At 35.4% G+C, this 54,150-nt stretch carries 46 protein-coding genes, 2 tRNA genes and 1 other RNA gene; 41 read left to right on the top strand and 8 right to left on the bottom strand.

Annotated elements, in window-relative coordinates:
• Window positions 1-140: 140 nt before the first annotated feature.
• A tRNA-Sec gene (locus EDD71_RS11320) sits at window positions 141-237 on the top strand.
• Window positions 238-509: 272 nt separating this feature from the next.
• On the opposite strand, the gene EDD71_RS11310 is transcribed toward EDD71_RS11320, so the two are convergent.
• Complete coding sequence (locus EDD71_RS11310; protein ID WP_133628850.1) at window positions 510-1,034, bottom strand: DUF1259 domain-containing protein; 525 nt, start codon at window positions 1,032-1,034, stop codon at window positions 510-512.
• Window positions 1,035-1,418: 384 nt separating this feature from the next.
• A complete protein-coding gene (locus tag EDD71_RS11305; RefSeq protein ID WP_133628849.1) occupies window positions 1,419-2,558 on the bottom strand; it encodes an SIR2 family protein in 1,140 nt (379 codons plus the stop codon).
• Window positions 2,559-2,781: 223 nt separating this feature from the next.
• On the opposite strand from EDD71_RS11305, the gene EDD71_RS11300 reads away from it, so the two are divergent.
• The 6 genes from EDD71_RS11300 (at window position 2,782) to holA (ending at window position 10,604) form a co-directional block, all read left to right on the top strand.
• Window positions 2,782-3,948, top strand: a complete 1,167-nt coding sequence (locus EDD71_RS11300; RefSeq protein WP_133628848.1) for a D-alanyl-D-alanine carboxypeptidase family protein — start codon at window positions 2,782-2,784, stop codon at window positions 3,946-3,948.
• Between the two features lie 16 nt (window positions 3,949-3,964).
• The gene (locus tag EDD71_RS15400; protein ID WP_166636463.1) at window positions 3,965-4,117 is read left to right on the top strand and encodes a hypothetical protein; all 153 of its coding nucleotides are present in this window, start codon (window positions 3,965-3,967) and stop codon (window positions 4,115-4,117) included.
• 214 nt (window positions 4,118-4,331) lie between these two features.
• Complete coding sequence (locus EDD71_RS11295) at window positions 4,332-6,923, top strand: calcium-transporting P-type ATPase, PMR1-type (RefSeq protein WP_133628847.1); 2,592 nt, start codon at window positions 4,332-4,334, stop codon at window positions 6,921-6,923.
• A 159-nt stretch (window positions 6,924-7,082) separates the two neighbouring features.
• Window positions 7,083-7,394, top strand: a complete 312-nt coding sequence (locus EDD71_RS11290; RefSeq protein ID WP_133628846.1) for a hypothetical protein — start codon at window positions 7,083-7,085, stop codon at window positions 7,392-7,394.
• A gap of 131 nt (window positions 7,395-7,525) precedes the next feature.
• Window positions 7,526-9,535 (top strand): DNA internalization-related competence protein ComEC/Rec2, encoded by a 2,010-nt coding sequence (locus tag EDD71_RS11285; protein ID WP_166636462.1) that lies wholly within the window; start codon window positions 7,526-7,528, stop codon window positions 9,533-9,535.
• Between the two features lie 49 nt (window positions 9,536-9,584).
• Window positions 9,585-10,604 (top strand): DNA polymerase III subunit delta, encoded by a 1,020-nt coding sequence (gene holA, locus EDD71_RS11280; RefSeq protein WP_166636461.1) that lies wholly within the window; start codon window positions 9,585-9,587, stop codon window positions 10,602-10,604.
• A 25-nt stretch (window positions 10,605-10,629) separates the two neighbouring features.
• On the opposite strand, the gene rpsT is transcribed toward holA, so the two are convergent.
• Entirely contained in the window at window positions 10,630-10,899 is a 270-nt protein-coding gene (rpsT, locus tag EDD71_RS11275) for a 30S ribosomal protein S20 (protein ID WP_133628843.1), read from the bottom strand.
• A 230-nt stretch (window positions 10,900-11,129) separates the two neighbouring features.
• Between rpsT and gpr the strand changes: the two genes are divergently transcribed.
• From gpr to ppdK, 26 genes are all read left to right on the top strand, one after another.
• Window positions 11,130-12,104: a GPR endopeptidase gene (gene gpr, locus EDD71_RS11270; protein WP_133628842.1), complete on the top strand. Its 975-nt coding sequence runs from the start codon at window positions 11,130-11,132 to the stop codon at window positions 12,102-12,104.
• A gap of 73 nt (window positions 12,105-12,177) precedes the next feature.
• On the top strand, window positions 12,178-13,221 hold the full coding sequence (gene spoIIP / locus EDD71_RS11265; RefSeq protein WP_166636460.1) for a stage II sporulation protein P: 1,044 nt from the start codon (window positions 12,178-12,180) through the stop codon (window positions 13,219-13,221).
• 137 nt (window positions 13,222-13,358) lie between these two features.
• The gene (gene lepA, locus EDD71_RS11260; RefSeq protein ID WP_133628840.1) at window positions 13,359-15,167 is read left to right on the top strand and encodes a translation elongation factor 4; all 1,809 of its coding nucleotides are present in this window, start codon (window positions 13,359-13,361) and stop codon (window positions 15,165-15,167) included.
• Window positions 15,164-16,273, top strand: a complete 1,110-nt coding sequence (gene hemW / locus EDD71_RS11255) for a radical SAM family heme chaperone HemW (RefSeq protein WP_133628839.1) — start codon at window positions 15,164-15,166, stop codon at window positions 16,271-16,273. Before lepA ends, hemW begins: the two co-directional genes overlap by 4 nt.
• 166 nt (window positions 16,274-16,439) lie before the next feature.
• Entirely contained in the window at window positions 16,440-17,462 is a 1,023-nt protein-coding gene (gene hrcA / locus EDD71_RS11250) for a heat-inducible transcriptional repressor HrcA (RefSeq protein WP_133628838.1), read from the top strand.
• A 38-nt stretch (window positions 17,463-17,500) separates the two neighbouring features.
• On the top strand, window positions 17,501-18,103 hold the full coding sequence (grpE, locus tag EDD71_RS11245; RefSeq protein ID WP_243116454.1) for a nucleotide exchange factor GrpE: 603 nt from the start codon (window positions 17,501-17,503) through the stop codon (window positions 18,101-18,103).
• A 33-nt stretch (window positions 18,104-18,136) separates the two neighbouring features.
• Window positions 18,137-19,957, top strand: coding sequence for a molecular chaperone DnaK (dnaK, locus tag EDD71_RS11240; protein ID WP_133628837.1), 1,821 nt, complete (start codon window positions 18,137-18,139; stop codon window positions 19,955-19,957).
• A 106-nt stretch (window positions 19,958-20,063) separates the two neighbouring features.
• Window positions 20,064-21,200, top strand: a complete 1,137-nt coding sequence (dnaJ, locus tag EDD71_RS11235; protein WP_133628836.1) for a molecular chaperone DnaJ — start codon at window positions 20,064-20,066, stop codon at window positions 21,198-21,200.
• 297 nt (window positions 21,201-21,497) lie between these two features.
• Window positions 21,498-22,439, top strand: a complete 942-nt coding sequence (gene prmA / locus EDD71_RS11230; protein ID WP_133628835.1) for a 50S ribosomal protein L11 methyltransferase — start codon at window positions 21,498-21,500, stop codon at window positions 22,437-22,439.
• A 10-nt stretch (window positions 22,440-22,449) separates the two neighbouring features.
• Window positions 22,450-23,199 (top strand): 16S rRNA (uracil(1498)-N(3))-methyltransferase, encoded by a 750-nt coding sequence (locus EDD71_RS11225; protein WP_133628834.1) that lies wholly within the window; start codon window positions 22,450-22,452, stop codon window positions 23,197-23,199.
• Window positions 23,196-24,491, top strand: a complete 1,296-nt coding sequence (mtaB, locus tag EDD71_RS11220) for a tRNA (N(6)-L-threonylcarbamoyladenosine(37)-C(2))-methylthiotransferase MtaB (protein WP_133628833.1) — start codon at window positions 23,196-23,198, stop codon at window positions 24,489-24,491. The genes EDD71_RS11225 and mtaB overlap by 4 nt, the downstream gene beginning before the upstream one ends.
• Window positions 24,492-24,588: 97 nt before the next feature.
• Window positions 24,589-24,930 (top strand): histidine triad nucleotide-binding protein, encoded by a 342-nt coding sequence (locus EDD71_RS11215; RefSeq protein ID WP_423244825.1) that lies wholly within the window; start codon window positions 24,589-24,591, stop codon window positions 24,928-24,930.
• Between the two features lie 136 nt (window positions 24,931-25,066).
• On the top strand, window positions 25,067-25,243 hold the full coding sequence (gene rpsU, locus EDD71_RS11210; protein ID WP_133628831.1) for a 30S ribosomal protein S21: 177 nt from the start codon (window positions 25,067-25,069) through the stop codon (window positions 25,241-25,243).
• Between the two features lie 16 nt (window positions 25,244-25,259).
• Window positions 25,260-25,703 carry a GatB/YqeY domain-containing protein gene (locus tag EDD71_RS11205; protein ID WP_133628830.1) on the top strand — a complete coding sequence of 148 codons (444 nt, stop codon included), beginning with the start codon at window positions 25,260-25,262 and terminating at the stop codon, window positions 25,701-25,703.
• A gap of 195 nt (window positions 25,704-25,898) precedes the next feature.
• On the top strand, window positions 25,899-26,168 hold the full coding sequence (gene yqfC / locus EDD71_RS11200) for a sporulation protein YqfC (protein ID WP_133628829.1): 270 nt from the start codon (window positions 25,899-25,901) through the stop codon (window positions 26,166-26,168).
• 11 nt (window positions 26,169-26,179) lie between these two features.
• Window positions 26,180-27,361, top strand: coding sequence for a sporulation protein YqfD (gene yqfD / locus EDD71_RS11195; protein ID WP_166636459.1), 1,182 nt, complete (start codon window positions 26,180-26,182; stop codon window positions 27,359-27,361).
• Between the two features lie 15 nt (window positions 27,362-27,376).
• Window positions 27,377-28,342, top strand: a complete 966-nt coding sequence (locus EDD71_RS11190) for a PhoH family protein (RefSeq protein ID WP_133628827.1) — start codon at window positions 27,377-27,379, stop codon at window positions 28,340-28,342.
• Window positions 28,343-28,347: 5 nt separating this feature from the next.
• Window positions 28,348-30,414, top strand: a complete 2,067-nt coding sequence (locus EDD71_RS11185; RefSeq protein ID WP_166636458.1) for an HD family phosphohydrolase — start codon at window positions 28,348-28,350, stop codon at window positions 30,412-30,414.
• A gap of 1 nt (window position 30,415) precedes the next feature.
• Entirely contained in the window at window positions 30,416-30,907 is a 492-nt protein-coding gene (gene ybeY, locus EDD71_RS11180) for an rRNA maturation RNase YbeY (RefSeq protein ID WP_133628825.1), read from the top strand.
• Window positions 30,908-30,918: 11 nt separating this feature from the next.
• The gene (locus EDD71_RS11175; RefSeq protein WP_133628824.1) at window positions 30,919-31,614 is read left to right on the top strand and encodes a diacylglycerol kinase; all 696 of its coding nucleotides are present in this window, start codon (window positions 30,919-30,921) and stop codon (window positions 31,612-31,614) included.
• A 245-nt stretch (window positions 31,615-31,859) separates the two neighbouring features.
• Window positions 31,860-32,258 carry a cytidine deaminase gene (locus EDD71_RS11170; RefSeq protein WP_133628823.1) on the top strand — a complete coding sequence of 133 codons (399 nt, stop codon included), beginning with the start codon at window positions 31,860-31,862 and terminating at the stop codon, window positions 32,256-32,258.
• 4 nt (window positions 32,259-32,262) lie between these two features.
• Window positions 32,263-33,153: a GTPase Era gene (era, locus tag EDD71_RS11165; protein WP_133628822.1), complete on the top strand. Its 891-nt coding sequence runs from the start codon at window positions 32,263-32,265 to the stop codon at window positions 33,151-33,153.
• Window positions 33,154-33,174: 21 nt separating this feature from the next.
• Window positions 33,175-33,930: a DNA repair protein RecO gene (recO, locus tag EDD71_RS11160; protein WP_166636457.1), complete on the top strand. Its 756-nt coding sequence runs from the start codon at window positions 33,175-33,177 to the stop codon at window positions 33,928-33,930.
• Window positions 33,930-34,463, top strand: a complete 534-nt coding sequence (locus EDD71_RS11155) for a DUF4342 domain-containing protein (protein ID WP_133628820.1) — start codon at window positions 33,930-33,932, stop codon at window positions 34,461-34,463. Before recO ends, EDD71_RS11155 begins: the two co-directional genes overlap by 1 nt.
• Window positions 34,464-34,724: 261 nt before the next feature.
• Window positions 34,725-35,369, top strand: a complete 645-nt coding sequence (gene ccpN, locus EDD71_RS11150; RefSeq protein WP_133628819.1) for a transcriptional regulator CcpN — start codon at window positions 34,725-34,727, stop codon at window positions 35,367-35,369.
• Between the two features lie 114 nt (window positions 35,370-35,483).
• Window positions 35,484-38,120, top strand: a complete 2,637-nt coding sequence (ppdK, locus tag EDD71_RS11145) for a pyruvate, phosphate dikinase (protein ID WP_133628818.1) — start codon at window positions 35,484-35,486, stop codon at window positions 38,118-38,120.
• Window positions 38,121-38,138: 18 nt separating this feature from the next.
• Here the strand turns inward: ppdK and EDD71_RS11140 are convergent, their stop codons facing one another.
• Entirely contained in the window at window positions 38,139-39,215 is a 1,077-nt protein-coding gene (locus tag EDD71_RS11140; protein ID WP_133628817.1) for a CotS family spore coat protein, read from the bottom strand.
• 246 nt (window positions 39,216-39,461) lie between these two features.
• On the opposite strand from EDD71_RS11140, the gene EDD71_RS11135 reads away from it, so the two are divergent.
• From EDD71_RS11135 to nifJ, 8 genes are all read left to right on the top strand, one after another.
• A complete protein-coding gene (locus EDD71_RS11135; protein WP_133628816.1) occupies window positions 39,462-40,466 on the top strand; it encodes a deoxyguanosinetriphosphate triphosphohydrolase in 1,005 nt (334 codons plus the stop codon).
• A 193-nt stretch (window positions 40,467-40,659) separates the two neighbouring features.
• Complete coding sequence (gene dnaG / locus EDD71_RS11130) at window positions 40,660-42,441, top strand: DNA primase (RefSeq protein WP_133628815.1); 1,782 nt, start codon at window positions 40,660-40,662, stop codon at window positions 42,439-42,441.
• A 22-nt stretch (window positions 42,442-42,463) separates the two neighbouring features.
• Window positions 42,464-43,546 carry an RNA polymerase sigma factor RpoD gene (gene rpoD, locus EDD71_RS11125; RefSeq protein WP_166636456.1) on the top strand — a complete coding sequence of 361 codons (1,083 nt, stop codon included), beginning with the start codon at window positions 42,464-42,466 and terminating at the stop codon, window positions 43,544-43,546.
• 284 nt (window positions 43,547-43,830) lie between these two features.
• The gene (locus EDD71_RS11120) at window positions 43,831-44,514 is read left to right on the top strand and encodes a tRNA (adenine(22)-N(1))-methyltransferase (protein WP_133628814.1); all 684 of its coding nucleotides are present in this window, start codon (window positions 43,831-43,833) and stop codon (window positions 44,512-44,514) included.
• Window positions 44,505-45,605 carry a Nif3-like dinuclear metal center hexameric protein gene (locus EDD71_RS11115; RefSeq protein ID WP_166636455.1) on the top strand — a complete coding sequence of 367 codons (1,101 nt, stop codon included), beginning with the start codon at window positions 44,505-44,507 and terminating at the stop codon, window positions 45,603-45,605. Before EDD71_RS11120 ends, EDD71_RS11115 begins: the two co-directional genes overlap by 10 nt.
• 293 nt (window positions 45,606-45,898) lie before the next feature.
• Window positions 45,899-46,302: RNase P RNA component class A (rnpB, locus tag EDD71_RS11110), an RNA gene on the top strand.
• Between the two features lie 10 nt (window positions 46,303-46,312).
• A tRNA-Leu gene (locus EDD71_RS11105) sits at window positions 46,313-46,396 on the top strand.
• A gap of 424 nt (window positions 46,397-46,820) precedes the next feature.
• On the top strand, window positions 46,821-50,351 hold the full coding sequence (gene nifJ / locus EDD71_RS11100) for a pyruvate:ferredoxin (flavodoxin) oxidoreductase (protein WP_133628812.1): 3,531 nt from the start codon (window positions 46,821-46,823) through the stop codon (window positions 50,349-50,351).
• 133 nt (window positions 50,352-50,484) lie between these two features.
• On the opposite strand, the gene EDD71_RS11095 is transcribed toward nifJ, so the two are convergent.
• From EDD71_RS11095 to EDD71_RS11080, 4 genes are all read right to left on the bottom strand, one after another.
• Window positions 50,485-51,195, bottom strand: coding sequence for a hypothetical protein (locus EDD71_RS11095; RefSeq protein WP_133628811.1), 711 nt, complete (start codon window positions 51,193-51,195; stop codon window positions 50,485-50,487).
• Between the two features lie 78 nt (window positions 51,196-51,273).
• Window positions 51,274-51,825, bottom strand: coding sequence for a DUF5317 domain-containing protein (locus EDD71_RS11090; protein WP_133628810.1), 552 nt, complete (start codon window positions 51,823-51,825; stop codon window positions 51,274-51,276).
• Between the two features lie 15 nt (window positions 51,826-51,840).
• The gene (locus EDD71_RS11085) at window positions 51,841-53,109 is read right to left on the bottom strand and encodes an HD-GYP domain-containing protein (RefSeq protein WP_133628809.1); all 1,269 of its coding nucleotides are present in this window, start codon (window positions 53,107-53,109) and stop codon (window positions 51,841-51,843) included.
• Between the two features lie 246 nt (window positions 53,110-53,355).
• The gene (locus tag EDD71_RS11080; RefSeq protein ID WP_133628808.1) at window positions 53,356-53,973 is read right to left on the bottom strand and encodes a hypothetical protein; all 618 of its coding nucleotides are present in this window, start codon (window positions 53,971-53,973) and stop codon (window positions 53,356-53,358) included.
• Between the last annotated feature and the right edge of the window lie 177 nt (window positions 53,974-54,150).

Raw genomic sequence — 54,150 nt, 5'->3', positions numbered from 1 at the left:
GGCCTTTTTCCCTTCCAAAATTTCAATAAAATAGAAAAAATCTAATTTCCTATAAAGAAAAAAGCTTTACTGGAAATTAGATGCGAAATCTCTGTGGTGTTGCAAAAAAAATTATAATATGATATTATGTAAAGGTATTTGGGGGTAGATAGGTGCTGGTGTGCCTACTGGTCTTCAAAACCATGTTGTCGGGCTAGTAACCCGACGGGTGGGTTCGATTCCCACATACTCCCGCCATACCGATTACAACGCCCGCCAAGCCAGTAAAATCAACGCATTAAAAGGTTTGGTGGGTTTCTTGTTTTTTGATATATCACTATGTCCTAAAAGAATTTGAACAGTTTTTAGGGGAACTCCCTTCTCAAATAGTTTTGTAGCATAGGTATATGGTTCCCGGTCCCAGTTGAAAATACTAAATCATCATCTTTTCGGACAAAAGTTATGGGAAGTAGTGAAGTATGTTAGGGAGCCCAGGATATAGAATATCCCAGGCCGTAGAGCAAATAGGGCTACCTGTTCAAGCTATCATTTGGAGCTTTAGGGGATTCAGGATGAAAAGTATCTTTGAAATTATCATCAAGGGATCCTAGAAGGTCATCATCAAAGGCATTGTCTTCAAGAAGCCTGAAAGCTCTTGCAACTTTTCTAGCAAAAGACAACGGTTCATCTATTGAAAAGAAGTGGATATACATTAACCTTGGAGTTTCAAACAACCAATGGTTGTGAAGAGCTGTAACTAGTATACCTTGTCTCTGTAGGGCACGTATAAAGCGATTAATTTCCTCTTGAAGTATTACAGTTTCTCCAAGGTTGAGTGTTCTGCCGAGCGTGTCCATTGACTCAAAGGAAAACAGAGCATCTAATACAAGTGGGCTTTGTGTGGGTCGCCCAGCAATTTCAACGCTTAGATTTCTTCTACGAGCTACAACACAAAGACCATCCCTTGATTCCAAAACTCTACCTTCAAGTATTCTGGCAAACCTGTTGCACAAATCGGTTTCGGACACATTAATCTGATTAAGATTCGCATTCATATTCATAGGATACATAATATCACCTCCTTTTCAGTAACATATTATGCATTTTTGTAATATGCGTGAATTTTCTTGTTTAGTTTATCGAAAAAAGAAAATTATCCTCAAAAGTAATTGAAGAATGTTGAAAAATGTATCTTTCAAAATTAATTTTTATGCAAAATAAGGAGGAGTAAATTGAAATGGCATTAAAGTTGTAGCTAACTACCCAGAATTAAAGAAGAATGGGAGAGTTGATGGAGCTTCATAGCTTATATAATAAGAAGAATGCTAGCTCCAAAGCAACAGGATTCACTCATTATGAGACTAGAAGAGATAAACACTAAAGAAACACAAAACAGAAGTTTATAATTAAAGCAATGGTGAAAACCGGAGCTTTTCTTTTTATCCTAAGTAGAACTTCATCGGCTCTCTTACAAAATCGCTAAAGGAATAGTTTGTATAATTTACATCACTGCCTAAAAAACGTTTGTATCTCTTTTCTTCTTCATATGCAGATTGCTCTTTTTTGCCGGGATGGTTATTGAGCACTGTAAATAACAATTTATTTTTACTGTTTAACTGAATACGTTTAAGAAGATATTTAATGTGAATGTCCGAATCACAAAAGGAGTATCCGCAAAATATGAAATGCTTAACATCCCGCAGTACATTCTCGGCTTTATTCCAGATTGTGCTTATAAAAACATTTGTCATGTCTTTAAAATAGGTTGGTGGAACAATTACAGGAAGCATTATAGAGCCGCATTCCGAACATATAGCCTTTGAAAAATCGGTTACAAGGTGTATTAGGCCACATTCCTTTTTAGTAAGCTTGAGATTGTTGCAGTCTGGGCAGTAAAGCCAGTTTAATGAACCGTGTAGCTTATATATCTTTATTGAATTATCATCGGGTCTGCTCCATCCACTTTCGATTCCATAGTTGATGAAATCCACTCCATAGTTTATATTTATAGATGGAAGTATACTGCATATTGCGCTATCAATTAAAATATCATAGTTTGTGGTAATAAATATCGTTTCTCGAAGTAAATTTTCATTATGAAGGTGAGAGATCAATCTACTGTGAAAACCCTTTGAATAAGGAAGCCTTTCCTGCAACACTTTAGCAATCAAAATAATTAAATATAGTTTAATCAGTTTATTTTCAACGCCGTTTAATACTGCATCCTTTATATATGAATTTTCCATATAGACGCTTAACCCGGAATGGTCTACAAAGTCCTTTAGGGATTTGGGATCAATTATTTTAAGGTTTTCCTTTCTTTTTTCAGCAATATCTAAAATACCTATCACCTCTTCAAAGGTGGGATAGTCGTCGTCTTCCAGATTTTTGTTGTTTACATCTATATTAAAGGTTCTTTTAAAAAAGTTTTCGAGGGATAAGTCTAAACTTCTACTCAATTTTGAGTTCGATGAAGCAGTATTTAACATAGTTTGAAAGTATATTTTAAATAGCTCATTTTGAACAGGAATGCCCTCTTCCCTTGAAGCACCAGCACCAAGAAATATTGCAGTTTTCATATATTTCCTCCTTGCTTTTATTGGTTATGTCAAATTTATTATATGATTAAATACTATATTTTAAAGTAATTTTAGCAATTAGCAAGATAAGCCTAAATCATACACCTGTTTGATAAATAAATTAATGGATGTGAAGTTAACATATAAAAAGTTGTTCATATCTTATACATTAAATGTTGATAAAATAGGAAAATATTGCTAAAATAAATTTTGGAGTGATGATATGGTAAAAAAGGTTTTCTACGTTATTTTAGTATTTTTATTACTTTCGCACAGGGTTCTAGCATATGAAGCAGGTAGTTATAAAGCCGCTGTTCTTATAGAAGCTAATTCAGGCAGGATATTGTATGAATATAACAAGGATGTTCAGCTTCCCCAGGCGTCTATAACCAAGCTCATGACTTATTATGTTATGAAGGATTTAATAAATAAAAATAATATCGATTTGAACAGGGCAGTTAAAATAGATCTAAGTGGAATAAAAATGGACCCAAGCTGGTCTCAGCTTGGTATAAAAACAGGAGATGAGATTACCCTTGACAATCTTATTAAATCCTTGCTTATTGTATCAGCAAATGATAGTGCACTGGTACTTGAAAGGCTTTATAACAGCCCGGATTTTAGCGGTGGCAGCTTTATAAATGCCATGAACGAAAGAGCAAGGGAAATAGGAATGACTAAGACCAGATATGTTAATTCAACAGGCTTGACAGATAGGATAAACAATAAAAAATATTACAATATAACCTCTGCATATGATACTGCAATTCTTGCTTCAGATCTTTTAAAAAAATATCCCGAAATAATTGAAATTACAAAAACAAAGGTTTTTAAATACAGAGGAAGAGATTATGAAAACTGGAATAGGCTTCTCTGGAACAACCCCAGGGTGGATGGTTTAAAAACGGGACACACGATAGAGGCAGGCTACTGTCTTGTTTCCACTGAGGACTTAACTGATTTGAATGGAGGGGGTAAACCTTTTAGGCTTGTTGCAGTAATACTTGGTGCACCAAGTGATAGCGACAGGCTTAATGAAAGTATAAGGCTTTTAAAATATGGTGAGAATAATTTTCAGAATAAAGTGGTGGTTAAGAAAGGGGATAAATTTCGATTAGACAGTGAATTGTATAAGGGGGGCTACGTTGAAGGAGAGGCTTCAGAGGATCTGTATTTTGTAAGTGCAAAGGATGAAAGCATAGGAAAGTATGTTAAATTTAACGAAAGGCTGCCCCGAAAAATTAGAAAAGGTGATGTTATAGGTACAGTGGAGATTAAAAATCAAAGGACTGGTGAAGTAAAGGCTTCAAATATATATGCTTCAGGCGATTTTAAACAGGTGTCAATATTTATGCGAATATTCATGTTTATCAGGCATCTATTCGATTAAAGGACAGGTGATTTATATGAGTGAAAAGGAGCAAATAATAGAAATTATAAAAAAGTTTTTAAATATAGCTGATGAGCTTTTAAAAAATGGTAAAATTGACGGCAAAACCTATGATGATATAACTTTTAACAAAAAAAAGTTTCTTAAAGATATAAACAGCGAGAATTAAAAGTTTTTGGCAAATAGTTGACTTTGTTAATGAATGTGGTATAATTTACTATATAAAAAGGGGAGTAACTCGGCGGAACAAGCCTTAACCGATCGTCATTACGGCAAATGCCCGGTCGGTTATCAAGGTCATCCTTGAGAGTAAGACCTTTATTCATGATATTAATGGATAAAGGTCTTTTTTTTCGTAATAATAAGATTAGGAGGTTGAGAACATGGATAATTTTCATGCTCTTTCAAAACAGGAGATCTTTGAGAAGTTTAAATCACAGGAAAATGGAATTTCAAGAGAAGATGCTCAAAAACGTCTTGAAAAGTATGGATATAACGAATTTAAGGAGAAAAAGGGAAAATCCATGCTTGAGAGATTCATTGATCAGTTTAAGGATATTCTTATAATCATATTACTTATTGCAGCTGCCATTTCCTTTGCACTTGGAGAAAGGATTGATTCAGTCATAATTCTCCTAATTGTTGTTTTAAATGCAATCCTTGGGGTTGTGCAAGAGAATAAAGCTGAACAATCCCTGAATGCACTTAAAAAGATGGCGGCTCCCCTTGCACATGTTATAAGGGATGGAAAATCAGCTGAAATACCTGCAAGGGAGGTTGTGCCTGGAGATATAGTTGTCCTTGAGGCAGGAAAGTATGTTCCTGCTGATTTAAGGCTAATTGAGGCATCTAACCTAAAAATTGAGGAATCATCTTTAACCGGTGAATCGGTACCGGTAGATAAAAGCGATGAAATAATTGAAGATGTTAATATACCCATTGGTGATAGAAAAAATATGGCCTTTATGTCTTCAATGGTTACATATGGAAGAGGTAAAGGAATCGTAGTTGGTACAGGTATGAACACTGAAATTGGAAAGATTGCTGATATGATTTCTAACGTGGAGGAAGAAAAAACCCCTCTTCAGAAGAAGCTTGCAGATGTTGGAAAAACACTTGGCTTTGCAGCCCTTATAATATGCGCAATAATTTTTATCGTGGGTCTGCTTCAGGGAAGGGAAGCCTTCCATATGTTTATGACATCTGTATCCCTTGCTGTAGCAGCCATACCTGAAGGATTGCCTGCCGTAGTTACTATAGTGCTTGCAGTTGGAGTACAGAAAATGATAAAGAGAAATGCAATAATTAGAAAGCTTCCAGCTGTTGAAACTTTAGGTTCAGCCAGCGTTATATGTTCAGATAAGACAGGAACATTAACTCAGAACAAAATGACTGTGAAGAAAATATTTACTATAAATGGATATAGCGATGATATAGCAGATGCAAAAAGAGTGCTAACAATAGCAAACCTGTGCAACGATACTCAGGTAATAGAGGAGGACGGAAATTTCAGAACAATAGGAGATCCAACTGAAACTGCCCTTGTAGATATTGCACTGTCCTCTGGAATAGATAAAAGAGAGCTGGAAAAGGAATATGTAAGGATAGATGAAATACCCTTTGATTCAGATAGAAAGCTCATGACAACCTTTAATAGGTCTAGCGAAGGCATTATTGCTAATATTAAAGGTGCCCCTGATATTTTACTTTCAAGGTGCAAATATATATTAGATGGTGATGAAATTAGAGAAATCACAGCAAAAGACGTGGACGCGATTAAGACTGCCAATGAAGAGATGGGAAAAACAGCCCTCAGGGTCCTTGCCCTTGGTTTTAAAAACATGGATAAAGTTGATAAGGAGAATGCAGAAAGGGATATAGTTTTTGCAGGACTTATCGGTATGATTGACCCACCGAGGGAAGAAGCAAAGGAAGCCGTCAAACTGTGTAAAACGGCAGGTATAAAACCAGTTATGATTACAGGTGACCATAAAATAACCGCTATGGCAATAGCTAAGGAACTCGGAATACTGGAGGATGAGTCAGGAGCTATTTCAGGTGCCGAGCTTGAAAATATGTCTCAGAAGGAACTGGAGGATAGAGTTGAGGATATATCTGTTTATGCGAGGGTTTCACCGGAGCATAAAGTTAGGATAGTAGAAGCATGGAAGTCGAAGGGCAAAGTTGTTGCCATGACAGGTGACGGTGTAAACGATGCTCCAGCCCTTAAAATGGCAAACATTGGTGCGGCAATGGGTATAACCGGTACAGACGTAGCAAAGAGCGCAGCAGATATGGTGCTTACAGATGACAATTTTGCAACCATTGTATCAGCAGTTGAGGAAGGAAGAACTATTTATTCAAATATTAAAAAGTCAATCAACTTCCTGATTTCCTGCAATATCGGCGAGATATTAACGCTTTTTATAGCAACCATATTTAATCTGCCAGAGCCTCTGCTTCCAATTCATATTCTATGGGTTAACCTTGTAACAGACAGCCTTCCAGCCTTAGCGCTGGGTATGGAACCACCTGAAAAGGATGTAATGAAGAGGCCCCCAAGAGATGCAAATGAAGGATTATTTGCAGGCGGGCTAGGGCTTAAGATTGCACTTCAGGGAATAATCATAGGTACTGTTACTCTTGCTGCATATTTATATGGACACTACGTTGTTGGTGAAGAAATAGTTGCAAGATCTATGGCCTTCTTTACGCTGAGCTTTTCACAGCTTGTGCATGCCTTTAACATAAGGTACGAAAAGGATTCAGTTATATTTAACCGCATGTTCTCAAACAGGTATATGAACAGGGCTTTTCTGATTTCAGCTTTAATACAGATGATAGTTTTAGCAGCACCTTTCACAAGGTCGATCTTTAAGGTTGTTCTACTAGACTGGACACAGATAGGCGTTGTTGTATTATGTTCAATAGCTCCTCTGATTGTAGTTGAAATAGCAAAGGCAATAAAAAAATAACTAAAAACCCCCATTTTGGGGTTTTTTTTATGGAAATATTCAAAAATACAGCTTAATTTTGAGAAGTAGAAGTCTATTGCGGCTTCTTTTTTTATTTAAAAGACTATGAGGTTTAAATAAATGTATAATGGTAAAAATAATTATAAGGGAGGTGTATTTATGCTAAATAGTATTCGTGATAAAAGAATACAGAGAGACGGTTTGTACGAACTGACTCTTCAAATTCCTGAAGATGAATATTTTAGTGTTTATGATACAGTAACCATAGAATCAGCCCAGGATATACTACAGCAATTTTTAGACTACCATCAAGATGATGGAAGGCCCGATGAAGTGGATATAAATTATAATAAAAATGGCCATGTAGTTAATATAACAGCAAACCTCCATTATATAGGAAATGAACATACTGAGCCCAGGCATACCCCAAACAGATTAACTGCCTCGAGGAGAGATGAAGGAACAAAATGAGAAAGAAATTTCTTATACTTTTTATTTTTTTCATTTTAGGTTTAATATCCTTCCACAGTTCACACTTATATTTACTTAGTGCAGCATTACCTGCACTATTTTTAATATTTTTCATAAAAAAACAAAGTTTTATGACAGTATTTTCAGTCTTATTCCTGTTATTAGGCTTTTTAGCTGCATATGTTCATTACAGTGGCTTTGAACACAGATATAGTTTTCTAAGAAAATCAAGCTTATTTCAGGGATATGTTATAGAAAGCAGGAAAAATAGCTTTACTTTAAAAAATTACAATGCAAATTATAAAATTATTGCTTCTAGTTATAAAGCTTTAAATGTAAAACCCGGAGATTATGTTGTTTTTAAAGGAGAGGTAGGAGAAAAACCTTTATATAAGAAAAACAGGATGAACTCATCAGGCATAGATGCATATGTAACAATAAAGAATTACGACATTGAAAAAATAAATAAATATGATGTGAGAATGATTCCTATAAAAATAAGGGAAAAAATAAACTCTGCTCTAATAGGTATAGATAAATCAGGAGGTGGATTTATATCAGGATTAATTACAGGGTATACAGAGGATTTGGAGGACAATGACAAAGATAACTTCGATAACCTCGGAATATCCCATATACTTGCGATATCAGGATTTAACCTTGGCATTGTATATTATTTTTCAACCAAGCTTCTCAAAGACTTTTCAGCAAGGTTAAGGCATGTACTTGTAATATTGCTTTGTTTTATTTATACGTTAATTGGAGGCTTTCAGCCGTCAATTTTTAGAGCGTTTGTTATGATATGCATTGCCAACGCAGGAAAGATATTAAATAGGCCCTATGACATACTTCATGGAATTACGCTCTCGGCCTTTGTAATGCTGATTTTTAATTCATATTTTATATACAATCCGGGATTTATTTTATCATTCCTTGCTACCTCTGGCATCATACTTCTTAAGGATGATATAAGGGATAGTATTCCTGAAAAAATTCAGTTCATAGGGGATGAATTGTCAGTAGCCTTATCTGCCTTTATATCAACTTTTCCAATGGTTATATGGTATAGAGGATTTGTTTCGGTAATATCAATTGGAGTTAATATACTTTTAAACCCATTGGTTGCATTTATTACAGTTTTGGGATTTGTAGCTTCATTTATCTATATATTAACAGGTATCAATTTGGTGCTATACCCTGTTGTTTTTTCAGGTGTATTGTTTTTGAGGCTGATAAAATATATGATGCATTTGAATTTTCAATGGTTTATAGAACAACCCAAGCCAGTTTTTATTGTTGTATATTATGCTTTAATACTTATGGTTTTTGGTTATTTTAATATAAAAAGACACCGCAGGGTTAACTATTACTTAAAGGCTTTTTTAGCAGTTTTATGTATTATACTGTTATTCTACCATGGAAAGCTTTTAAAAATACATATTTTAAACGTCGGTCAGGGCGACAGTATATTTATTGAGACACCGGAAAGAAAGTGTATTCTGATCGATACTGGTCCTGAGTTTAAAGATTATTCTGCATTGAAGGAACATGTTTTGCCCTATGTTAAAAGAAAAGGATATAGTAAGATAGATTTGCTTTTAATAACACATTTTCATAGGGATCATGCAGGAGGGTTGGATTATTTGCTTAAAAACTACAGGGTTGACAGTCTGGCAGCGTATAAAAAACCTGAGAAATCTATAAGGGAATTTATAGAGCTTTCGAAGGGTAATTCAATTAAAGTAGGAAGTGTTTTAATAAACGTATTATATCCTCCGAAGAACATGACTTTTGAAGATGATAAGAATGAAACATGTCTGGTTATGGAATTGTTATATAAAGATTTTTCTATGCTTCTAACTGCTGATGCTGAGGTTAAGATTTTAGAGGGTATCACGGGAGATTATGATGTTTTCAAAGTTTCACATCATGGATCAGCCGATGCATTTAGTAAGAAGCTGATTGATAACCTTAAGATGGATACTGCCGTAATTTCAGTGGGTAAGAACAGCTTTGGGCATCCTTCAAAGGATGTAGTTGACGAGCTTAAGAAAAATAATATAGAGGTATTTAGGACAGATCAGTCTGGAGATATATCCATAGTTACTGAGGGAAAAGGATATAAAGTCCTTTTTGAATAATGCTTGATCTATTATAATAGGAGTGAAGTACACATTAGAGGGGATGTTTATGGAACTAAAGACTTATACAGAATTTAAAAAAATTATAAAAGAAAAAAGATTGGAAGGTCCGATTATTATATATGGAGATGAAAACCATTTAATAGATGAAAGCATTAAAATTATATACAATATCATAAAATCCTTTCAGGAAATGAATATTGTAAAATTGGATGGTGAAAATATAACGCTTGATGACATAATAAACGCATGTGAAACATTACCCTTTATGGAGGATAAAAAGATCGTGCATATAAGGAAAGCAGCTTTTTTAAATAAAGCCCCGGGGATGACTGAAGATTTTGTAAAAAATTTCTCAAACTATATAAAAAACCTTCCTGATGGAATTATACTTCTTCTAACCCTTCAGGGCAGCGTTGACAGTACTAATGCCGTTTTTAAGGTTATAAAGAGCACAGGGTATGTAATTGAGTATAAACCTATGAGGGGAGAAGAACTTCAAAGATGGGTTCTTGAGTCATTTAATAAAAACGGAAAGGTTATAAATAAGTATGAACTAAATTATTTCATTATGGAGGCAGGGAGCTCCCTTGAACAGCTTGAGAGGGAGGTAGAAAAGGTATGCGCCTATGCATCTGAAGAGGTTATAACAAAGCAGCATATAGATGAAGTAGTTCATAAGAGCATAGAAAGCAATATATTTAAAATGGTTGACAGCATATCCAGAAAAGATGCTGATAAGGCGATATCAATTTTAAACGCTCTTCTTTTTCAAAAGGAAGAACACTTGAAGATACTCGGTATGATAATCAGGCAGATAAGGCTTATGTACTTAATAAGAGCTTATTTAGATGAAAAAAGATCTCCATCTGAGATCAACAGGGATTTAAAGCTTAATGAATTTGTTTTAAACAATTTAATTAAACAATCTAAAGCTTATACAGTGGAAGGGCTTAAAAAGCTTTTATCCCTATGCTTGGAAACTGATTATAATTTAAAAAATGGCACTTATTCAAGCGACTTTTATGGGCTTGCTCTTGAGACTTTGATTGTTGAACTGTGTAAATAAAAACACCCCCAACGGGGTGTTTAAATTATTTTGCAACTAGTTTATTTAACTTAAGAGCAAGCCTTGACTTCTTTCTCGCTGCATTATTCTTGTGAAGTACTCCCTTTGCAGCAGCCTTGTCAATAGCATGTGATGCTTCTGAAAGAAGAGCTTTTGCCTCATCAAGGTTGTTGTTATTAACAGCTGCTTCAAACTTCTTAATAATAGTTTTAACTGATGATTTAACCATTTTGTTTCTAAGCGTTCTCTTTTCAGTCTTTCTTATTCTCTTTATAGCTGACTTAATATTTGCCAAGCTTAAGTACCTCCTTCTTTGAATACAAATTGTTAGTGATATTTGCAGACTGGGGAATCTGATGACCGGTTCCATACATTAACAAATGATATTATAGCATTAAAGAATGTGTTATTCAAGTATTATATGTTTTTTTTGCTTAACTATTAATGTATTTGGAATGCAACAGGGAATAGTATTTGGCGAATTGGAAAACCTACATTTTAAGAAATAATGTTGGGAGGGATAAGATGTTTAGTATAAGAACAGACCTTGCTGTTGAAGCAAGAGAAATATATCAGAAAGAAAATGGAAAAGAAGTCCCTGGAGTAGTTGTTGATGTAAATGAAGATGATGGTATTAGAGTTACAACAGTGAAGATAGAGGATGAGATGGGCTCTAAAATAATGGGAAAACCCAAAGGAACCTATATTACAATGGAAATACCGAAGATAAACCACTACGATGCAAATATGCAGGATGACTTAAGCAGAGGCGTTGCAAAACAGCTTAGCAAGGTCATAAGTATTAAGGATGGCCAGACTGCTTTTGTAGTAGGACTTGGCAATTGGAACGTTACCCCTGATGCCCTGGGGCCAAAGGTTGTTTCAAGACTTATGATAACCAGACATTTAAAAAAGTATGTTCCTGACACCATAGATGAAGGCATAAACCCTGTATGCGCCCTTGCCCCGGGAGTATTGGGGTTAACCGGTATAGAAACTGCTGAAGTAGTTCAGGGGGTTGTTGAGAAAATAAAGCCTGACGTTTTAATCGTCATAGATGCTCTTGCCTCGCGAAAAACTGAAAGGGTTGCAACGACTATTCAGATAGGAGATACAGGCATAAGCCCTGGTTCAGGGGTAGGTAACAGGAGGATGGAATTTAACACAAAAACCATGGGCATACCTGTTATAGCCATAGGGGTGCCCACCGTTGTGGATGCCGCTACTCTTGCAAATGATACTATGGATATGATGCTTGATAGACTTATTGAACAAACTAAAAACAACAAGGAATTTTATAAAATGTTAAAAAACGTGGATAAAAATGAAAAATATATGATGATAAGGGAGATTCTAAGTTTAGAAAATGGAAACATGATGGTAACTCCAAAAGAAATAGACTCACTGGTCGATACTATGTCTAAAATTATAGCTAACGGAATAAACATAGCACTTCATCCATCAATAGAACTCAAGGATATTAATAAATACATCAACTGACAAAATTTCTGGAATATTTAAGATACTGCCCCTCATATAATATTCTGAGATTTATACGAAGGAGATGAGGGGCATGTCTAAATTAAAGCTGGATTCATTTGCTCAAATTATAATTTACCTCCTTGGTTTACTATTATTGATTAAGGCAATTATTTTCCCCATACTAAATCCTATAAGCACAGCTGCGAATATTAACTATTTAAATACCAATCTTTTTCAGCAGGTCCTAAACAAGTCCAATGCCTTTGTGGATGTAACCATGCAGAGGGACGAGGATGAGGACAGAGAAGAACTTTTTCCCCTTGTTTTCAAATATTTAACAGATATAGACATTTCAAACCCTAAAACCTATATAGCTGCTCAGATACCCATATTGAGTTTAATAGACGTAACTTCCATAGTAAACAATGGGGATGAACCTGCTGTGATAACTCCATCTCAAAATGAAGGGGCTCCAAATAATAATGCTGAAGGGCAGAAACCGGAAGAGAATAATGATTTTACGCCTTTAAAGCTTAATCCGGATAAACCACTTATATTGATTTATCATACCCATACCAGGGAAATTTATAATCCCGGCAATACTTATGGAAGTGACTTTTCTACTGATTTCAATCTTGGAATTGTAAAGGTTGGAGAAGAGATAAAAAAGGAACTGGAATCTAAATATGGAATTGCTACGATTCACGACACAAGGGTACATGATTTGCCGACAAGAACTGGTTCCTACGGAAGGTCAAGACCAACGGTTGAAGAATACATTAAAAAATATCCAAGCCTTAAAATTATAATAGACCTTCATAGAGATGGTGGTGTAAGCAGCAAAAGTAGAACCGCTATAATTAATAACGAGCAATATGCTAGAACTATGTTTGTTGTTGGTGCAAACAATAGAAACAAGGAATTAAATACAAATCTTTCCCAAAAGTTAAATGATACCTTTGAAAGACTTTATAAAGGATTTTCGAGGGGAATCGTTTATAAAAATGCTGTATATAACCAGGATCTATCAGCAAACTGTGTTCTAATTGAAGTGGGTTCCGATGAAAATACACTTCAGGAAGCACTTAATTCAGCAAAGATAATTTCAAGGGTTTTATATGAAAATGTAAAGTAGCTTCGGGCTACTTTTTTTATTGACATATTCCAAAAATTATATGATATAATTTAATTTGATTTTATGTTAGAAATTACTTGGATGTGAGAAACTAAAGAAAGGATTCATTAGCTCGTTATACTGCAAGGAGGATATTTATGTCAACTGAAAGGCAAAGAAGGATTCGAAACTTTTGTATAATAGCCCATATTGACCATGGAAAATCGACACTGGCAGATAGATTGATAGAAATGACAGGAACTCTAACCCAGAGAGAAATGGAAGATCAGGTTCTTGATACTATGGAACTTGAAAAGGAGAGGGGAATAACTATTAAGGCACAGGCTGTGAGGCTTGTGTATACCGATGAGAACGGCGAAGAGTTCATACTTAACCTTATAGATACTCCCGGGCACGTAGATTTCAATTATGAGGTATCAAGGAGCCTTGCAGCCTGTGAAGGTGCTATTCTTGTAGTTGACGCTACACAGGGGATACAGGCGCAGACACTTGCAAACTGCTATCTTGCCCTTGATCATGATCTTGAGATAGTTCCTGTAATCAACAAGATAGATTTGCCAAGTGCAAGGCCCGAGGAAATAAAACAGGAAATCGAAGATGTAATAGGCCTTGACGCCTCAGATGCACCCCTTATTTCTGCAAAGGTGGGGATAGGTATTGAGGATGTATTAAAGGCAGTTGTAGAAAAGATTCCACACCCTGCAGGGGATGAGAACGCTCCTTTAAGGGCCCTTATATTCGACAGCTATTACGACCCATATAAAGGAGTCATATGCTATGTAAGGGTTATGGAGGGGACTGTGAGGAAGGGTACTAAAATAAGGCTTATGGCGTCAGGAAAGGACTATGAAGTAAATGAAGTAGGCATATTCACTCCCAAATACCTCGAAACTTCAGAGCTTAAGGCAGGGGACGTAGGATATATAACTGCCAGCATTAAAAACGTTAAGGATGCAAGAGTTGGAGATACTATAACGGAGTCTGAAAGGCCTGCAAAGGAGCCTCTCCCGGGATACAGGCCAGCCATACCTATGGTCTTTAGCGGTATATATCCAGCGGACAGTGCAAAATATGAAGAATTAAAGGAGGCCCTTGAAAAACTTCAGTTAAACGATGCTGCACTAACCTTTGAACCTGAAACCTCCCTTGCACTAGGATTTGGCTTTAGATGTGGCTTCCTTGGACTTCTTCACATGGAAATAGTTCAGGAGAGGCTTGAGAGGGAATACAATTTAGATCTTGTTACAACTGCACCAAGTGTTATTTATAAGGTGATTAAGACAAACGGAGAGATTATAGAACTTACAAATCCAACAAACATGCCTTCTCCTTCGGAAATAGATTATATGGAAGAGCCCATAGTTAATGCTTCAATAATATGTCCTTCAGACTATGTTGGCGCTGTTATGGAGCTCTGCCAGAATAAAAGAGGCGTATTTAAGAACATGGAATACATTGAAACCACAAGGGTTATGATTCATTACGAAATGCCCCTGAACGAGATAATATATGACTTTTTTGATGCTCTCAAATCCAGAACAAAGGGCTACGCTTCTTTAGATTATGAGCTAGCGGGATATAAAGAATCAAAGCTTGTAAAACTTGATATACTTCTTAATGGTGATCCCGTTGATGCCCTCTCTCAAATAGTTCCCGAGGAAAGGGCCTATGCAAGGGGCAGGGCTATAGCTGAAAAACTTAAGGAAATAATTCCAAGACAGCTTTTTGAAATTCCAATACAGGCAGCCATAGGCTCAAAGATAATAGCAAGGGAAACTGTCAAGGCGCTTAGAAAGGACGTCCTTGCAAAGTGTTATGGCGGGGATATAACAAGAAAGAAGAAGCTTCTTGAAAAGCAAAAGGAAGGTAAAAAGAGAATGAAACAGATAGGAACCGTTGAGGTACCTCAGGAAGCCTTTATGGCAGTTTTGAAGGTGGAATCATGATAAGATCCCTTTATGTCCACATACCTTTTTGTGTAAAAAAATGCCTCTACTGTGATTTTAACTCATACTCAATGTCTTCGGGTATTCAGGACGAGTATGTTGAATATCTTATTAAGGAAATCAATTCCCTGGGTATAGATAGATTTCAAACTATATTTGTAGGTGGGGGGACCCCCACTATACTATCTTTAGAAAGCATGGAAAAGCTTTTAAAAGAGCTTTCAAAGTTCAGCCCCATGGAATTCACGTTAGAGGCAAATCCTGGTACCCTGGATGATGATAAGCTAAAACTTATGAACTCCTACGGCGTGAATAGATTATCAATAGGCCTTCAGGCATGGCAGGACAGATTGCTTAAAAAGCTCGGCAGAATTCATACTCTGGATGGGTTTTTAAATAGCTACAACATGGCGAGAAGACATGGTTTTAATAACATAAATATAGACATAATGTTTGACATACCAGATCAAAGTTTTGAGGACTGGATTGAAACCGTGGAAAAGGTTAAGGGGTTAAAGCCTGAACATATATCAGCTTATAGCCTTATAATAGAGGAGGAGACGCCTTTTTATGATATGAATGAAAAGGGGCTCCTGAATCTCGTCGACGAAGAAAATGAAAGAAACATGTACTGGTTTGTTGTAGAGAGCTTGGAAGCTTTCGGGCTAATGCAATATGAAATATCCAACTTTTCTATACCTGGATATGAGTGCAGGCATAATATTACCTATTGGCTTAATGAGGAATATATAGGAGTTGGGGCAGGAGCTCATTCCTATGTTTCAGGTGTAAGATACAGCAACAAAAAGGGTGTTAAATCCTATATTGAAGGAATTAAAACGGGGAATGCAAAGGAGAACATAACCTTTATTTCAACTGATGATGAAATGTCTGAATTTATGTTTCTAGGGCTTCGGATGATTAATGGTATAAGCAAAGAAAGGTTTAATCAAAGGTTTGGAGTTGATATTTACAAGGTATATTCAAGAGAAATTGAGGAACTTAAAGAACTGGGACTTATATCAGAAAAAGATGGGTTCATTAAGCTTACTAAAAAAGGTATCGACCTCTCCAATCAGGTGTTTGTGAAATTTTTAAGAGGATAAACTGCCTGTTTATAAAACAGGTAGTTTTTATATTTAATATATAGATAAGAAACTTATTTTTGTAAAAGAACACCTGAGATATTGACAAAATTACTCAATAGTGATATTTTATAATCGTAAAATTAGCACTCATTAAATGAGAGTGCTAATAAAGTGAGGTGAAACTATGGAGCTTGGGGATAGAAAAAAGAGTATTTTAAAGGCTATTATAACTGATTATATAGAAACTGCAGAGCCAGTAGGGTCAAGGACCATTGCAAAAAAATATGAAATGGGAATAAGCTCTGCTACCATAAGGAACGAGATGTCTGATCTTGAGGATCTTGGATATCTGGAACAGCCCCATACGTCTTCAGGAAGGATTCCCTCAGATAAAGGATATAGAACCTATGTAAACTACCTCATGCAGGTAAATTATCCTACAAACGAAGAAATAGAACTTATAAAAAACTATATGAAGTTTGCGACAGTATATGAAGTGGATAAAATTATTAAGCGCACAATAAAACTGCTTTCTCAGATAACTATGTATACCTCGGCTGTTTTAACGCCATCTGTAAACAGGAGTACAGTTAAATCTATACAGCTCATAAGGGTTTCAGCCAGGGATGTTATAGCAGTGGTTGTTACAGATACGGGCATTATAAAAAACGTTGTAATAAAGCTGCCAAAAGAAGTTAGTACTGAAAGTATTATGAGAATAAGCAATATGCTTAATTCAAAACTTTATGGACTGACTATTGAAGAAATAGATCTTGCTGTAATCTCTTCAATACAAAATGAGATGAGGGGATACAGTGAGATATTTAATGCCATATTGCCTGTGATTTATGATAGTTTAAAAGCTAATGACTGTGATGTTTATCTTGAGGGCGCTACGAATATTTTCAATTATCCTGAGTATGACGATAGGGACAAAGCATATAATTTTCTATCAATGATTGAAAATAAGGATGTACTTATTGAAGCTTTATCAAGTGGAGATGACAATATAACAATTACCATTGGAAAAGAAAATGAAATCGAGGAAATTAAAGATTGCAGTATAATAAAAGCGTCTTATAAGGTAGGTGGAAAAACTGCAGGCACTATAGGGGTTATAGGCCCTACTAGAATGAATTATGCAAGGGTTATAGGTATAATAAAATGCCTTACAGATATTTTAAATGATATTCTAAAATCTCCATAAAATAATATGGATGATATAATAATATAGAAGGTGATAGTGTGGCGGGTAATGATAATATTGAAAAGAATGAAATGAATGTCGAAGCGGCATTCAGCGAAAAGGAAGTGTTGGATGAACAAAACACTTTGAATAATGAAGAGGTTACTGAAAAAAATTGTACAGAAGAAGAGGAAGGCGAAAATAATAATTTGAAATTTATAAAAAGAATTGAAGAGCTTGAAAAGCAGTGCGAAGAATATCTGGATTTAGCAAGAAGAACCAGAGCTGAATTTGATAATTATAGGAAAAGGAGTGCAAAGGAAAGGGAAAGTTTGTATGATGACGGATTTTCCGATGCAGTAAAGAGCCTTCTTCCTATCCTTGATAACCTTGAAAGGGCTGTAAACTTCAGTCAGGCTGAAAGCAGTAGCCTGTCCGAAGGGGTAGAGATGGTACTTAAAATGTTTAAGGATACCCTTGTAAAGATGGGAGTGGAAGAGATCGAGGCCGAAGGCAAAAAGTTTGACCCTGATTTCCATAATGCGGTTATGCATATAGAAGATGAAAATTATGAGGAAAATGTGATTGTTGAAGTATTCCAGAAAGGATATAAATATAAAAATAAAGTTATTAGATATAGTATGGTTAAGGTAGCAAATTAACCTGAAATTAAATAAAATAAAGGAGGATATGAAATGGGAAAGGTTATAGGAATTGACCTTGGTACAACAAACTCTTGTGTGGCTTTTATGGAAGGTGGAGAACCTGTTGTAATCCCAAACTCAGAGGGAGGAAGAACAACTCCTTCAGTTGTTGCATTCAAACCAAATGGGGAACGAATTGTAGGTCAGGTTGCAAAAAGACAGGCCATTACAAACCCTGATAGAACTATTATTTCTATTAAGAGGCATATGGGAACTGACCATAAAGTAAATATCGATGGCAAGGAATATACTCCACAGGAAATTTCAGCGATGATATTGATGAAGCTAAAGGCTGATGCAGAGGCTTACCTTGGAGAACCTGTTACTCAGGCGGTTATAACAGTACCAGCATATTTCAATGACAGCCAGAGGCAAGCTACAAAGGATGCTGGAAAAATAGCAGGTCTTGAAGTATTAAGGATTATAAACGAGCCAACGGCAGCTTCCCTTGCCTATGGTCTTGATAAAATGGATAAAAACCAGAAGATACTTGTATATGACCTTGGTGGTGGTACCTTTGACGTATCCATCCTTGAAATAGGAGATGGTGTGTTTGAAGTTAAGTCAACAAACGGAAATACAAGGCTAGGTGGAGACGACTTCGATGAAAGAATAATGAAGTATCTTATAGATACTTTCAAAGCGGAAAATGGAATAGATTTAAGCAATGACAGAATGGCAATGCAGAGGCTAAAGGAAGCTGCAGAAAAGGCAAAAATTGAGCTTTCATCCTCGCTTAGCACAGAGATTAACCTGCCATTTATTACTGCAGATGCTACTGGTCCAAAGCACATTAATTTAACGCTTACAAGAGCTAAATTTAATGAGCTTACATCAGACCTTGTTGAGGCAACTATTACACCTATGAAAAATGCCCTTAGCGATGCTGGTTTAACAATTGACCAAATTGATAGGGTTGTCCTTGTTGGAGGATCAACTAGAATACCTGCGGTTCAGGAGGCAGTTAGAAACTTTACAGGAAAGGAACCATCAAAGGGAATTAACCCTGATGAATGCGTTGCAATAGGTGCAGCAATTCAGGCCGGAGTTTTAACAGGAGAAGTTAAGGATATACTTCTTCTTGACGTTACACCACTATCACTTGGTATTGAAACACTTGGTGGAGTATTTACAACTCTAATCCCAAGAAATACCACAATACCAACCAAGAAGAGCCAGATATTCTCAACTGCTGCAGATGGCCAAACTTCAGTAGAAATACATGTTCTCCAGGGTGAAAGACCAATGGCGCGCGACAATAAGACGCTTGGAAGATTTACTCTTTCAGGAATACCTCCAGCACCAAGGGGAGTTCCACAGATTGAAGTTACATTTGACATAGACGCCAATGGTATAACCCATGTCTCAGCAAAGGACCTTGGAACTGGTAAGGAAGCAAATATTACGATTACGGCTTCAACAAACCTGACAGATGAAGAGATCGAAAGAGCTGTTAAGGAAGCTGAAAAATATGCTGAACAGGACAAGAAAGCTAAGGAAGCAATAGAGATTAGAAATAATGCAGACTCAGTCGTATATCAAACTGAGAAAACCCTCAAAGAGCTTGAAGGAAAGATAAGCGAAAGCGATAAGAAGGTAATTGAGGAAGGCATTAAAAAGGTAAAGGATGCTCTATCCGGTACTGATACTCAGGCTATTAAGAATGCCGCCGATGAACTTACCCAGAAGTTCTATGAAATTTCATCAAAGATTTATCAGCAGAACAACGCTGCAGGGCAGGGCTTTAATGGTCAAAAACCCGGAAACGATGGAGAAGTTCATGCAGATTACGATGTAAAGGATGATAAATAATTTAAGGAGGGACTAAACTCCCTCCTTAATGTATGTGAACTATATGGATACATTTTTTACTGCTTGTGCTATTAGGTGTTAAAGTAAGTGAAAGGTGGTGATACAGGTGGCTAAGGATTACTATGAGATTCTCGGAGTCGATAGAAACGCGTCTGATGAAGATATTAAAAGGGCATTTAGAAAACTTGCAATAAAGTATCATCCAGATAAGAATCAGGGTGACAAGGCAGCTGAGGAAAAATTTAAGGAAATAAATGAAGCATACCAAGTCCTTTCAGATCCACAAAAGAGAGCTCAATACGACCAGTTTGGAACAGCCGATTTTAATGGACAGAGTGGTTTTGGAGGCTTTGAAGGCTTTGGAGGTTTTGAAGGTTTCGGAGGATTTTCAGATATATTTGGCGATATATTTGGAAGCATGTTCAGCGGAGGAAGAAAGCAAAAAAGTGGCCCCCAAAGAGGTGCCGATATTGAGTATACTCTGGACCTTTCATTTGAAGAAGCTGCCTTCGGGGTGAAAAAAGAAATAGATATCTACAGGCACGAAACCTGTGAAACTTGTCACGGCACAGGAGCAAGGCCTGGAACTTCACCTAAGACATGTGACAAATGCCATGGTACAGGACAGGTACAGACAAGAAGGAATACTCCCTTTGGGAGTTTTGTGAGTGTTACAACATGTGATAAATGTCATGGAGAAGGGACAATAATAGAATCCCCATGTCCTTCCTGTGGAGGAAGGGGCAAGGTAAGAAAGAAAAAGGTTGTAACAATTAATATCCCGGCTGGAGTTGATACGGGTAATACAATCCCACTTAGAGGAGAAGGAGAACCGGGTTCTAAAGGAGGACCTTCTGGCGACCTTTATATACATCTCAGGGTAAGGCCCCATAAGATATTCAGAAGACAGGGATTCGATATAACATGTGAAGTTTCAATCTCCTTCGTTCGGGCAGCATTGGGTGGTGAAATTAAAGTTCCTACCCTTGAAGGCGATACAAACTATACTATTTCAGAGGGTACTCAACCGGGAACGATAATTAAACTGAAGGGTAAAGGTATACCAAGGTTGCGTGGCGGCGACAGGGGTGATCTGTATGCTGAAATTAAGGTTGAGATACCGAGAAAGCTTAATGACAAACAAAGACAGCTTTTGAATCAGCTTGCAGCAGAGATGGGTGAAAGTAAAGTCGAGGGGAAGAAGTCCTTTATGGATAAATTTAAGGATGCCTTCGGCGGATAACCTGTTATATATTGGGCCGGATTAACTTGGTTTTGCCGGCTCATTTTTTATCGCTTATAATTTGATGCCGTTATGGTTACACATTTTCTTGAAATGTGATAAAATTTTTATTGTATAATAGCAGGATTATGTGAAATAAATATTGTATGATTTTGTAGGAGTGTCTCTGGCTGCGTTAGCTTGACATTTGTAGTTTAATTTAATTGTCGGATATGGAAAAAATGGATATTTAGTATATAATGGTGGTTTGCAACGTTTATATTTTGTTGTAAGCATTAAGGGAAAGGATTTGATACTATGAGTGAAAAGTGGATAGAAGTTAAGGTAATAACGAGCAGCAGCGCGATAGAACCTGTGTCGGGAATATTTTATGGACTTGATGTTAAAGGAGTTGCAATAGAGGATCCGAATGATATATACTCAAGGCAGCAAAATGCCCTGAGCTGGGATTTTGCCGATGTTAATATATTTGAGTATGGAGACAGGGCAGCGGTAGTCAAGGCATATTTCAGCCAGGAGGATGACATAGAAAAAATAGTAAAATATATAGAGGGTAAACTCAAGGAATTGAAGGAAATGGGTATAGACGTAGGTGACAGTAAGGTTATAACCACAGCAGTATACGAAGAAAACTGGGCTGCATCGTGGAAAAAATATTACAAAACTACCAGACTCGGAAAGCGCGTAGTTATTAAGCCCGTATGGGAAATTTATGAGTCTGAAGAAGATGATGTGGTAGTTGAACTGGATCCGGGAATGGCCTTTGGAACTGGAACACATGAAACAACCATGATGTGCGTTGAATTTCTTGAAAAATACGTAAAAAAAGGCGATGTTGTTTTTGATATAGGCACAGGTTCTGGCATTCTTGCTATTACCGCTTCAAAACTTGGTGCTGAAAGGGTAGAGGCAGTTGACCTTGACGAAATTGCTGTCAGGGCTGCACAGGAGAATGTAGCATATAACAATCTTACCAACGTTGTAATAAAACATGGAAACCTTACAGAAGTTATCGAAGGAAAAGGGGACATAGTAGTTGCAAATATAATTGCTGACGTTATAAAGGTACTTGCAGGAAATATAAAAAACTACCTAAAGGATGACGGTTTATTCATTGCCTCGGGAATAATCATAGATAGAAAAGAGGATGTTGTTGAAGCGCTTTTAAAAGAGAAATTTGTTATACATGAGGTAAGGGAAATGGGAGAATGGGTTGCCATAGCTTCAAAACTTCACTAGAGGTGATATAGTGCACAAGTTTTTTGTCGATGAAAGCAATATTCATAAAGACAGTATATGTATAGTTGGAGAAAATGTAAACCATATAGTTAAGGTTCTGAGAATGAAAAATGGAGATAAGATATTAGTGAGCAACGGAAGAGGCAAAGAATATATTTGTTCATTATCCAATTTAAGCACAAAGGAAGTAATATGTGATATAATATATGAAATGGAAAACAAAACTGAACCTCCTGTTAGTATAACCCTTTTTCAGGGACTTCCAAAAGCTCAAAAGATGGATTTAATAGTGCAAAAGTGTGTGGAAATAGGAGTTTCAAAAATTCAACCTGTTATAACAAGCAGAGTAGTGGTTAAAACAGAGGGGAAAGACATCACTGGTAAGCTGGAAAGATGGCAGCGTATTGCTGAGGAAGCTGCAAAACAAAGCAATCGTGGAACTATCCCTAAGATTTTCAAGCCCATATCCTTTGAGAAGTCGATTGAAATGCTTGGGAATATGGATTTAACTATTGTTCCATATGAAAGAGAAGAGTCTCTAGGGATTAAGAACGTACTGAAAAATGGTATGACATATAAAGATATTGGCATATTTATTGGTCCTGAGGGTGGATTTGAGGAGTATGAAATAGAACGCTGCCTTAAGGCAGGCATAAAGCCTGTAACATTGGGCCCAAGGATTTTAAGAACGGAAACGGCAGGATTTGTAGCATCTACTATGATACTATATGAAATTGGAGATATGGGAGGAAAGGGATGAATAAAGCAGCATTTTATACTTTAGGATGCAGGGTTAATACCTATGAGACAGAAGCAATCATGGAGATGTTTATAAAAAATGGCTATGAGATAGTGGATTTTGACCAGTATGCAGATGTATATATAATTAACACTTGTACAGTAACCAAAATAAGCGATAAAAAATCGAGGCAGATGATAAGAAAAGCGAAGAAGTTAAATCCAAAGTCGGTTGTGGCGGCGGTTGGATGCTATGTTCAGGTAGCTCCTGATGAAGTAGCCTCAATAGACGGTGTTGATATAATAGTCGGAACATCAGATAAGGGAAAAATACTTAAACTTATTGACGAGTATAAGAAAAATAAAAAGCAGGTCCGCCATATTCAAAATATAATGAACATCAGAGAATTTGAGGAACTTGAAATAGATGAATACCATGATAAAACAAGGGCATTTTTAAAGATACAGGATGGATGTGACAGGTTCTGTTCGTATTGCCTTATTCCATTTGCAAGGGGCCCTGTAAGAAGCAGGGGCATTGAAAATATTGAAAAGGAAGTTAAAAAGCTTTCAGAGAGGGGCTTTAAGGAAATAATACTGTCAGGGATACATGTAGCGTCTTATGGTAAAGATATCGGAAATATAAATCTGGTTGATGTTATAGAGCTGATAAATGGTTTTGAAGGTATAGAGAGGATTAGAATTGGATCGATAGATCCAACATTCTTTAGCGATGAGGTAATTGAAAGGCTCGAAAAACTGCATAAGTTTTGTCCGCATTTCCATCTTTCACTTCAAAGTGGATGCGATGAAACTTTAAAGAGAATGAACAGGCATTATACAACGGATGATTATAGAAGAATAGTTAATAAGATTAGAGATACCTTTGAGGATGTATCCATAACCACCGATATTATTGTGGGCTTTCCCGGAGAAACCGATGAAGAATTTAAAAAAACCTACGAATTTTTGAAGGACATTAAGCTTTCTAAAATGCATATATTTAAGTATAGCCCCAGAAAAGGTACAAGAGCAGAAAAGCTTGAGAATCAGGTCAGCCCTGAAGATAAAGAAAGAAGAAGTAAAATATTAATAGAGCTTGATAATGAGCTTGAAAGAAGATTTATAGAAAGATTCGTTGGACGAAATATGAAGGTGCTTTTCGAGGAAGGTGAAAACGGCTTATTTAAAGGCTATACTACCAATTATATTAAAGTAGAATGTTTGGATGAAAGAATAAAAACTGGAGAAATATATGAAGTAAAGCTTGTAGAAAATAAGGGGGATTCAGCATCGGGAATACTTTTAAGCTAATTGATAATATAATGTGTGCTTCAATTATGATATAAAGTTTACTAATGGGCGCACATTATGCCCATACATAACATGCATTTGAAAAGGAGGTGTAATTATGGACTGTATTTTTTGTAAAATAATAAGTGGAGAAATACCTGCAGAGAAGGTATATGAAGATAATAAAGTTGTTGCTTTTAAAGATATTAATCCTGCTGCTCCAGTACATATTCTAATAGTTCCGAGAGAGCATATTCCTTCTACTATGGAACTTGACATTGAAAGGGCTAGTGTAGTTGCCCATATTTTCCTTATAGCAAAAAAACTTGCTTCAGAATTTAAAATCTCCGAAAGAGGTTTTAGAATAGTAAACAACTGTGGTAGCGAAGGAGGACAAACAGTAAACCATCTCCACTTTCATCTAATTGGTGGAAGAGATATGACATGGCCTCCAGGTTGATGACATAATTTATATATTTCATTGACAATATTTGCACATATGTAATATAATATTATATGTGTTGTTTATAGCCACTTTCTTCACGGCATGTACTTTACTTGGTAGCGTTATGCTATTGCGGAGGGAGGGAAAACAGGTGTCAGAAATCAGAGTAGGTGAAAACGAATCGTTGGACAATGCTCTTCGTAGATTTAAGAAGAAATGCGCTAGAGCAGGCGTTCTTGCTGAAATAAGAAAGAGAGAACATTATGAAAAGCCAAGCGTAAAGCGTAAGAAGAAGTCAGAAGCTGCTCGTAAGAGAAAGTTTAAATAATGAAAGAAGGGTGAGTATGTCACTCAAGGAAAGATTACAGGAAGACTGGAAATCTGCTATGAAAAGCAGGGATAGTTTTAGAGCTACCGTTTTGAACATGGCTAAAGCGGCCATTTTAAAGGCGGAAAAAGTAGACGGTTCTAAGCTTGATGATGAGGCTGTCATAGATATATTATCAAAGGAGATAAAACAAAGAAGAGAAGCTATTGTGGAGTTTGAAAAGGGTAATAGGCAGGATCTTATTGATCAGACTAATAAAGAGATTGAGATTTTGCTTGAATACCTTCCTCAGCAGCTAACTGAAGAAGAAATAGCTGAAATCGTTAGAAATGCTGTGATTGAAGTTGGTGCTTCAGATATCAAGGATATGGGTAAGGTTATGACAGCAGTTATGCCAAAGGTTAAAGGAAGAGCAGATGGAAAGCTTGTAAGCCAGATTGTAAAAGAGGCTCTGAAATGAGATAGTGGACCCGCTAGTCGGGTCTTTTTAATTTTGATAAAAAAACCTAATAAATAAAATGAAGAGTCTTTAAGGAGTGTCTATACGACGCTCCTTTTTATTATGCTAATTGAAGCATTGAAAATTAGGGAAGTTATTTTAACTAAATACAAAGCATATGAATAATAATATAGAAATTGTCAGGGTGATATTAATATGAAAAATAATATAAAGAGTAGATTTGCAGATTCATTAGAACTACCCAAGGAGGTAGTGCTTGATACTCCTATGGTTAGAATAACAGGAAACAATGAAATGAGCGTAGAGAACCATAGAGGGATAGTAGAATATTCAAAGGAAATTTTGAGGATAAACTCTACCTTAGGAATAATTAAAGTTAGTGGAAGTTTTCTAAACATTAAAGAAATCAATCAGGAGAATATCATTATATCCGGTGAAATTTCAAGCATAGAATATATCAAATGAGGTGTAAAGCAATGGGGGGAAAAAAGGTTCGGGAATTTATAGCTGGATTTGTAACAGTTAAAGTTGAAGTATTAAACCCGGAAAAGTTTATTAATATGGTATCGCGTTATGGAATGGTTATGTGGGATATAGAACGGGTAAACTTTACTACGCTCAAACTTAAAATGAGATATGATCAATATAGGAAAATAAAGACCATAGCGAGAAAAACAGGAGCTAAAATTAAAATAGTCAATAAACATGGAGCTCATTTTATCTTTAACAAGTTGAGAAGAAGGAAATTTTTTATAATTGGGCTTATAATTTTTGCAGCTGCAATATTTTATTTGTCAAGTATCGTATGGAAGATAGAGATAACAGGAAATAAAAACATTGAAACAAGGAGAATATATGAAGCCTTAAAAAAAGCTGGTTTGTCTGAAGGAAAGTTTAAACACAGCATAAAGCTGAGGGAAGTAGAAAATGCTGCAACTAAACAAATAAATGAGATATCCATGATGAATATAAGATTTATTGGTACCTATGCAAAGGTAGAGGTGGTAGAAAGGACTATGCCGCCTTCCTTAATACAAAGGGATAAAAAATCGAACATAATCGCATCTAAAGATGGAAAGATTACAAGGATAATTGCGCTTCAGGGTCAGCCTAAAGTCAAGGAAGGAGATATAGTTAAGAAAGGTGAGATTCTTATATCAGGAATAGTTACTGACAAAAATAATGTTCCTCTTAATATTACCTATGCGATGGGAGAGATAAAAGCTGAAACATGGTATGATTGTACAGAAGAAATAAATCTCGATTATAAATATGAAATTAGAACAGGACAAACAAAACAAAAAATTTATTTAATAATTGGCGGAAAAAGGGTATACTTAAAAAATGATAGGATTAATTTCGGAAAATATGATAAAATAGAAGAAAAATCAGCTGTTTCCCTGGCAGGATTTGATACACCCATTGAAAAGGTGACTGAATACTATTTTGAAAAAGTTGAAAACAGCGTAAAATTGAGCTATGAGGAAGCCTATCAAATGGCTATTGAGAAAGCTGAGGAAAAGCTTAAAAAAGATATGCCCCAAGGTATAAAAATAATTGATAAGAAGGTTGAAAAATCAAAGGAAGAAGGAAAAGTTAAGGTTAGAGTTTTATATATTTCGGAAGAGGATATAGGTGAAGAACAAGAAATGAAATAGATTGGAGGATATGACTTGGAAAGGGAGAGCAGAATTGAAATTGAAAGATATGAGGATGTTGTAAACTTGTTTGGAAGGTTTGATGAAAATATAAAAGTTATTGAGCAAACCTTTGATGTTGTTATAATAAACCGTGATAGCGAAATAAAAATAACGGGACAGGGAAAAGTCGATCTGGCAGCTAAAACAATTATTAAGCTTCTTGAAATTGCAAAACGGGGCGAAATAATAAATCTTCATACTGTAAATTATATAATAGGACTTGTAATAGAAGATAATCCCCAGGAATTTGAAAAATTGCTCGATGATGTTATTATTGTAACCGCAAGGGGGAAATATGTAAAATGTAAAACCTTTGGACAAAGGGCATATGTAGATGCCATGAAAAAGAATGAAGTTGTGTTTGGTATTGGACCTGCAGGAACTGGTAAAACTTACCTTGCTATAGCAATGGCAATTAAGTTTCTAAAGGAAAAAAAGGTTGGTAAAATTGTTTTAACAAGGCCAGCGGTAGAAGCGGGAGAGAGGCTTGGTTTTTTACCAGGAGACTTGCAGGAGAAAATCAACCCATATTTAAGGCCTCTCTATGATGCGCTTTATGACATACTGGGAGCAGAGACCTTCCAAAAATATATGGAATCAGGAATAATAGAGGTTGCACCACTGGCATATATGAGGGGAAGAACAATTGATGATTGCTTCATAATACTTGATGAGGCTCAAAATACAACTCCTGAACAAATGAAAATGTTCTTAACCAGGTTTGGGTACGGATCAAGGATTGTTGTTACAGGTGATCTGACACAGATCGACCTGCCATCGGCAAAAGTATCAGGGCTTCAACAGGTAACAAAAATATTAAAGGGAATTGATGGTATAGAATTTGTCACTTTCTCCCATAAGGATGTTGTAAGGCACAAGCTTGTTATGGAAATTATAAAAGCCTATGATAAGTATGAAATGGAAAATGAAAATAGGTGATGAATATGAATATTCACAAAAGAATTTCACCAGGTACACTTATACGCAATGAAAAGCTGCAGAAAATTGCAATAGGTTTACTTACTTTTCTTATTTTATTTTTTATCTGTTCCAAAAGCATTATTCCACAAAAATACGAGCTTAATGAGGGAGACATAGCACCTGCAGATATTAAGGCACCAAGGGACTTTGTTGATAAAGGATTAACAGAAGCAAGGAGGCAGGAAGCGATTAAAAATGTTCCTAAACAATATACGAGGGACTATACGGTTCAGAGAAGAGCAGTAGATAAGATAAGGGCCTATTTTAATCAAGCAGTTGAATTAAAAAACTCTAATCTTGATCAAAATGCGAAAATTGAAAAATTGAAGGGCGAGATGAATCTTGCCGATGAGGATTACATAACGACGCTAAAGCTCAGTGTCGAAGAAATCCAGCACATAGCTAATTTTTTAATAAATGAGGTATCTAAAACACTTTCAGAGGATATCAAAGATAATGAAGATTTGAAGGCTGCCCAGGAAAGGCTTGATAATGTTATAAGACAGGAACTTACTTCAAAGGCAATGAGGGACCTTGCGTCAGATATTAGTTATAATCTCATAAAGATAAATTCATTATATGATGAGGAGAAGACCAATGAAGAGAAGGATAAGGCAATAAAGGCTGTTTCAGATGTTATAATAAAAAAAGGACAAATTATCATTTCAAAGGGAGAACCGGTAACATCAAGGCATATAAGTTTAATGAGGGATGCTGGAATACTTGAACAGGACCACTTGGGTGATATTAAGATATATTCAGGAATTGCCGTACTCGTATTAATTGTTTTATCTATTATAGTATGGTATATATATAAGTTTAAAAGAAATGTCTTTGAAGAAAACAGCAAGTTGCTCATCATATCAATAGTTTTATGCATAAATTCATTATTTATTGCAGGTATAAATGTAATTTCTCCGTATTTGATACCTGCTGCGTTTACTGCAATACTCATGGCACTGATATTCGATCCTTTATTGTCATTTGTAATTACATTGCCTATAGCAGTGATTGTTGCATGTATAACCAATTTCAATTATGAATTTATACTCCTATATATAATTAGCTCAATCGCGGGAATTTTGTTTACAAACAGGGCACAACAGAGAAACAACGTGCTTTTAAGTGGTTTTTCAATTGGAGTGCTGAATGGCATTGTAATAATATCGATTGGAATTATTAATAATATCAATATAACACAAAATTTAATAAACGGCTCCAAGGGTATTGCAGGAGGAATTTTGTCAGGAGTCCTCGCCATTGGCATACTTCCTATTTTTGAGGGACTTTTCGATATCATAACCCCAATAAAGCTTCTTGAGCTTTCAAACCCTAATCAACCTTTGCTTAAAAAAATGTTGTTTGAGGCTCCAGGTACGTACCATCATAGTATTTTAGTGGGCAATTTATCGGAGGCTGCAGCCGATGAAATTGGGGCTAATTCTCTTTTGGCAAGGGTTGGATCCTATTATCACGACATAGGTAAAATGAAACGACCATACTTTTTTAAAGAAAATCAAATTACAAATGACAATCCACATGATAAAATAACTCCAAAGCTGAGCACCCTCATTATCACATCCCATGTTAAGGATGGAATAGAGATGGCGAAAAAACACAGGCTTCCTTCAGCTATAATCGATATAATAGCTCAACATCATGGTACAACTCTCGTTCGATATTTTTATGTTATGGCTATAAAGGACGGGAAAGAGGTAGTAGAAGAGGCTTCATTCAGGTATGAAGGCCCAAAGCCTGAGAGCAAGGAATCAGCAATTGTTATGCTGGCCGACAGCGTCGAAGCTGCAGTTAGATCACTGACTAGCCCAACCATTCAGGACATTGAAAAAATGGTTGATAAGATAGTAAATGAAAAGGTTGAGGATGGTCAGCTCGATAATGCCGATTTAGCTCTAAAGGATATTGGTAAGATTAAAAAGGCTTTTATAAAGGTACTTATAGGTATTTTTCACAATAGAATAGAATATCCCGAGATAGAGAAAGAAACGAAGGATAAGGAGGAAAATTAAGATGATAGAGTTTGATAACAGGCAAACCAGGATCGATTTTTCAAAGGAGCTGGAAAGTTTAATTGAAAAATCCGTTGAGGCTGTCCTGGCGCTTGAAAACTTTAATAAGGAATATGAGTTAAGCGTTGTTCTAACCGATGATGCAGGTATAAAAGAAATAAACAGGGAATTTAGGAATATAGATAAAGCAACTGATGTACTTTCCTTTCCTATGCTTGACTTTGAAGAAGGATATTATGATGAAGAAGATATGGATATAGAGGATTTAAATCCTGATAGTGGTGCTGTTGTACTTGGAGATATGGTAATATCGCTTGAAAGGGCTAAATCTCAATCTGAGGAATATGGACATACCTTTGAAAGGGAAGTTGCCTATTTAACAGTGCACAGCATACTCCATCTCCTTGGATATGATCATGAAAGGGAAGAGGATAGGCTAATAATGAGGAGTAAGGAGGAAGAGATATTGGGCAGGCTTGGTATTAGCAGATAGTGGGTGATGATATGAAGATTAAAAAGTTTACTGACAGCTTCAATCATGCTATAGAAGGCATTATATATACAATTAAAACTCAGAGGAATATGAAAATTCATATGGCAGTAGCCATAATTGTTTTATTGTTAAGCCTGTTTTTTGACTTGACCAAGGTGGAAATGTTGATACTTTTTATCACTATAACTCTGGTTATAGTCCTGGAGATGATAAATACAGCCATTGAAGCAACGATTGATGTTTTGGCCAACTACTATCATCCACTGGCGAAAATTGCAAAGAATGTAGCAGCAGGTGCGGTTTTAATAGCTGCAATTAATGCATTGGTGGTTGGCTACTTGCTTTTTCTTGATAAACTAAGGCCTATAACAAAAAACGTGCTGATAAAAATAAAGCAGTCTGATAGTACAGTATTTTTTATATGCCTTATATTGGTAGTTCTGGTTACAATTATTGTTAAGGCTATTTATGGAGAAGGAACGCCATTAAAAGGTGGAATGCCCAGTGGACATAGTGCAATAGCATTTAGTTCTGCTACTGCTATATCCCTTTTTACAGAGGATATATTAATTATAACTCTTTGTTATTTTCTAGCTTTTCTTGTTGCGCAGAGCAGGGTTGAAGCAAAAATACATTCCCTATTTGAAACAACTGTAGGGGCTCTGCTAGGCATTTTGATTACAATAATAATTTTTAAGCTTTTATAGAGGGTAATCCCTCTATTTATTTCAATTAAATCTAGTTTATCTACTTATAAAAAAATTAATTCTTGAAATTATATATTATATAGCTATAAAAATTTCCGTAAATGAAAAATACTGTTGAAAAAAATTATGAAAGAATTATAATATAAATTCCAAGGATATTTTTTTTTAACAAATAAATTTTATGAACAAAATTTGTTCATTGGTGAACTACTTAATCCTTCCAATCTAATAAAGGAGGAATATTTATGGATGACAAAAATCTTATAGAAATAGCCAGAAATGCCATGGAAAAGGCTTATGTTCCCTACTCAAAGTTCAGAGTAGGCGCTGCACTTCTTACGAATGACGATAGGGTGATAACAGGTTGTAATATAGAAAATGCCTCCTTTGGAGGGACTAATTGTGCAGAAAGAACGGCTCTTTTTAAAGCCATATCGGAAGGGTACAAAAGTTTTAAAAAGATTGCAATAATAAGCGAAAGCAGCAACTACACATACCCATGCGGTATATGCAGGCAGGTACTTTCGGAATTTTGCCCTGAATTGGAAGTGATTGTTGCAAATAATAGAGGAGAATATAAAACGCATAAGCTATCTGAACTTCTCCCCTATGCCTTTACTAATGATGATATGGAAGGGAGATAAATATATGAACAGTTTTAGGTCGGGTTTTATAACAATAATTGGTAGACCAAATGTTGGTAAATCAACTTTGATTAACTATTTAATTGGTGAAAAGCTTTCTATTATATCAAATAAACCACAGACCACGAGGAACACAATACAGGCGATATTAACGAGGGACGAATTTCAGATGGTATTTATAGATACTCCTGGAATTCATAAGCCAAAGCATAAGCTTGGCGAATATATGGTTAGAATTGCCGTAAATTCCTTGAACGATGTAGATCTTGTTTTATTTTTAACAACGCCTGAAGAAACTCTTGGGGTGGGGGATAAACATATTATAGAGCAGCTTAAAAATGTGAAAACACCTGTAATACTGGTTATAAATAAAATAGATACAGTGAAAAGGGATGTTACGGCTAAGACCATTGATAACTATAGACATGAATATGAATTTTCTGATATTGTGCCAATTTCAGCATTGACGGGTGAAAATGTTGATAACCTCCTAAAAGTAATGGTATCAAAGCTTCCAGAGGGGCCAAAGTATTTCCCGGAGGATATGATAACGGACCAGCCAGAAAAGTTTATAGTGAGTGAAACGATAAGAGAAAAAATGCTTCACAATCTTGAACATGAGGTGCCTCATGGTACAGCCGTTGAGGTTGTAGCGATGAAGGAAGATAAAGAAAAGAATATTATAAATATAAGTGCAACTATATATTGTGAAAAACCATCACATAAGGCTATAATAATTGGCAAAAATGGTCAAATGTTAAAGGAAATAGGCCAAAGTGCAAGAATAGACATTGAAAAGATTCTGGGCAGTAAGGTTTTTTTGGAACTTTGGGTTAAGGTGAAGAAGGACTGGAGGGATAATCCGTCAACTCTTAAATCCCTTGGATATAAATAATATTTACGGGGGGTGATTATTTTGTCACTTATCAAAGTTCAGGGAGTCATAATTAAATCTATCAATATATCTGAGAGTGACAAAATTGTCACCCTTTTTTCGGATAAACTTGGAAAGATAGATGCAGTGGTACACGGCGCCAGAAGAAGCAGAAGCAAATTTCTTTCATCTACTCAACCATTCTGTTATTGTGATTATGTGGTATATAAGGGTAAAAATCTGTACACAATAAATCAAAGCAGTATTATTGAGTCCTTTCAATCAATACTAATGAACCTCGATAAATTGGCCTATGGAAGTTATTTTTTAGAGCTTGTGGATAATATAACTGAAAAAGAAATGAAATATGTATCTATTCTTGCGATGCTTTTGAAAACGCTTTATATACTTGTGCATGGGGACGTTGATCTGGAACTGCTAAGGTTAACTGTAAGTTTTAAGGCTATATCTCTGGCAGGATATATGCCGCGTCTAAAGGGATGTGTCAAGTGCGGAAGCAAAATGGACTACGGAGTTTTTAGCATAAAAGAAGGTGGTATCCTTTGCAGCAAATGCAGCATAGATGGTGAATATGTATACGAATTAAACAGACAAACATTGCATTTTTTACATACTTTAAAAAACATAAAATTAGAGGATTTGAGATATATTAAATATGAAAGGAAAATGGTAGAATACCTTCAAAATATATTAACAAAATATATCATGTATTATACTGAGAAGGATTTTAAAAGCATAAGTCTAATTAACACTATAAAAGAAAAAGGAGTGGTATGATGGAGGAGATAACCCTTGAAAAAATCGATATTATTAGGCAACGCACAGGTGTAAGTTATGCCGAGGCTAAGGAAGCACTGTTGAATAACAACGGAAATGTGGTAGATACGCTTATATACCTGGAAAAAAACCAGAAAACTTTTACTCAAAACATTACAGAAGTTAGTAATGAACTTATAGATACCATCAAAGATATAATCAAGAAGGGCAATGTAAGCAGAATCAAAGTAAAAAAGGATAACAGACTACTTGTTGATATACCTGTTTCAGCAGGAATAGCAGCAGGAGCAATAAGTCTTTTTTACCCATCGCTTCTTGTAATAGGAGCTGTTACAGCCCTTGCCACAAAAATAACCATAGAAATAGAGAGGCCCGATGGAAGGATCGAGGTCATAAATAAAATAGCAAAGGACACTTATGAAGATATAAAGGAAAAAGTCAATGGCACCAGGGAAAAGGCAATGAATATAGTAAATGATATTACCGAAGATTTCAAAAATACAGCAAATAAAGAGGAAAAAAATAAAGAATAAGTCAGTAAAATCTGACTTATTCTTTATTTTTTTCTATAATGAATATTGAAAAATTTCCAAAAATTATATAAAATATTTTTATAGAAATTTATCTGTTGTTTTTGACTGATTGACGTTTTGTATAGTATTAATGTAGCAAATATACATAAAAAATATGACAAAATGTTATATTAAAAAAAATTTATTGTAATTAAATCTCTGCATCAATATAATAATATATAATATATGTAATATTTTGTTATTGATACCATATGCAGAGAGGTGGTTATTATAAAACTTACAAAACGTCAAGAAGAAATAATTGAACTTGTTAAAAAAAATCAGCCTATAACAAGCGAAAAACTTGCTGAGAAGTTAAGTGTTACCAGGGCTGCGCTAAGGCCTGATCTTGCTATATTAACTATGACAGGAATTTTAGAAGCGAGGCCAAAGGTTGGTTATTTATACTCAAAGCGAGGTGGTAATAGTATAATATATGACTATATTAAAGAGGTCAAAGTAGCCGAAATTAAAACAAAACCAGCAGTAGTGACTGAGGATACAACTGTGTATGATGCAATTGTGCAGCTTTTTTTGGAGGATGCTGGTACTATATTTGTAACTAATAATGGCCATTTAACAGGTGCAGTATCCAGGAAGGATTTTCTAAAGATCGCTTTAGGAAACACTGATATACATAAAGTTCCAGTTGGTATAATTATGACAAGAATGCCAAATATCGTCACAGTAACTGATAATGATACAGCATATGAAGCTGCCAAGAAGATAATAGAACATGAAGTGGACAGTTTGCCCGTGATAGAGAAAACTGTGACAGAAGATGGGAAAGACATTTTAAAGATAACAGGTAAAGTTTCTAAAACAAATATTACTAAACTTTTTGTTAAGCTTGGTTCAGGTAATTGATATTGGTATATCGATGAAAAAATAGAAGCATTTGCAAGTAATTGGGACAAAAAATGTTCCCCAGGGTTGGTTGGCTAATCTAATAATATACATATAAGATAGGGGGTTTTTTTAATGCACAATCAGGTAAAAAAATATGTTTATCTCTTTAGTGAAGGTAACGCAAGTATGAGAAATCTACTTGGAGGTAAGGGTGCAAACCTTGCAGAAATGACAAATATAGGACTTCCAATTCCACAGGGCTTCACTGTAACTACTGAAGCCTGTAATAAATATTATGAAGATGGTCAAGTAATTTCTGATGAGATTAAAGAGCAGATATTTGAGCATCTTGTTAAGCTTGAGGGGATTACTGGAAAAAAGTTTGGTGATCCTTCAAACCCATTGCTTGTATCAGTTCGCTCAGGAGCAAGGGCATCAATGCCGGGAATGATGGACACTATACTGAATCTCGGATTGAATGATGAAACAGTGGTTGGAATTGCTAAACTTTCTAATAATGAAAGGTTTGCATATGACAGCTATAGAAGATTTATACAGATGTTCAGTGACGTGGTTATGGAAATCGATAAAAACAAGTTTGAAAGCATACTTGATGCGGTTAAAGAGGAAAATGGTGCGAAGTATGATACTGATTTATCAGCTGAAAATTTAAAAGAGGTTGTAAGAAGATATAAGGAACTTTACAGGTCAGAAAAAGGAACCGACTTTCCATCGGATCCAAGAGAGCAGCTTTTAGAAGCTGTAAAGGCTGTTTTCCGTTCATGGAATAATCCAAGAGCAATAGTATATAGAAGGTTAAATGATATTCCAGGAGACTGGGGAACAGCTGTTAATGTTCAGCAGATGGTATTTGGCAACATGGGCGAAACTTCGGGTACAGGGGTTGCATTTACAAGAAACCCTGCTACAGGAGAAAATAAAATATTCGGTGAATACTTGATAAATGCACAGGGTGAGGACGTTGTTGCTGGTATTAGAACTCCACAGGATATAAATACGTTAAAAGAAGTTATGCCAAATTGTTATAACGAATTCGTGAGAATAGCCAAATTACTTGAAAAACATTACAAAGACATGCAGGATATGGAATTTACAATAGAACAGGGAAAACTGTACTTTCTTCAGACAAGAAATGGAAAGAGAACAGCACAGGCAGCCCTTAAGATAGCGGTGGATTTAGTTGAGGAAGGATTAATCACAGAAGAAGAAGCTATTCTGAAGGTTGAACCCAAGCAACTTGATCAGCTTCTCCACCCAACCTTTGATCAGGAAGAACTTAAAAATGCCAAGGAAATAGCAAAGGGACTTCCAGCATCTCCAGGAGCTGCATACGGAAGGGTATACTTTACAGCAGAAGATGCAAAGGAACATAAAGCAGCAGGAGAAAGGGTTATACTTGTTAGAACTGAAACTTCACCTGAAGACATAGAAGGTATGGTTGCAGCAGAAGGGATACTTACTGCAAGAGGAGGAATGACTTCACATGCAGCTGTAGTTGCGAGAGGCATGGGCAAGTGCTGTGTTGCAGGATGCGGTGAACTTAAGATAAGAGAAGAAGAAAAATATATGACCGTTGGAGACCTTAGAATAAATGAAGGTGACTACATATCAATAGATGGAAGCACAGGAAAGGTATACGGACAGAAGATCAAGACTGTTGAACCGGAAATTTCAGGATACTTCGGAACATTTATGTCATGGGCAGATAAAATAAGAAAATTAAAGGTTAGGACAAATGCCGATACTCCAAAGGATGCTGCTCAGGCTGTTAAGTTTGGTGCAGAAGGTATAGGACTCTGTAGAACTGAGCACATGTTCTTTGAAGAGGATAGAATACCAGCAGTTAGAGAAATGATAGTTGCTAAGACAGAGGAGCAGAGAAAAGCAGCACTTGAAAAGCTTCTTCCGATGCAAAAGAGTGATTTTATAAAAATCTACGAAGCAATGGAAGGAAGGCCTGTAACAATAAGGCTTCTTGACCCACCGCTGCATGAATTCCTTCCACAGGAGGACGATGATATCAGGGAATTAGCTGAGACAATGGGCATTACATTTGATGAATTAAAGGCTACCGTTGAGGGACTTCATGAATTTAACCCAATGCTGGGTCACAGGGGATGCAGGCTTGCAGTAACTTATCCCGAAATAGCTGAAATGCAGACAAGGGCAATAATCGAAGCTGCCATAGATGTTAAAAAGAGGCTTGGATATAATATTGTACCTGAAATAATGATTCCTCTGGTTGGGGAAATTAAGGAATTAAAATATGTGAAAGATATAATAGTTAGAACAGCCAATGAAATAATTGAGAAGGCTGGAGTAGAACTCAAGTACCAGGTTGGAACGATGATTGAGATACCCAGGGCGGCTTTAACTGCAGATGAAATAGCCAAGGAAGCTGAATTCTTCTCATTCGGTACTAATGACCTAACACAAATGACATTTGGATTTTCAAGGGACGATGCCGGAAAATTCTTAAAGGATTACTATGATAAGAAAATATTTGAATTTGACCCATTCCAGAAGTTAGATCAAACCGGCGTTGGTAAACTTGTTAAAATGGCATCCGAACTTGGCAGAGTTACAAGGCCGGAGTTGAAGCTCGGTATCTGTGGGGAACATGGTGGAGATCCATCATCCGTAGAGTTTTGCCATAATACGGGACTTGACTATGTATCATGTTCACCATTTAGAGTTCCTATAGCAAGGCTTGCTGCAGCTCAGGCTCAGGTTAAGAATCCTAGATAATTTAAGGAGTAGCGTATGCTACTCCTTAAATTTTTCTTCAATGTAAATTTTAAACTGATTGCAGAACAGATCATGTTTTTCCTGCTGAGCTGAGATTTTTTTCAATATAGTAATAAATGCATCCCTATTGCACTCTTTTCTATTTCTATAGTAATCCCTTGAAACCTTCCAGAACTTATGAGGGAACATTAAAGCTGCCAGAAGAGCAACATGTTCACTATAACTCATTTTACGAACCCTTTCATAACTTTCAATTGCAGTCTTAAATATTTCAAAGTTCCAGGAAGTGTTTTCTCTTTTCAATATCCTTCTAAAATAATATATTAAATCATGAAGAGGCATGTCTATTGCAGTCCTGTCAAAGTCTATTACTACAAGTTTATTTTCAGGTGTGATGATTATATTTTTATTAACATAATCAAGATGGCATATGGCTTTTTTACTTACTCTGTCACCAAAGTCTCTAGAAAAGTCTATTAGCGAAATCAAATAAACGCTTTCTTGAGCTTTTTCAATATTGTAATCAAAATTATCCAGAAATAAACGTGAGAACTTGTCCTTAAGGATAAAAGCTTTATTTGAAAGTTCAAGAAGCTGAAGAAAATGCTTATTGAGGCTTTGAACAAAATCACTTTCTGATTTTGGAATTCTGCTGCCTTCTATGGGGCTGAACATATATGAGTACAAATGAATTCTGGCAAGATTTTCAGAAGCCAGTTTAAGATCTTCGATATTATCGTAATCACATTTCCTTCCTTCTATCCAGTCCGTTAACAAGTATAGGCTATTTTTATATCTTACATATTTAAGTCCTTTTTTCGTTGAAATAAATCTAGGGGATATTACACCTTTAAAATTAAGCCATTCAATGACAGAGTAAATAAAAAGCAAGGTAGGTTCATCATAGTATACTTTTTTAAGGCATTTTACTCCCCTGTCGGTGCTAACCTTAAACACAGCTCTAGGTTTTGAAGTGTCTTTATACTTAATATTTTCTATGTTGAGGACATTTAAATTGTAATTGATTAAAACTTTTTCCTTTATTTCATCTATGGATAATATATCTTTGCTTGATTCTAATGGAAAATAATCCATTTACTCACCTCATAGAACTTGCTATTGAAGTATATGAAAATAAAACAGCATTTATACGAGCCCTTTAATATCTAATTGTATAAAATTTGTTATTTTATGAAAAAATGATAAATACTGAGTATTATAAAGTATCCTTAAGATGATACAAGATAAAGCATAAATAATTTTTGTAAACGATAAAGAAGGGATATTGACATTGATGTTGTATATTATATATAGAATTTATTTTTAAAAGCGGTGATGGTTATGAATATTAGAGAAAAATATGAAAAGCTGGAAGAAAAAATACTTTCTCCTCTTGCTACATTAAGCAAAAATACTGTTGGAAGGTTACGAAGTGAGGATAAATGTGAAATACGGACTGAATTTCAAAGAGATAGGGATAGAATAATTCATTCCAAGTCTTTCAGAAGGCTTAAGCATAAAACTCAGGTTTTTATAGCACCTGAAGGTGATCATTATAGAACCAGACTTACACATACCCTCGAAGTTTCCCAAATTGCAAGGACTATGGCAAGGGCTATTGGTTTGAATGAAGACTTAACTGAAGCAATTGCACTGGGCCACGACCTTGGGCACACTCCCTTTGGCCATACAGGCGAAAGAGTTTTAAACGAGATAGCAAAAGAAGGCTTCAGGCATAATGAGCAAAGCCTTAGAGTTGTAGATTATCTTGAGAAGAGCAAAGGGCTTAATTTAACAGGAGAGGTAAGGGATGGTATATTGTGCCACTCAGGTGACCTTATACCGAAGACCAACGAGGGAAAGATAGTTAAACTCTCAGATAAAATAGCTTATATTAACCATGACATAGATGATGCCATAAGGGCGGGTATAATTTCCCTTGAAGATATACCAAAGGAATGCATAGATACTCTCGGAAGAAGCCATTCAGAGAGATTGAATACCATGATAACAGCTATTGTAAATCATGCTTTAAAATTTGGAGAGATTAAGTTTGATGGTCCAATTGGGGAAGCAACCTGGGAGCTTAGAAGGTTTATGTTCAAAAATGTGTATATAGGTTCAAATGCTAAAAAGGAAGAAGAAAAAGCCATGCACTGTGTTGAAGAACTTTTCAATTATTATAAGCAGCATCCGGATAGAATGCCTGAGGAATACATTAAAAAGATTGAAGAGTGGGGTTTGGAAAGGGTTGTATGTGACTATATTGCAGGGATGACTGACAGGTTCGCAATAACTGAATATATGAACATATTTGTGCCTCATCCTTGGAAGAAAAATTATTAAATTTTTTTAAACAAGAAGGATTAAGATAGTTTATGTCGAATATAATGTACTTGTGTCAAAACATAGTTTGATTCTTTTGTTTAAAAAATGGATTTATGTAACACTTTATGAACCATGTTTTATCTTTTTAAAAGTATTCAGAAGGAAATTTTAATATAATGTAGAAATATTAATTAGATTGTCAGGTGATATCATGGGGCGAGTTCCTGAAGAAGTCATAGAGAAAATAATTGATAGCAATGATATTGTAGATGTGATATCGGAATTTGTTCCACTGAAAAGATCTGGAAGAGGCTACATGGGAGTTTGCCCTTTTCACAATGACAAAGGACCTTCCATGAGCGTATCCTCTGAAAAACAGTTATTCCATTGTTTTGGATGTGGTGCATCAGGAAATGTTATAGGGTTCATAATGCGTATAAGAAACCTGGATTTTATCGAGGCGGTTAGATACCTTGGAGACAGGGTTGGTATAAAGCTTGAAAGAACACCGGATAACCCTGAAGCCGTCAGGGAGCAAATGCTTAAGGATAAGCTGTATGAAATAAATATCGAAGCAGCGAGGTTCTATTTCAGAAACTTATTTGAAAACGAAAAACCCCTAAATTATTTGTTAAACAGGAACCTTGATGGGAAAACTATAAAAAAATTTGGCCTTGGCTATAGCCTGAATAGTTGGGACTCACTACTTAAATATCTTAAGTTAAAGGGATATAGCGAAAAATTGGTTTATATGGCCGGGCTGCTTTCTAAAAAGGAAAGCAGCTATTATGACAAGTTTAGAAACAGAATAATGTTTCCTGTTTTTGATGTAAAAGGAAGGGTTATAGGTTTTGGGGGAAGAGTCATGGATGACTCAAAACCAAAGTATTTGAATTCTCCTGAGACACCTGTTTTTGTTAAGGGAACAAATCTTTATGGATTAAATATGGCTATAAAACCCAGGATTCCAGAAAGCATAATAATAGTAGAAGGTTATATGGATTTGATATCCCTTCATCAGCATGGTATCACAAACGCTGTTGCATCCCTTGGAACAGCAATGACCCTTGAACAGGCAAAACTTTTAAAGCGCTACAGCAAGGATATTTATATATGCTATGATGCTGATGCTGCAGGTCAAGCAGCAACGCTTAGAGGTCTTGATATATTATCTTCCGTTGGATGCAATGTAATGGTAATTATGATACCAAGGGGAAAGGATCCCGATGAATTTATTAGGACCTATGGAGTTGAGGAATTTAAAAAAATTATTAAAAATGCTATTCCTGTTATAGACTATAGAATATTAAAGGCTAAAGAAGGAAAAAATCTTAAAGACGCTACACAAAAAACTGAATTTGTCAACAGTGTTGCCGCAATAATCAGTAAGCTGGATAATGAAATAGAAATTCAGGCCTATGCCTCTAAAACCTCTGATGAAACTGGAATTGATGTAAACAGTATATTGGATCAGGTTCGAAAAATTAAACAATATAAAGTGGGAAAAAATAATAAAAGAAATTTGAATGACAACGTAATAAGGATAAATACGGTTGTCATTGAACCAGCATACAAAAAAGCAGAAAGACAGCTTTTAAAATTTTCGGTTTTAAATAAGGATTATTTTGACTATATACGCAATAAAATAAATCCAGACGAGTTCATCACTTTTCATTTTAAAAAAGCAGCAAAACTTATATTCCACAAACAGGAAAAGGGTGAGAAATTTACTCCTAACGATATTTTAAAGGACTTTCACGACAAAACCGAAATCGATGATGTTTCAAGCATTTTTGTTGATGATGGTGAAAAGGAAGATGAATTTAAAGTTATTGATGATTATATTAAAACAATCAAAAAGATAAACATAGAAAATAGAATAAATGAAATAACTTTGTCCATAAAAAAATACGAAGAGGAAAAGGATATAATAAAATCAGCAGCATTATCGCAGGAATTGATATTACTTCGCAATAAGCTTACCATGCTCTAAGGATTGAAGGGAGGTTGTATAATTGAAAAAAGAAGCTTCAAATAACGCTAAAATGGGAATAGTAAAGCAGTTGATTGATAAAGGGAAAAAATCCGGTGTTTTAACATACAAGGAAATAATGGATACTTTGGAAGATGTTGATCTATCCCCGGAGCAAATAGAAAAAATTTATGAGATTCTGGAGTCTATGGGAATTGAGGTTATTGGCGATGTTGATGACTTTAATCCAGAACAGCTCCTTGAAGAAGATATTGAACTTTCAATTCCTGAAGGAATAAGCATTGATGACCCTGTAAGGATGTATTTAAAAGAAATCGGCAAGGTACCTCTGCTTTCAGCAGATGAGGAAATTGAACTGGCAAAAAGAATAGAAAAGGGTGATCAGGAAGCTAAGAAAAAGCTTGCTGAAGCTAATTTAAGGCTTGTAGTAAGCATTGCGAAGAGGTATGTTGGAAGAGGTATGCTTTTTCTGGATCTTATTCAGGAAGGCAATTTAGGACTTCTAAAAGCGGTTGAAAAGTTTGACTATAGAAAAGGATACAAATTTTCAACATACGCAACATGGTGGATTAGACAGGCAATAACCAGAGCCATTGCTGATCAGGCCAGAACAATTAGAATACCAGTTCATATGGTTGAAACTATAAATAAACTTATAAGAGTTTCAAGACAGCTCCTTCAGGAGCTTGGGAGAGAACCATTACCTGAGGAAGTTGCTAAGGAAATGAATATGGAAGTTGATAAAGTTAGGGAAATAATGAAGATAGCTCAGGAGCCTGTGTCTTTGGAAACACCAATCGGTGAGGAAGAGGACAGCCATCTTGGGGATTTCATTCCTGATGATGATGCCCCTGCACCAGCTGAGGCTGCTGCCTATACAATGCTTAAGGAACAATTGATGGATGTTCTTGATACTTTAACCCCAAGGGAAGAAAAGGTTTTAAGGCTCAGGTTTGGACTGGATGATGGCAGAGCCAGAACTTTGGAAGAGGTTGGAAAAGAGTTTAAGGTAACAAGAGAAAGAATAAGACAGATAGAGGCGAAAGCTCTTAGAAAATTAAGACATCCAAGCAGAAGTAAGAAATTAAAAGATTATCTTGACTAATGAATATTTGAAGGGCCTGGAAAAGATCCAGACCTTTATTTTTTTATAATTTAACCCGCTGTGCCAGTTTTTTGTAAATAGCAGAGATAAAAATTATATGAAATTCACATTTTTCAAGTTCAAAGCCTTATACTTCTTTGCTAAACTACTAATGAATAAAATATGTTTTTTATAGATCTTATTTATGAGGAGCTGGCACAAGAAGCTCATTTAAGATAAAATACCTATTGAACAATATCTCAATATCAAATGGCTCCAAATATTATTTTAAAAGGGTGATTTTTATGAACTTATCTAAACGGCTGAAGCACATAGTGAAAATGATTCCATCATGTAGATGTCTTGCAGACATTGGGACTGACCATGGATACATACCAATATACACTGTAATGAATAACATATCTAAATATGCCATTGCAAGCGATATAAATCAAGGTCCAATTAACGCGGCGATACAGAACATAAAAAAATTTAATTTAAACGATAAAATACAAACCAGAGTAGGTTCGGGACTGTCAACTATAACTGAAGGTGAGGCAGATGTAATAGTTATAGCAGGCATGGGAGGAACCCTTATTACTGAAATACTGGCTGAAGGCAGTCCTGTAGCCAGACAGGCTGAGTATTTGATACTTCAGCCCGTTCAGTACCCCGAGGTTTTGAGAAAATATCTTGTGAATAACGGTTATATTATAATTGATGAAGATATTGTGAAGGAGGATAATAAATATTACCAGGTAATAAAAGCTGCCAATGGAATATCAAAGCCATATGATAAAGAAGTATATTATTATATTGGAAAGATACTAATAGATAAGGGAAACCCCCTCCTTAAGGAATATATAGAGTATAAAATGGATATCTTAAAAAATATACTTGAACAGCTTTCTGAAAAACAACAGGTTGAAAAATACAGGGAATTATCTCAATTGATTAATGAGTTTAAGGATGTGATATTGTGTCTGTAAGATGTAGTGATATTATAAGGCACCTGGAGTCTAACTTTCCGCCTAATTTTGCAGAGGACTATGATAACGTCGGGCTAATTTTAGGTGATGAAGATAAGCATATAAATAGGATTTTACTTTCACTGGATATAAACGATGGGGTTATTGAAGAAGCAATAAACCTTAAGATTGACATGATAGTATCACACCATCCAATTATATTCAGGCCAATAAAACGAATACTTGCCAAGGATCCAATTTCATCGATGGCAATTAAGCTTATAAAATCTGACATCAATGTATATGCATTACATACAAATTTTGATAATGCCGGAGCTGGTATGAACGATATACTTGCTGAAATGCTGGAATTAGATAATGTATCTCCACTAACACATGATCATAACATAAAACTATATAAACTCGTTGTATTTGTACCAGTTTCTCATCATGGAGCTGTACTTGAAGCAATGCTTGAAGCAGGTGCAGGGCATATTGGAAATTACAGCCACTGTTCCTTTAACATAGAAGGTAAAGGAACATTCAAACCTCTTCCAGGAACATCCCCCTTTATAGGAAGCATAGGTGAGGTTGAAAAGGTGGATGAGGTAAGGATTGAAACTGTTGCTGATGAATACAATTATAAAAAGGTCATAGAAAGAATGCTTAAAGCTCACCCATATGAAGAGGTGGCATATGATATTTATCCACTTAAGAATACTATTGTAAATGGTGCAGGAAGAACAGGTTACTTAAAGGAAGCGATGGCTTTTAAGGATTTTTGTCAGTATCTCAAGCATAAGTTGGGTATTACGCACATAAAAGCTGGAGGAGATTTAAACAAAGCTGTGAAGAAGGTCGGCATTGTTGGAGGTTCTGGTGCTGGCTTTATAAAAGATGCGATAAAGAGCAATTGCGACGTGTTTATTACTGGGGATGTCAAGCATCATGAGGCGCTGGATGCGATAAATTCGGGGCTATGTATCATTGATGCAGGACATCATTCAACGGAAGTCGTTGCTCTTCCATACATAGCAAAATATATTGAAGAAATAAATGGTGTTGAATGTATAATATCAAAAGTATATACAAACCCCTTTTCAATAATATAATGAAGTAGCTCTATATCTGAACTAATTCGATAGGGCCAATAAAGTTTATGCAGTTATATGCAGAACAGGAAATGAATAAGTGTTGACAATTAAAGGCATCATGTAATACAATGTTTCCACGGATCAACAGATAAGTTTTCTAGAGCTAAGTTAACAATTTCTTCAATTATGTACGAGGATTAATAGAAAAAATTGCACTTTACAGAATGAAATTAATATGCTAATATTATTCTGCTGAAGGATTTAAAGCATGAAACCTAATTAAGGAATAAGCTTATTTTAAAACTACATAATGAGTAAGTTAGATGATCGCTGCCTCGAAAGAGGGAGAGGAAAGTCCGAGCTCCGTAGGGCAGGATGCCGGGTAATACCCGGTGGAGGCGACTCCAAGGAAAGTGCAACAGAGATATACCGCCATAATCTTTCTCCGGCTTTCATCATTGAAAAATGCTGGAGTTGGATGAATGCAGTTTCCATTTAAACTGCGTGGCAAGGGTGGAAAGGTGAGGTAAGAGCTCACCAGCAGTTAGGCGACTAACTGGCTCTGTAAACCCCATCTGGAGCAAGACCAAATAGAAGAGCATTTATGTACTGGCCCGGTACGCTCTTGGGTAGTGTCGCTTGAGCTAACTGGCAACAGTTAGCCTAGATAGATGATCATCCACGACAGAACTCGGCTTATAGACTTACTCATATGTATTTATTATGCGGAGATGGCGGAATCGGCAGACGCGCACGTTTGAGGGGCGTGTGGGTATCCCGTGCGGGTTCAAGTCCCGCTCTCCGCACCAGTCGCACTCACTTAAGTGGGTGCTTTAATTTTATTTTAAAATATCAAAATAAACATTATCATAATTGATAAAATATAAGCTTCAAACCATATAAATAAACAATTACATTCTATAGTTGTGATTATAATCACAGTATCTTCCTTTGGATTAGTCTAGAATTTATATTAATAAAACATAAATATGTCATAAAAAAATAAAGGTGCATAAAAAGCATAAAATGTTTTATTGTAGAAAAGCATTTTGTGTCGTAAAAACACCTATTATTTATTTGATTTTTAACATATTTTATAAACTAATTGACAGTTAACACAGTAAAGTCATTTATAAAATATAATAGTAACATTGTAAACATCTATTGATAATTATTATTTATAGAGGTAAAATATAACTATCAGCTTAGAAAGTATTAGAAAGAAGGGGTTCTATGAGCAAAATTATGAAAACTATTGATGGTAACGAAGCTGCAGCTCATGTAGCATATGCCTTTACAGAGGTTGCAGCAATTTACCCGATAACTCCATCATCACCAATGGCTGAGCATATTGACGAATGGAGTTCCAAAGGGCGTAAAAACCTGTTTGGCCAGGAGGTAAAAGTAATCGAGATGCAGTCAGAAGCAGGTGCTGCAGGAGCTGTGCACGGTTCACTTCAGGGAGGAGCTTTAACTACTACTTTCACAGCTTCACAGGGACTTCTGCTTATGCTTCCAAATATGTACAAAATATCTGGTGAACTTTTGCCAGCTGTATTTCACGTAAGCGCAAGAGCAATAGCGGCTCATGCACTATCGATATTTGGTGATCATCAGGATGTTATGGCAGCAAGGCAGACAGGTTTTGCTATGCTTGCTTCAAACAGTGTACAGGAAGCTATGGATTTTGCAGCAGTTGCGCACCTATCTGCAATTAAAGGTAGAGTGCCGTTCCTACACTTCTTTGATGGATTTAGAACATCCCATGAAATTCAAAAGATTGAAATGTTGGATTATGATGATTTGGCCAAGCTTCTTGACTATAAGGCGGTTGAGGAATTTAGAAAGAGGGCTTTAAAGCCTGAGACGCCGGTAACAAGAGGTACTGCTCAAAATCCAGACATATACTTCCAGGGAAGAGAAGCTGCTAATAGATATTATGATGCTGTACCTGAAATAGTTGAATACTACATAAATGAAATAAACAAGATAACCGGAAGAGATTATAAACTATTCAACTACGTTGGCGCAGAGGATGCCGAAAGAGTAATAGTTGCAATGGGTTCAGTTTGTGAAACCATAGAAGAAACCATAAAAGTGCTGAACTCAAGGGGAGAAAGGGTTGGACTATTAAAAGTTCACCTGTTCAGGCCATTCTCAATTAAACACTTCCTATCTGAAATGCCAAAGACGGTTAAAAGAATTGCGGTCCTCGATAGAACAAAGGAGCCGGGCTCTGCAGGTGAACCTTTATATGAGGATGTAAGAAATGCTTACTATGATGTAGAGAACAGGCCTCTCATTGTAGGAGGAAGGTATGGACTTGGTTCTAAGGATACAACACCTGCACAGATAGTTGCAGTTTTTGAAAACCTAAAGTTGGCTGAACCAAAGAACAGATTTACTATCGGTATTGTAGATGACGTTACATTTACGTCATTACCGGTTGGAGAAGAAATAGATGTTGCTCCAGAGGGAACTATTGAATGTAAGTTCTATGGCCTTGGCTCCGATGGAACAGTAGGTGCCAATAAGAGCTCTATAAAGATAATAGGAGATAAAACTCCGCTTTATGCTCAGGGATATTTCTCATATGACTCAAAGAAATCTGGAGGGCTTACTGTTTCCCATTTGAGATTTGGAAAGGAGAAAATAAAAGCTCCGTATCTTATAATGAATCCTGACTTTGTAGCATGCCATAATCCTTCATATGTATACACATATGACATGCTCAAAGGGTTGAAAAAGGGAGGTACGTTCCTTCTCAACTGCCCATGGAGTGTTGAGGAACTGGATAAAAAGCTTCCAGCCAATATAAAATCTTACCTTGCAAACAACAACATCAATTTCTACATTATAAATGCCGTTGAGATAGCAAGGGAAATAGGACTCGGTGGAAAGATAAACATGATAATGCAGACAGCATTCTTTAAACTCGCAAAAGTAATTCCATTTGAGGATGCTGTAAAATATCTTAAGGAAGCTGTTGTTGAAAACTATGGCCTTAAGGGCGAAAAGATTGTAAATATGAACCATCAAGCTATCGACAAAGCAGCAGAATCCTTAATTAAGGTGGAAATACCCGAAAACTGGAAGACAGTTGAAATTGAAAATAAGCCAGAGAGAGAAGTACCGGAATTCATCGAAAAGATTGTTGAGCCAATGAACAGACAGGAAGGGGACAATCTACCTGTAAGTGCCTTTGTCGATAGGGAAGATGGTACATTCCCAAATGGTACAGCGAGATATGAAAAGAGATATATTGCTGTTACTGTTCCTGAATGGCTTCCTGAATATTGTATACAATGTAATCAGTGCGCATTTGTTTGTCCTCATGCTGCAATAAGGCCATTCTTGTTAACAGAGGAGGAGAAGAGTAACGCTCCAGAAGGCTTCAAATCAATAAAGGCAATTGGTGGCAAAGCCTTTGAAGGATTGGATTTCTCAATTAAGGTTAGTGTGGCTGACTGTACTGGGTGTGGAAACTGTGCTGATATCTGTCCTGCACCTAAGCATAAAGCACTTGTAATGCAGCCAATCGAAACCCAGATGCATGAGCAGAAGAACTTTGACTATGCTTACAGCCTGCCAGCTAAGAAAAATCCGTTATCAAAGGAAACGTTAAAGGGAAGTCAGTTTGAAAGGCCTCTGTTCGAATTCAGCGGTGCATGTGCTGGATGTGGTGAAACTCCTTATGTAAGACTTCTAACCCAGCTCTTCGGGGATCGAATGGTAGTTGCCAATGCAACCGGATGTTCATCTATATACAGCGGAAGCGCACCATCTACGCCTTATACTACAAACGACTGCGGTAGAGGACCAGCATGGGCAAACTCACTTTTCGAGGATAATGCAGAATATGGTCTTGGAATGTTTATAGGAACTGAGCAGGTTAGAAACAAGCTTGCTTCACTTCTTAAAGAGCTAAGAGAAAAGATAGATAATAGTGAGCTAATATCAGCTATCGACCTCTACCTTGAAAAGAGAAACAATAAAAAGGAAACAAGGGATGTATCTGAAAACCTTCTTAACTATTTAAATAAATTTAATCCTGAAAATGATGAAGTAAAGAAGTTATATGATGAAATATTGTCAAAGAAAGACTTCCTTACTAAGAAATCCAACTGGATCATAGGTGGCGATGGTTGGGCATATGACATAGGATTTGGCGGCCTTGACCACGTAATATCTACAGGAATGGACGTAAATATCCTTGTACTGGATACAGAGGTATATTCAAATACTGGAGGACAGGCTTCAAAATCTACTCCTACCGCTGCCATAGCTCAATTTGCAGCATCAGGCAAGAGAACACGAAAGAAGGATCTTGGACTTATGGCTGCAACCTATGGATATGTATATGTGGCACAGGTGGCAATGGGTGCCGATAAAAACCAGTTAATGAAGGCGCTAGTAGAGGCTGAAAGTTATGATGGTCCATCTATAATAATAGCCTATGCTCCATGTATCAATCAGGGTCTTAAGAGAGGAATGGGCAAGTCACAGGATGAAGAAAAGCTTGCCGTTCAATCTGGATACTGGCATCTTTACAGATATAATCCAATGCTTAAAGAGCAGGGCAAAAATCCGTTTGTACTTGATTCAAAGGAACCAACACTTTCAGTTAGGGACTTCCTAATGGGTGAAGTTAGGTTCGCTGCCCTTGCAAAATCAAAGCCTGAGATTGCAGAGGAGCTTTATGCCCAAGTTGAAAAGGAACTCAGAGAAAAATATGAGCTTTATAAGAAGCTTGCGTCGCTTTAATAAATTAAAAGAGGCACTTTTATTGTGCCTCTTTTAATTTGTTTTATTAAAATTAATCATCTAAGTTAACGATGGAAAAAAGTATTCTAATTAATGAAAAAATATGGATATAATTGCCTTATTTCCCAATGATCTAATCCAATAAATAAAGTTTAAAAATATAACGGGAAGTTATGATAACTAATAAAGTTACCAATATACCTAAAATATTGTTCGAGTTGTATAGGAAAAGAAGTAATATACCAAATGGTGAAGCATATACTATATTTAAAAATCCAATTCTTAAATGATAACTAAAAATATCGAAAAAATTAGTTTGGGATAAAATTACTACTAATATTGAAATAATAAGTGTATTTACCATTAAAAATAAAATAACAAAAGAAATATATTGTACAAATATATATATAGGATAAGTAGTATAATTTCGGTTTAATATAAAATGAAATACAATACCACCAAGATAAGTTGAGATAGAATAGTTTGATATGTTATATAAGGTTTTATATACAGGAGTATTAAATAAATGGTTAGTTTTACCTTGAAATCTTACGCATCTTAAAGTAGTGCCAATACTTACTATAACCATTCCCCAAAATACACCAAAATGTAATGTAGCTGCAGTTGTAATTCCAAATCCAGGACTGATGCCAACGTTTTTATATTTAACTACAAATGACTCAGCAATAGCGGATAAAAAAATAAATATTATAATATCTGAAAAACTTATATTTGCAAGTTGAGCATGGTATTTTTTTGTATATAATAAATAGCTACTAACATAGCAAAAAGCTGAGAGAACATAAAGTATTGCAAGATATATTGCTAATTTTTTGTTTTTCATTTTTTCCTCCGAAAATTAGAATGTCATTAAGAATTACGTGATTATATTAAATTAATTAATTTTAACAATATAAAAAAATCATCTTTCTGCATGATTTCTAGTCATTTCACTAACTATAAAAAGCATCAAACCTATGCATAAAACTACATCCCCAATACTAAAAACATAATTTCTTAATATCGTTTTTGGGAAAATATCTCCTAAAAACCAAAGTTTTGTGTTAGAATTTATAATTGTATAAAGTCCTTCAGAAGAAATTTTTGCCTCTTCAATAGAAGGAAAAAGCCCAGCAATTACTGTAGCTTTTGCATCTACTGGCATTGCTCCTCCGTTTAAAAAAATAGGCAATGCATTTAATAAAAATCCAATTCCCATTAGAACAATGTATTTATTTTGCCTATTGAGATAGATAAACAAAAATAAAATTAAATACATTAATAAATCAAATATATAAGTTAAAGTACCCCTAGCTACGACATGATTTCTAATTAACATAACTATGATGAATTCTATAGAAAAAGCAATGAAGACCAGATATATGCTTTTTATTTTGGATACATCAAAATTTTTTATGTTACCTTTTAAAATAAATCCTAATATAATCGAAAAAATAAATACCTCAATAAACATTGTTACTACCCCTCATTACTTTTGTAGCTTTTTCAAAGCTTTAAGATAGGCGTCTACAACATCAGGATGAAACTGAGTACCTTTATTTTTTTCCAATTGTTCAATAATTTCTTCCTGACTTAATGCTTTTCTATAAGGTCTATCCGTTGCCATAGCGTCTATTGAATCTGCTAACTGAACGATGAAAACATCAAGACTTAACTCGTTTGCCTTTTTTCCAAGTGGATATCCTTTTCCATCAAATCTTTCATGATGAAATCTAACTATGTTATTAATTTTCTCAAGATCTTTAATATCTTTTAAAATATTATATCCTATCTCAGGATGTGTTTTAATTATATCGTACTCTTCAGCAGTTAGTTTACCAGGCTTATTAAGTATGTGATCATCAATTCCAATTTTACCCACATCATGCAATAAAGCTGCAATAGTTAGCTGTTCGATTTCCCATTCACCATATTTCAACTCTTTAGCAATTATTCTAGTGATTTCTGAAACTCTCTGGGAATGACCTTCGGTATACTTATCCCTTGCTTCAATAGCTCTCATTAGTGCATTAACTGTTTGTATATATTTTGACTTTGATTCAATATATATAGAAAAAGTATACCTAGCAAGAGCGATTGGAAAGATGAATAATAGTACGCCTATGTATTTATAAGAATTAAATATAAATGCTAATATAACACCAAAAGGGGCCATTGCCAGTATATTAAGCAAACCTAATTTTGCATTGCTAACAAAAAAATATAAAACGTTTCTATTATTCAATATTGCAAATAATCTAGATATTATTAAAGTATTCAATAAAAAAAATACTATACAAAAAGCTATAATTGGAACAATGTTCTCATTTATATTCTTAATCGGCAATCGACCACCAAAAATTAGAAAAACATAATTTCCGTAAAGCGTTGATAACAGAAAGATACTATAATTAAATACAGTTTTATATAATGGTGTATTTAGTATATGAATATGTTTATTGTTTGTTTTTAAAATTCTCAATGAAAAACCAACAATAGCTATTATAATGGTAGATAGTGGACCAAATAAAATATAAGAAGCTAACTGTATAGCGAAACTTGTACTAAATGAAAAACCATAAAAAGGCACAGTTATTGATTCTGTTAAAGCGGTCAATAATATAAAAAATAATATGTTCATATAATTTGATAATTCAAGAGGTATATAATTTAGATATAAAAAAATACATAAGGAGCCGAAGGCTAATATGTATATTGTTACTAAGAAAGCTTTTAATTTCATAGGTAAATTCCTCATACGTGCCTCCCTATATGTAATAAAGGCCGATTATAGGTCAATGTATTTTTATATCCAAGTAATTGTTGATCCGCCAGCTATAGCAAGAGCTAAAACAGCAAGTAAAACAGGTAAATACTTCTTCATGAAAATTCCCCCTTTATGTAAATTCTTTAGGGCTTCGCTAAAAACCTAAAGTAACTTACTCCGCTTATGGGGTAAAGGATAAACAAAAGATAAAATTTATAATCGGCCTTTATTGACGAATTAAATATTAATTTTTTGAACCCTTCTATTAATGGCATCAAGCGTCGATTTTGCAATCGTTTCATTTATATCGTTTTTAACAACTGCTGACCCTACCATGGTTTCTTCACTTCCTTCGAAGATCATATTTACAAGCACCGATACAAATGTTACATCATTGCTTGATGATAATATCACATCCTGGATATCAAATACAAAGGCTTGTCCAAGAATTTTTTCTACTGCTTTAACTGTGGTATCGGCAACTATTTTTCTCCTGTTTGCAGCTGTATTTATTCCAATCTGTGTTACTGAATACTCCTCATCCTGATATAGAAGTTTTACGCTGCACTCTACGGTATTGTCATAAGTTTTAAGTGTTACACCTATAAATTTTATTCTTCTTAGCGAATCATGATCGTCAGCCTGAATCTGGGCAATACTAACCTTCTTTCTATCAATCCTATAATTAAAGGCAGCCAAAAGTGAAGATTCAATATCTCTAACTATTTGCTTTGGAGACCTGGCATTGTTTGCAAGTATATGTATTTCAACTATATTGTTTTTATCAATAACTACTTTAGAATTTATTACTCCTGAAATCTTATTAATAATGCTTTGGTAATCAGAAAAATTCATTTTAACCCCACCCTTAAAAATTTACATGCATATTATACCATATTATTTTGTCATTATTCAATAATTGCCAATTACAAAAATAATTTGGTTCATTGTAAAATTAAATGCAACAGATAGAATAAAAAAATAACAACCATAGTGAAAATCATGTATGATATAGGTGTCTAATCCAAACAT

The organism is Fonticella tunisiensis (assembly GCF_004364155.1).
GTDB lineage: Bacteria > Bacillota > Clostridia > Clostridiales > Caloramatoraceae > Fonticella > Fonticella tunisiensis.
Note: the sequence above shows the minus strand (reverse complement) of the source record. Positions and strands in the feature narration are given on the sequence as shown.

What these genes read in the sequence shown, in the direction of transcription:
- EDD71_RS11310 (WP_133628850.1), bottom strand. Translation starts at nt 1,034, where the DNA reads ATGAATGCGAATCTTAATCAGATTAATGTGTCCGAAACCGATTTGTGC.
- EDD71_RS11305 (WP_133628849.1), bottom strand. Translation starts at nt 2,558, where the DNA reads ATGAAAACTGCAATATTTCTTGGTGCTGGTGCTTCAAGGGAAGAGGGC.
- EDD71_RS11300 (WP_133628848.1), top strand. Translation starts at nt 2,782, where the DNA reads ATGGTAAAAAAGGTTTTCTACGTTATTTTAGTATTTTTATTACTTTCG.
- EDD71_RS15400 (WP_166636463.1), top strand. Translation starts at nt 3,965, where the DNA reads ATGAGTGAAAAGGAGCAAATAATAGAAATTATAAAAAAGTTTTTAAAT.
- EDD71_RS11295 (WP_133628847.1), top strand. Translation starts at nt 4,332, where the DNA reads ATGGATAATTTTCATGCTCTTTCAAAACAGGAGATCTTTGAGAAGTTT.
- EDD71_RS11290 (WP_133628846.1), top strand. Translation starts at nt 7,083, where the DNA reads ATGCTAAATAGTATTCGTGATAAAAGAATACAGAGAGACGGTTTGTAC.
- EDD71_RS11285 (WP_166636462.1), top strand. Translation starts at nt 7,526, where the DNA reads ATGACAGTATTTTCAGTCTTATTCCTGTTATTAGGCTTTTTAGCTGCA.
- holA (WP_166636461.1), top strand. Translation starts at nt 9,585, where the DNA reads ATGGAACTAAAGACTTATACAGAATTTAAAAAAATTATAAAAGAAAAA.
- gpr (WP_133628842.1), top strand. Translation starts at nt 11,130, where the DNA reads ATGTTTAGTATAAGAACAGACCTTGCTGTTGAAGCAAGAGAAATATAT.
- spoIIP (WP_166636460.1), top strand. Translation starts at nt 12,178, where the DNA reads ATGTCTAAATTAAAGCTGGATTCATTTGCTCAAATTATAATTTACCTC.
- lepA (WP_133628840.1), top strand. Translation starts at nt 13,359, where the DNA reads ATGTCAACTGAAAGGCAAAGAAGGATTCGAAACTTTTGTATAATAGCC.
- hemW (WP_133628839.1), top strand. Translation starts at nt 15,164, where the DNA reads ATGATAAGATCCCTTTATGTCCACATACCTTTTTGTGTAAAAAAATGC.
- hrcA (WP_133628838.1), top strand. Translation starts at nt 16,440, where the DNA reads ATGGAGCTTGGGGATAGAAAAAAGAGTATTTTAAAGGCTATTATAACT.
- dnaK (WP_133628837.1), top strand. Translation starts at nt 18,137, where the DNA reads ATGGGAAAGGTTATAGGAATTGACCTTGGTACAACAAACTCTTGTGTG.
- prmA (WP_133628835.1), top strand. Translation starts at nt 21,498, where the DNA reads ATGAGTGAAAAGTGGATAGAAGTTAAGGTAATAACGAGCAGCAGCGCG.
- mtaB (WP_133628833.1), top strand. Translation starts at nt 23,196, where the DNA reads ATGAATAAAGCAGCATTTTATACTTTAGGATGCAGGGTTAATACCTAT.
- EDD71_RS11215 (WP_423244825.1), top strand. Translation starts at nt 24,589, where the DNA reads ATGGACTGTATTTTTTGTAAAATAATAAGTGGAGAAATACCTGCAGAG.
- EDD71_RS11205 (WP_133628830.1), top strand. Translation starts at nt 25,260, where the DNA reads ATGTCACTCAAGGAAAGATTACAGGAAGACTGGAAATCTGCTATGAAA.
- yqfC (WP_133628829.1), top strand. Translation starts at nt 25,899, where the DNA reads ATGAAAAATAATATAAAGAGTAGATTTGCAGATTCATTAGAACTACCC.
- yqfD (WP_166636459.1), top strand. Translation starts at nt 26,180, where the DNA reads ATGGGGGGAAAAAAGGTTCGGGAATTTATAGCTGGATTTGTAACAGTT.
- EDD71_RS11185 (WP_166636458.1), top strand. Translation starts at nt 28,348, where the DNA reads ATGAATATTCACAAAAGAATTTCACCAGGTACACTTATACGCAATGAA.
- ybeY (WP_133628825.1), top strand. Translation starts at nt 30,416, where the DNA reads ATGATAGAGTTTGATAACAGGCAAACCAGGATCGATTTTTCAAAGGAG.
- EDD71_RS11175 (WP_133628824.1), top strand. Translation starts at nt 30,919, where the DNA reads ATGAAGATTAAAAAGTTTACTGACAGCTTCAATCATGCTATAGAAGGC.
- EDD71_RS11170 (WP_133628823.1), top strand. Translation starts at nt 31,860, where the DNA reads ATGGATGACAAAAATCTTATAGAAATAGCCAGAAATGCCATGGAAAAG.
- era (WP_133628822.1), top strand. Translation starts at nt 32,263, where the DNA reads ATGAACAGTTTTAGGTCGGGTTTTATAACAATAATTGGTAGACCAAAT.
- EDD71_RS11155 (WP_133628820.1), top strand. Translation starts at nt 33,930, where the DNA reads ATGGAGGAGATAACCCTTGAAAAAATCGATATTATTAGGCAACGCACA.
- ppdK (WP_133628818.1), top strand. Translation starts at nt 35,484, where the DNA reads ATGCACAATCAGGTAAAAAAATATGTTTATCTCTTTAGTGAAGGTAAC.
- EDD71_RS11140 (WP_133628817.1), bottom strand. Translation starts at nt 39,215, where the DNA reads ATGGATTATTTTCCATTAGAATCAAGCAAAGATATATTATCCATAGAT.
- EDD71_RS11135 (WP_133628816.1), top strand. Translation starts at nt 39,462, where the DNA reads ATGAATATTAGAGAAAAATATGAAAAGCTGGAAGAAAAAATACTTTCT.
- dnaG (WP_133628815.1), top strand. Translation starts at nt 40,660, where the DNA reads ATGGGGCGAGTTCCTGAAGAAGTCATAGAGAAAATAATTGATAGCAAT.
- EDD71_RS11120 (WP_133628814.1), top strand. Translation starts at nt 43,831, where the DNA reads ATGAACTTATCTAAACGGCTGAAGCACATAGTGAAAATGATTCCATCA.
- nifJ (WP_133628812.1), top strand. Translation starts at nt 46,821, where the DNA reads ATGAGCAAAATTATGAAAACTATTGATGGTAACGAAGCTGCAGCTCAT.
- EDD71_RS11095 (WP_133628811.1), bottom strand. Translation starts at nt 51,195, where the DNA reads ATGAAAAACAAAAAATTAGCAATATATCTTGCAATACTTTATGTTCTC.
- EDD71_RS11090 (WP_133628810.1), bottom strand. Translation starts at nt 51,825, where the DNA reads ATGTTTATTGAGGTATTTATTTTTTCGATTATATTAGGATTTATTTTA.
- EDD71_RS11085 (WP_133628809.1), bottom strand. Translation starts at nt 53,109, where the DNA reads ATGAGGAATTTACCTATGAAATTAAAAGCTTTCTTAGTAACAATATAC.
- EDD71_RS11080 (WP_133628808.1), bottom strand. Translation starts at nt 53,973, where the DNA reads ATGAATTTTTCTGATTACCAAAGCATTATTAATAAGATTTCAGGAGTA.